At 64.5% G+C, this 56,538-nt stretch carries 53 protein-coding genes and 1 tRNA gene (2 of these 54 running past the window's edge); 31 read left to right on the top strand and 23 right to left on the bottom strand.

Features of this window, described 5'->3' with window-relative positions:
- The 11 genes from HMPREF1478_RS00860 to HMPREF1478_RS00810 all read left to right on the top strand — a co-directional run.
- Positions 1–90, top strand: partial view of an SGNH/GDSL hydrolase family protein gene (locus HMPREF1478_RS00860; protein ID WP_016460200.1) — the 3' portion only. 774 nt of this gene lie to the left of the window's left edge; the window shows 90 of its 864 coding nt (coding positions 775–864); the start codon falls outside the window, past its left edge; it ends in the stop codon at positions 88–90.
- Entirely contained in the window at positions 80–682 is a 603-nt protein-coding gene (pth, locus tag HMPREF1478_RS00855; protein WP_016460199.1) for an aminoacyl-tRNA hydrolase, read from the top strand. The genes HMPREF1478_RS00860 and pth overlap by 11 nt, the downstream gene beginning before the upstream one ends.
- A gap of 57 nt (positions 683–739) precedes the next feature.
- Positions 740–4,324: a transcription-repair coupling factor gene (mfd, locus tag HMPREF1478_RS00850; protein ID WP_016460198.1), complete on the top strand. Its 3,585-nt coding sequence runs from the start codon at positions 740–742 to the stop codon at positions 4,322–4,324.
- Between the two features lie 60 nt (positions 4,325–4,384).
- Positions 4,385–4,978 (top strand): hypothetical protein, encoded by a 594-nt coding sequence (locus HMPREF1478_RS00845; protein ID WP_016460197.1) that lies wholly within the window; start codon positions 4,385–4,387, stop codon positions 4,976–4,978.
- A 184-nt stretch (positions 4,979–5,162) separates the two neighbouring features.
- Positions 5,163–6,440: a phosphopyruvate hydratase gene (eno, locus tag HMPREF1478_RS00840; RefSeq protein ID WP_016460196.1), complete on the top strand. Its 1,278-nt coding sequence runs from the start codon at positions 5,163–5,165 to the stop codon at positions 6,438–6,440.
- A 107-nt stretch (positions 6,441–6,547) separates the two neighbouring features.
- The gene (locus HMPREF1478_RS00835) at positions 6,548–7,297 is read left to right on the top strand and encodes an FtsB family cell division protein (RefSeq protein ID WP_016460195.1); all 750 of its coding nucleotides are present in this window, start codon (positions 6,548–6,550) and stop codon (positions 7,295–7,297) included.
- A complete protein-coding gene (locus tag HMPREF1478_RS00830) occupies positions 7,294–7,803 on the top strand; it encodes a DUF501 domain-containing protein (RefSeq protein ID WP_016460194.1) in 510 nt (169 codons plus the stop codon). Before HMPREF1478_RS00835 ends, HMPREF1478_RS00830 begins: the two co-directional genes overlap by 4 nt.
- 60 nt (positions 7,804–7,863) lie before the next feature.
- Positions 7,864–8,832, top strand: coding sequence for a Ppx/GppA phosphatase family protein (locus HMPREF1478_RS00825; protein ID WP_016460193.1), 969 nt, complete (start codon positions 7,864–7,866; stop codon positions 8,830–8,832).
- A 53-nt stretch (positions 8,833–8,885) separates the two neighbouring features.
- Positions 8,886–8,959 (top strand) — tRNA-Leu (locus HMPREF1478_RS00820).
- 156 nt (positions 8,960–9,115) lie between these two features.
- On the top strand, positions 9,116–10,102 hold the full coding sequence (locus tag HMPREF1478_RS00815; RefSeq protein ID WP_016460192.1) for a Bax inhibitor-1/YccA family protein: 987 nt from the start codon (positions 9,116–9,118) through the stop codon (positions 10,100–10,102).
- 37 nt (positions 10,103–10,139) lie between these two features.
- Positions 10,140–10,538 (top strand): FKBP-type peptidyl-prolyl cis-trans isomerase, encoded by a 399-nt coding sequence (locus HMPREF1478_RS00810; protein WP_016460191.1) that lies wholly within the window; start codon positions 10,140–10,142, stop codon positions 10,536–10,538.
- A gap of 75 nt (positions 10,539–10,613) precedes the next feature.
- Here the strand turns inward: HMPREF1478_RS00810 and msrA are convergent, their stop codons facing one another.
- A complete protein-coding gene (gene msrA, locus HMPREF1478_RS00805; RefSeq protein ID WP_016460190.1) occupies positions 10,614–11,240 on the bottom strand; it encodes a peptide-methionine (S)-S-oxide reductase MsrA in 627 nt (208 codons plus the stop codon).
- 100 nt (positions 11,241–11,340) lie between these two features.
- Here msrA and HMPREF1478_RS00800 point away from each other — a divergent pair, with 100 nt between their 5' ends.
- Complete coding sequence (locus tag HMPREF1478_RS00800) at positions 11,341–12,825, top strand: AI-2E family transporter (protein ID WP_016460189.1); 1,485 nt, start codon at positions 11,341–11,343, stop codon at positions 12,823–12,825.
- A 99-nt stretch (positions 12,826–12,924) separates the two neighbouring features.
- Here HMPREF1478_RS00800 and greA read toward each other — a convergent pair whose 3' ends face one another.
- Positions 12,925–13,404 carry a transcription elongation factor GreA gene (greA, locus tag HMPREF1478_RS00795; RefSeq protein WP_016460188.1) on the bottom strand — a complete coding sequence of 160 codons (480 nt, stop codon included), beginning with the start codon at positions 13,402–13,404 and terminating at the stop codon, positions 12,925–12,927.
- 113 nt (positions 13,405–13,517) lie between these two features.
- Positions 13,518–14,201, bottom strand: a complete 684-nt coding sequence (trhA, locus tag HMPREF1478_RS00790) for a PAQR family membrane homeostasis protein TrhA (protein ID WP_016460187.1) — start codon at positions 14,199–14,201, stop codon at positions 13,518–13,520.
- Between the two features lie 186 nt (positions 14,202–14,387).
- Between trhA and HMPREF1478_RS00785 the strand changes: the two genes are divergently transcribed.
- Entirely contained in the window at positions 14,388–15,149 is a 762-nt protein-coding gene (locus HMPREF1478_RS00785; protein ID WP_016460186.1) for an isoprenyl transferase, read from the top strand.
- Between the two features lie 80 nt (positions 15,150–15,229).
- Here HMPREF1478_RS00785 and HMPREF1478_RS00780 read toward each other — a convergent pair whose 3' ends face one another.
- Genes HMPREF1478_RS00780 through xseA form a run of 3 tightly spaced genes read right to left on the bottom strand, consistent with a single transcriptional unit; the run spans position 15,230 to position 17,824 of the window.
- Entirely contained in the window at positions 15,230–16,165 is a 936-nt protein-coding gene (locus tag HMPREF1478_RS00780) for a carbohydrate kinase family protein (protein ID WP_016460185.1), read from the bottom strand.
- Positions 16,166–16,208: 43 nt separating this feature from the next.
- On the bottom strand, positions 16,209–16,439 hold the full coding sequence (locus HMPREF1478_RS00775; protein ID WP_016460184.1) for an exodeoxyribonuclease VII small subunit: 231 nt from the start codon (positions 16,437–16,439) through the stop codon (positions 16,209–16,211).
- Between the two features lie 56 nt (positions 16,440–16,495).
- On the bottom strand, positions 16,496–17,824 hold the full coding sequence (gene xseA / locus HMPREF1478_RS00770) for an exodeoxyribonuclease VII large subunit (protein WP_034474766.1): 1,329 nt from the start codon (positions 17,822–17,824) through the stop codon (positions 16,496–16,498).
- 208 nt (positions 17,825–18,032) lie between these two features.
- Between xseA and HMPREF1478_RS00765 the strand changes: the two genes are divergently transcribed.
- Positions 18,033–19,100, top strand: coding sequence for a 4-hydroxy-3-methylbut-2-enyl diphosphate reductase (locus HMPREF1478_RS00765; RefSeq protein WP_016460182.1), 1,068 nt, complete (start codon positions 18,033–18,035; stop codon positions 19,098–19,100).
- A 37-nt stretch (positions 19,101–19,137) separates the two neighbouring features.
- Positions 19,138–20,220: a redox-regulated ATPase YchF gene (ychF, locus tag HMPREF1478_RS00760; RefSeq protein ID WP_016460181.1), complete on the top strand. Its 1,083-nt coding sequence runs from the start codon at positions 19,138–19,140 to the stop codon at positions 20,218–20,220.
- Between the two features lie 175 nt (positions 20,221–20,395).
- On the opposite strand, the gene HMPREF1478_RS00755 is transcribed toward ychF, so the two are convergent.
- The 5 genes from HMPREF1478_RS00755 to HMPREF1478_RS00735 are packed head-to-tail and all read right to left on the bottom strand — an operon-like array spanning position 20,396 to position 22,673.
- Positions 20,396–21,043 (bottom strand): Asp23/Gls24 family envelope stress response protein, encoded by a 648-nt coding sequence (locus HMPREF1478_RS00755; RefSeq protein ID WP_016460180.1) that lies wholly within the window; start codon positions 21,041–21,043, stop codon positions 20,396–20,398.
- A 13-nt stretch (positions 21,044–21,056) separates the two neighbouring features.
- Entirely contained in the window at positions 21,057–21,605 is a 549-nt protein-coding gene (locus tag HMPREF1478_RS00750) for a DUF6286 domain-containing protein (RefSeq protein WP_016460179.1), read from the bottom strand.
- Entirely contained in the window at positions 21,602–22,015 is a 414-nt protein-coding gene (locus HMPREF1478_RS00745) for an Asp23/Gls24 family envelope stress response protein (protein ID WP_016460178.1), read from the bottom strand. Before HMPREF1478_RS00745 ends, HMPREF1478_RS00750 begins: the two co-directional genes overlap by 4 nt.
- 5 nt (positions 22,016–22,020) lie before the next feature.
- Positions 22,021–22,197 carry a hypothetical protein gene (locus HMPREF1478_RS10665; RefSeq protein WP_009057414.1) on the bottom strand — a complete coding sequence of 59 codons (177 nt, stop codon included), beginning with the start codon at positions 22,195–22,197 and terminating at the stop codon, positions 22,021–22,023.
- A gap of 32 nt (positions 22,198–22,229) precedes the next feature.
- The gene (locus tag HMPREF1478_RS00735) at positions 22,230–22,673 is read right to left on the bottom strand and encodes an Asp23/Gls24 family envelope stress response protein (protein WP_016460177.1); all 444 of its coding nucleotides are present in this window, start codon (positions 22,671–22,673) and stop codon (positions 22,230–22,232) included.
- A 357-nt stretch (positions 22,674–23,030) separates the two neighbouring features.
- Here HMPREF1478_RS00735 and HMPREF1478_RS00730 point away from each other — a divergent pair, with 357 nt between their 5' ends.
- On the top strand, positions 23,031–25,202 hold the full coding sequence (locus HMPREF1478_RS00730; protein ID WP_016460176.1) for a DUF8426 domain-containing protein: 2,172 nt from the start codon (positions 23,031–23,033) through the stop codon (positions 25,200–25,202).
- Complete coding sequence (gene mcrC / locus HMPREF1478_RS00725) at positions 25,169–26,254, top strand: 5-methylcytosine-specific restriction endonuclease system specificity protein McrC (protein WP_016460175.1); 1,086 nt, start codon at positions 25,169–25,171, stop codon at positions 26,252–26,254. Before HMPREF1478_RS00730 ends, mcrC begins: the two co-directional genes overlap by 34 nt.
- Here the strand turns inward: mcrC and HMPREF1478_RS00720 are convergent.
- Positions 26,226–27,425 (bottom strand): DNA recombination protein RmuC, encoded by a 1,200-nt coding sequence (locus tag HMPREF1478_RS00720; RefSeq protein ID WP_016460174.1) that lies wholly within the window; start codon positions 27,423–27,425, stop codon positions 26,226–26,228. The genes mcrC and HMPREF1478_RS00720 overlap by 29 nt on opposite strands.
- A 256-nt stretch (positions 27,426–27,681) precedes the next feature.
- Positions 27,682–28,032 carry a hypothetical protein gene (locus tag HMPREF1478_RS00715; RefSeq protein WP_016460173.1) on the bottom strand — a complete coding sequence of 117 codons (351 nt, stop codon included), beginning with the start codon at positions 28,030–28,032 and terminating at the stop codon, positions 27,682–27,684.
- A 271-nt stretch (positions 28,033–28,303) separates the two neighbouring features.
- Between HMPREF1478_RS00715 and HMPREF1478_RS00710 the strand changes: the two genes are divergently transcribed.
- From HMPREF1478_RS00710 to HMPREF1478_RS10060, 3 genes are all read left to right on the top strand, one after another.
- Positions 28,304–31,234, top strand: coding sequence for an AAA domain-containing protein (locus HMPREF1478_RS00710; RefSeq protein ID WP_016460172.1), 2,931 nt, complete (start codon positions 28,304–28,306; stop codon positions 31,232–31,234).
- 263 nt (positions 31,235–31,497) lie between these two features.
- A complete protein-coding gene (locus tag HMPREF1478_RS00705; RefSeq protein WP_016460171.1) occupies positions 31,498–32,376 on the top strand; it encodes a DUF6318 family protein in 879 nt (292 codons plus the stop codon).
- A 448-nt stretch (positions 32,377–32,824) separates the two neighbouring features.
- Positions 32,825–33,298, top strand: coding sequence for a hypothetical protein (locus HMPREF1478_RS10060; RefSeq protein WP_232207397.1), 474 nt, complete (start codon positions 32,825–32,827; stop codon positions 33,296–33,298).
- A gap of 21 nt (positions 33,299–33,319) precedes the next feature.
- Here the strand turns inward: HMPREF1478_RS10060 and HMPREF1478_RS00695 are convergent, their stop codons facing one another.
- Complete coding sequence (locus tag HMPREF1478_RS00695) at positions 33,320–34,192, bottom strand: EamA family transporter (protein ID WP_016460169.1); 873 nt, start codon at positions 34,190–34,192, stop codon at positions 33,320–33,322.
- A gap of 146 nt (positions 34,193–34,338) precedes the next feature.
- Here HMPREF1478_RS00695 and HMPREF1478_RS00690 point away from each other — a divergent pair, with 146 nt between their 5' ends.
- Together HMPREF1478_RS00690 and HMPREF1478_RS00685 are read left to right on the top strand one after the other, a co-directional pair.
- Positions 34,339–35,349, top strand: coding sequence for an EcsC family protein (locus HMPREF1478_RS00690; protein ID WP_016460168.1), 1,011 nt, complete (start codon positions 34,339–34,341; stop codon positions 35,347–35,349).
- Between the two features lie 129 nt (positions 35,350–35,478).
- Complete coding sequence (locus HMPREF1478_RS00685; RefSeq protein ID WP_016460167.1) at positions 35,479–36,966, top strand: alpha-amylase; 1,488 nt, start codon at positions 35,479–35,481, stop codon at positions 36,964–36,966.
- A 62-nt stretch (positions 36,967–37,028) separates the two neighbouring features.
- Here HMPREF1478_RS00685 and HMPREF1478_RS00680 read toward each other — a convergent pair whose 3' ends face one another.
- Positions 37,029–37,847 (bottom strand): type III secretion system chaperone family protein, encoded by an 819-nt coding sequence (locus HMPREF1478_RS00680; RefSeq protein WP_016460166.1) that lies wholly within the window; start codon positions 37,845–37,847, stop codon positions 37,029–37,031.
- Positions 37,848–37,954: 107 nt separating this feature from the next.
- Between HMPREF1478_RS00680 and HMPREF1478_RS00675 the strand changes: the two genes are divergently transcribed.
- Both HMPREF1478_RS00675 and HMPREF1478_RS00670 read left to right on the top strand, forming a co-directional pair.
- Positions 37,955–39,040, top strand: coding sequence for an EcsC family protein (locus HMPREF1478_RS00675; protein ID WP_232207396.1), 1,086 nt, complete (start codon positions 37,955–37,957; stop codon positions 39,038–39,040).
- Positions 39,041–39,105: 65 nt separating this feature from the next.
- Positions 39,106–40,200, top strand: coding sequence for an EcsC family protein (locus HMPREF1478_RS00670; protein WP_016460164.1), 1,095 nt, complete (start codon positions 39,106–39,108; stop codon positions 40,198–40,200).
- On the opposite strand, the gene HMPREF1478_RS10485 is transcribed toward HMPREF1478_RS00670, so the two are convergent.
- Complete coding sequence (locus HMPREF1478_RS10485; protein WP_016460163.1) at positions 40,197–43,184, bottom strand: hypothetical protein; 2,988 nt, start codon at positions 43,182–43,184, stop codon at positions 40,197–40,199. The genes HMPREF1478_RS00670 and HMPREF1478_RS10485 overlap by 4 nt on opposite strands.
- A gap of 280 nt (positions 43,185–43,464) precedes the next feature.
- Here HMPREF1478_RS10485 and HMPREF1478_RS00655 point away from each other — a divergent pair, with 280 nt between their 5' ends.
- Entirely contained in the window at positions 43,465–44,052 is a 588-nt protein-coding gene (locus HMPREF1478_RS00655) for a GNAT family N-acetyltransferase (protein WP_051113399.1), read from the top strand.
- 137 nt (positions 44,053–44,189) lie between these two features.
- On the top strand, positions 44,190–44,654 hold the full coding sequence (locus HMPREF1478_RS00650) for a MerR family transcriptional regulator (RefSeq protein ID WP_016460161.1): 465 nt from the start codon (positions 44,190–44,192) through the stop codon (positions 44,652–44,654).
- Between the two features lie 111 nt (positions 44,655–44,765).
- Here the strand turns inward: HMPREF1478_RS00650 and HMPREF1478_RS00645 are convergent, their stop codons facing one another.
- Positions 44,766–45,932 carry a family 20 glycosylhydrolase gene (locus tag HMPREF1478_RS00645; RefSeq protein ID WP_016460160.1) on the bottom strand — a complete coding sequence of 389 codons (1,167 nt, stop codon included), beginning with the start codon at positions 45,930–45,932 and terminating at the stop codon, positions 44,766–44,768.
- Positions 45,933–46,119: 187 nt separating this feature from the next.
- Between HMPREF1478_RS00645 and HMPREF1478_RS00640 the strand changes: the two genes are divergently transcribed.
- On the top strand, positions 46,120–47,613 hold the full coding sequence (locus HMPREF1478_RS00640) for a glutamine synthetase family protein (RefSeq protein ID WP_016460159.1): 1,494 nt from the start codon (positions 46,120–46,122) through the stop codon (positions 47,611–47,613).
- A 61-nt stretch (positions 47,614–47,674) separates the two neighbouring features.
- On the opposite strand, the gene HMPREF1478_RS00635 is transcribed toward HMPREF1478_RS00640, so the two are convergent.
- From HMPREF1478_RS00635 to HMPREF1478_RS00625, 3 genes are read right to left on the bottom strand one after another with little or no spacing between them, the layout of a single operon-like run.
- A complete protein-coding gene (locus HMPREF1478_RS00635; RefSeq protein WP_016460158.1) occupies positions 47,675–48,628 on the bottom strand; it encodes a hypothetical protein in 954 nt (317 codons plus the stop codon).
- On the bottom strand, positions 48,625–49,203 hold the full coding sequence (locus HMPREF1478_RS00630; protein ID WP_016460157.1) for a 1-acyl-sn-glycerol-3-phosphate acyltransferase: 579 nt from the start codon (positions 49,201–49,203) through the stop codon (positions 48,625–48,627). The genes HMPREF1478_RS00635 and HMPREF1478_RS00630 overlap by 4 nt, the downstream gene beginning before the upstream one ends.
- Before the next feature lie 47 nt (positions 49,204–49,250).
- Entirely contained in the window at positions 49,251–50,105 is an 855-nt protein-coding gene (locus HMPREF1478_RS00625) for a D-hexose-6-phosphate mutarotase (protein ID WP_016460156.1), read from the bottom strand.
- Positions 50,106–50,342: 237 nt separating this feature from the next.
- Here HMPREF1478_RS00625 and typA point away from each other — a divergent pair, with 237 nt between their 5' ends.
- Positions 50,343–52,262, top strand: a complete 1,920-nt coding sequence (typA, locus tag HMPREF1478_RS00620) for a translational GTPase TypA (RefSeq protein WP_016460155.1) — start codon at positions 50,343–50,345, stop codon at positions 52,260–52,262.
- A gap of 22 nt (positions 52,263–52,284) precedes the next feature.
- Here the strand turns inward: typA and HMPREF1478_RS00615 are convergent, their stop codons facing one another.
- On the bottom strand, positions 52,285–52,611 hold the full coding sequence (locus HMPREF1478_RS00615; RefSeq protein ID WP_016460154.1) for a putative acetyltransferase: 327 nt from the start codon (positions 52,609–52,611) through the stop codon (positions 52,285–52,287).
- 52 nt (positions 52,612–52,663) lie between these two features.
- Here HMPREF1478_RS00615 and fdxA point away from each other — a divergent pair, with 52 nt between their 5' ends.
- Positions 52,664–53,005, top strand: coding sequence for a ferredoxin (gene fdxA / locus HMPREF1478_RS00610; protein WP_003790208.1), 342 nt, complete (start codon positions 52,664–52,666; stop codon positions 53,003–53,005).
- A 19-nt stretch (positions 53,006–53,024) separates the two neighbouring features.
- Positions 53,025–54,170, top strand: a complete 1,146-nt coding sequence (dapC, locus tag HMPREF1478_RS00605) for a succinyldiaminopimelate transaminase (protein WP_016460153.1) — start codon at positions 53,025–53,027, stop codon at positions 54,168–54,170.
- A 77-nt stretch (positions 54,171–54,247) separates the two neighbouring features.
- On the opposite strand, the gene dapD is transcribed toward dapC, so the two are convergent.
- The gene (gene dapD / locus HMPREF1478_RS00600) at positions 54,248–55,204 is read right to left on the bottom strand and encodes a 2,3,4,5-tetrahydropyridine-2,6-dicarboxylate N-succinyltransferase (protein ID WP_016460152.1); all 957 of its coding nucleotides are present in this window, start codon (positions 55,202–55,204) and stop codon (positions 54,248–54,250) included.
- A gap of 44 nt (positions 55,205–55,248) precedes the next feature.
- On the bottom strand, positions 55,249–55,959 hold the full coding sequence (locus HMPREF1478_RS00595) for a Maf family protein (protein WP_034474760.1): 711 nt from the start codon (positions 55,957–55,959) through the stop codon (positions 55,249–55,251).
- A gap of 226 nt (positions 55,960–56,185) precedes the next feature.
- Here HMPREF1478_RS00595 and HMPREF1478_RS00590 point away from each other — a divergent pair, with 226 nt between their 5' ends.
- On the top strand, positions 56,186–56,538 hold the start of the coding sequence (locus tag HMPREF1478_RS00590) for an adenylate/guanylate cyclase domain-containing protein (RefSeq protein ID WP_016460150.1). The gene runs 682 nt beyond the window's last position; 353 of the gene's 1,035 nt are visible here — the first part of the coding sequence; the start codon lies at positions 56,186–56,188; its stop codon lies beyond the right edge, outside the window.

The raw sequence follows: 56,538 nt of genomic DNA, 5'->3' as shown, positions 1-56,538 counted from the left end.
TCCCGACGTGAGGCAGCCCCCGTCGTCGAGGACGCTCCCCAGTGGGACATGCTCTCGGCGCGGGTGGCACAATCGGAGTATGACGACTGACGGACCGTGGCTCGTCGTCGGGTTAGGTAACCCCGGCGCGCAGTATGCCTCCACTCGACACAATGTCGGGTACTTGACCCTTGACGTGCTCGCCTCGCGCGGCGGTGCGACCCTGACGTCGCATCGTTCGCGTACACACACCGCCGATGTACGCCTGGGGATCGGCCCCGGCGGCGTGCCCGGCCCCCGCGTGGTCCTGGCCCGCTCCGACAGCTACATGAACACGTCCGGCGGGCCGATCAGCGCCCTCGCATCCTTCCTGAAGATCCCGCCCTCGCGTATCCTCGTCATCCACGACGACATGGATTTGCCCGCGCACACGCTGCGCCTCAAGGTCGGCGGGGGAGAGGGCGGCCATAACGGCCTGAAGTCCCTCAGCCAACATCTGGGCACGCGCGACTACGCTCGCCTGCGCATCGGCGTGGGGCGCCCGCCGGGGCGCATGGACCCTGCTGACTACGTGCTGGGTGCTCTGCCCGCTAAGGAGCGCCCCGACTGGGACGTCACCTTCGAGCAGGCCGCTGACGTCGTCGAAGACATCGTCACCAAGGGATTCGCTCCCACCCAGATGGCCCTGCACACCGGGTCCTGAACAAGGTGACGCCCCACGTTGGGCGCCGCCGTGCACTCTCACCGCGAAAGGCAGCGCGTGCTACTCACCGGACTCCTCCCGGACATCTCCACTGATCCCGCGATCGAGACGGCCACCGACTCCATCGAGGCGGGCCGCTCGGGCACAATCGTTGCTCCCGTTGGCATCAGGCCGCCCCTCCTCGCGGCCGTCGCCTCGCGCGCGGCCACGCCGCTCGTCGTCCTTACGGCCACCGGGCGTGACGCTGAGTCGCTGACCAACGCCCTGGCCTCGTGGATCCCGGGCGTCGCCATGCTGCCCGCGTGGGAAACCCTGCCCCACGAGCGTCTGTCGCCCCAGGTCGACACGATGGCGCGCCGCATCGCGGTCCTGCGCCGCCTCGTCCACCCCATCGAAGGGGATGAGAGCGCGGGCCCGCTGTCCGTCCTTGTCGTGCCGATCCGCGCCTTCCTCCAGCCGATCATCTCAGGCCTGGCGGACCTCGAACCCGTGCGCGTGCGCACCGGCGACATCCTCGACCTCACCGACGTGACGAACCGACTGGCCGAGCTCGGCTACGAGCGCGTCGACATGGTCGAAGGCCGCGGCCAGATGAGCGTGCGCGGCGGCATTCTCGACGTCTTCCCGCCTCAGGAGCCTCACCCGCTGCGCGTCGAACTGTGGGGCGACGAAGTCGACGACATCCGCGCCTTCTCCGTCTCCGACCAGCGAACCCTCGGCGAGGCCACCGACGGTCTGTGGGCCGTGCCCTGCCGCGAGCTCCTCCTGACCCAAGCCGTGCGCGCCCGCGCCCGCGAGGCCGCCGACCGCCTGCCCGGCGCCGCTGAGATGCTGACCCTCGCCGCCGAGGGAATCGCAGCCCCCGGCATTGAATCCCTCGCCCCGATTCTGGTCAGCGGCATGGAATCCCTCCTCGATCTGCTGCCCGCGGGATCGCCGATCCTCGCCTCCGACCCCGAACGCATCCGTGCCCGCGCCGCCGACCTGGTCGCCACGACCGAGGAGTTCCTCGCCGCCGCGTGGAGCGCCGCCGCAGGAGGAGGCGACACCCCGCTCGAGGCCTCCAAGGCCTCGTTCCTGGACCTATCCGACCTGTGGGGGAGTGGCACGCGCCCCTGGTGGGAACTTACCGACCTGCCGCCCGCCGACCTCGCCTCCGCGATCGACGAGGCCAAGGCCGACTCGCCCTCAGCGGACGGCCCTGCGCCCGTCGTCGTCTCGCCCACCCTCATGCGCGTGGGCGCCCGAGACGTGCACCCCTACCGCGGAGACTTCGCCCGAGCCGCCGCCGACCTCACCGACCTGGCCCGCGACGGCTGGCGCATCGTCGTCACCACCGAAGGCCCCGGCCCGGGTCGACGCATCCGCTCCATCCTCACCGACGCCTCGTGCCCGGCCGCGCTCGCGGACAACGTGGAAGCGCGCCCCGACCCCGGCCTCGTCACGATTACGACCGCGCAGGCGGGCGTCGGATTCGTCGCGCCCCACCTCAAGATCGCGATCCTCACCGAAGGCGACCTCACCGGACGTGCCGGCGCATCCACGCGCGACATGCGACGCATGCCCTCGCGCAGGCGCAAGGGCGTGGACCCGCTCACCCTGCATCCAGGGGATTACATCGTTCACGACCAGCACGGCATCGGACGCTTCATCGAGCTGGTCTCCCGCACAATCGGGCGTGGGGATGCCGCCTCGACGCGCGACTACCTCGTCATCGAATACGCGCCCTCCAAGCGCGGTCAGCCCGCCGACCGGCTCTTCGTCCCCACCGATGCGCTCGACCAGATCTCGAAGTACACCGGATCCGACGAGCCGTCCCTGACCAAGATGGGCGGCGCCGACTGGGCGAAAACCAAGGCCCGCGCGAAGAAGGCCGTCAACGAGGTCGCCAAGGAACTCATCCGCCTGTACGCCGTGCGTCAGCAGACGAAGGGCCACGCCTTCGGCCCCGACACCCCCTGGCAGCGCGAACTCGAGGATGCTTTCCCCTACGTCGAGACCCCCGACCAGCTCGTCACCATCGACGAGGTCAAGGCCGACATGGAAAAGCCCGTGCCCATGGACCGCCTGCTCACCGGTGACGTCGGTTACGGCAAGACCGAGATCGCCGTGCGCGCTGCGTTCAAGGCCATTCAGGACGGCTACCAGGTCGCGGTCCTCGTACCCACGACCCTGCTGGTCACCCAGCACGCCGAAACCTTCGCCGAGCGCTACGCCGGGTTCCCCGTACACATCGGCACCCTGTCGCGCTTCTCGACGCCGAAGGAAACCGAGGAGGTCAAGGCGGGCTTGGCCTCGGGCGAGGTCGACCTGGTGATCGGCACCCACTCGCTGCTGACCGGCACCGTCTCCTTCAAGAAGCTCGGCCTCGTCATCATCGACGAGGAGCAGCGCTTCGGCGTCGAACACAAGGAGACCCTCAAGGCCCTGCGCACCGACGTGGACGTCCTGTCCATGTCCGCCACCCCCATCCCGCGTACCCTCGAGATGGCGATCTCCGGCATCCGCGAGATGTCGATTCTCCAGACCCCGCCAGAGGAGCGACAGCCGGTCCTGACCTTCGTCGGCGCCTACACGGACGCCCAGGTCAGCGCCGCGGTCCGCCGCGAACTCCTGCGCGACGGACAGGTCTTCTACGTGCACAACCGCGTTGACTCGATCTCCTCGGTCGCCGCTCATATCTCTGAGCTGGTCCCCGAGGCGCGCGTGCGCACCGCTCACGGCAAGATGAACGAGCATCAGCTTGAGGCCGTCATCCAGGACTTCTGGAACCACGAGTTCGACGTCCTCGTGTGCACGACCATCGTTGAAACCGGCCTGGACATCTCCAACGCGAACACGCTTATCGTGGACCGCGCCGACGTCTTCGGCCTGTCCCAGCTTCACCAGCTGCGCGGGCGCGTCGGACGAGGCCGCGAACGCGCCTACGCGTACTTCTTCTACCCGGGCGACAAGGCGTTGACCGAGACCGCGCACGAGCGCCTCAAGACGATCGCCGCGAACACCGAGCTGGGTGCGGGCCTCGCGGTTGCCCAGCGCGACCTTGAGATCCGAGGCGCCGGCAACCTCCTGGGAGGGGCGCAGTCCGGCCACGTCGAAGGCGTCGGATTCGACCTGTACGTGCGCATGGTCTCCGACGCGGTCGCCGCCTACCGAGGCGACGCTCCGGCTGAGAAGACGGACGTGCGCATGGATCTGCAGGTCGACGCGCACATTCCCGACGGCTACGTGCGCGGCGAGCGCCTGCGCCTCGAGGTCTACGCGAAGATCGCGGCCGTCTCCACGCCCGAACAGGAAGCGGACGTGCGAGAGGAACTCGTCGACCGCTACGGTCCCATCCCACCCCAGGTCGACCTGCTCTTCGCCGTCGCACGCCTGCGCGAGATCGTGCGCCGCGCTGGGATCACGGAGATCGTCACGCAGGGCAAGTACCTGCGCGTCTCCCCGGTCGAGCTGCGCGATTCCCAGGTGATGCGCCTCAAGCGCCTGCACCCCGGAACGGTCATCAAGGCCGCCGTCCGCCAGGTCCTCGTCCCGCTGCCCCTCACGTCGCGTGTCGGCGGCTCACCGCTCACCGACGGCCCGCTCCTGGAATGGGTGGAGACTCTGGTGACCAAGATTCTTGTGCCTTTTGGCGAGTAGTGCCTGTGGTGGAATACACTGGTCCTATTGCGTCGCAACACATCTGAGGAAGGAACGCTCGTGCGCTACACACGCCAGCTCGCCACCGCCGCCCTGATCGTGGCCGCAGGACTGGGAATGGGGGCATGCTCCGCCCATCCCGGCGCTGCCGTCGTCAGCTCGTCCGGCTCGTACTCCAACGAGGAGGTGGCGCAGGCCGCCCAGCAGATGTCTGTGCTCATGAGTGGCCAGCAGATTAGCGATTCGCAGATTCGCTCGCAGCTCGTGAACCTGCCGCTTCTGGAGGCCGCCGGTGCCTCTGTGGGCGCAGAAGTCTCCGACGAGCAGATCGACCAGATTGCCGCGCGCGCATCCGAGCAGCTGGGGGATCAGTCTCTCGGCACGCTGGGCCCCGCCACCCGCGCGACCGTGAAGTCGATCCTGCTCACCCAGAACCTCAACCAGGTCGCGCAGGCCAATCCCTCGGTCGTGCCACAGCTCAACCAGGTCATCGCTGATGCCCGCGACAGCTCCGACGTGCGCGTGAACCCGCGTTTCGTCCAGCCCTCGCTGGGCGGAGCGCAGGGTGCGACGACGCCGATGTTCGGCGATGCAGTCTCCGGTCAGAAGGACAACAACCTGGCGTCGCTCATGGGCGGCGGCAGCGCCAACTGACGGACGTGTGAGTATTCGCTCACAGTGCTCTCGGCAGGGACTAATGTCGCTTGTCCGGGCACAAAAGTCGGGGCGAAAGCCCCGCACCACACAACGTCCCCCTCGCCGGGGGTGACCACATATGGCGGTCCGTATTACCGTTGTACTGACCGCTTCCACGCAACAACATCGATTGGAGAATGACGTGGCAGTTATTGAAGGCATTGGTGCACGCGAGATCCTCGACTCGCGCGGTAACCCGACCGTTGAGGTCGAGGTCGTCCTCGAGGACGGCACCGCTGCGCGCGCGTCCGTTCCCTCCGGCGCGTCCACCGGCGCGTTCGAGGCCGTCGAGCGTCGCGATGGCGACAAGGGCCGCTACCTCGGCAAGGGCGTCCAGGACGCCGTCGACGCTGTCGTCGAGCAGATCGCTCCTGAGCTCATCGGCGAGGAAGCTGACGATCAGCGCTACATCGACCAGGCCATGATCGACCTGGACGGCACCCCCAACAAGGGCAAGCTCGGCGCGAACGCCATCCTCGGCGTCTCCCTCGCCGTCGCCAAGGCCGCCGCGAAGTACGCGGACCTGCCCCTGTACAAGTACCTGGGCGGCCCCAACGCTCACGTCCTGCCCGTCCCCATGATGAACATCCTCAACGGTGGCTCCCACGCGGACTCCAACGTTGACATCCAGGAGTTCATGATCGCTCCCCTCGGCGCTCCCTCCTTCCGTGAGGCACTGCGCTGGGGCGCCGAGGTCTACCACACGCTCAAGGGCGTCGTGAAGGACCGCGGCCTGTCCACCGGTCTGGGCGACGAGGGCGGCTTCGCCCCCAACCTGGACTCCAACGCCGAGGCCCTGGACCTGATCGTCTCCGCGATCGAGAAGGCCGGCTTCAAGCCGGGCGAGGACGTCGCCCTGGCCCTGGACGTTGCCTCCTCCGAGTTCTTCAAGGACGGCCTGTACCAGTTCGAGGGCGAAGGCCGCTCGACCGAGTACATGGTTGAGTACTACGAGAAGCTCATCTCGAACTACCCGCTGGTTTCCATCGAGGATCCGCTGGATGAGGACGAGTGGGATGCTTGGAAGGCCCTGACCGCCGAGATCGGTGGCCGTGTCCAGCTGGTCGGTGACGACCTGTTCGTCACCAACCCCGCCCGCCTGAAGAAGGGCATTGAGCTGGGTGCCGCGAACGCGCTGCTCGTGAAGGTGAACCAGATTGGTTCGCTGACCGAGACCCTCGACGCCGTCGAGGAAGCGCACCGCAACGGCTACCGTTCGATGACCTCGCACCGCTCCGGCGAGACCGAGGACACCACGATCGCCGACCTGGCCGTCGCCACCAACTCCGGCCAGATCAAGACCGGTGCTCCCGCTCGTTCCGAGCGCGTGGCCAAGTACAACCAGCTGCTGCGTATCGAGGAGCAGCTGGGCGAGGCCGCCGTGTACGCCGGCCGCTCTGCCTTCCCTCGCTTCAAGTGAGTCTAGGCAACTAGCCGCATAGCTCCGCGCGGGCCCGCAAGGGTCCGCGCGGAGTTTTTTCGGCGTGGGGATCAGCTAAATGTGTCGATGTAGGGCACGATAGAAGAATGGCTAGTCGTCGTCCTTCCTCCCGCCCCTCCTCGCGTCGTCGCTCCTCCTCGTCGGAGGCGGCGCGTACGACTCGTGAGATTAACGCGGAAAAGTCGCGTCAGCGCAGGGCTGCCGCAAAGGCCGCGAAGTCCTCGAAGGGAGCCGAGGCCTCGGCGAAGAAGCGCGTGAAGGCCACGAAAGAGAAGCGGCAGGAGGGTGCCGGTCGCCGTTTCTTCCGCTCTGAGAGGCGCGCGGAGAAGAAGACGTCGACGCGACCGACGGGGGAGGGACGTTCCATCCTGTCGATCGGTGGCCTCGACGTGTCCACGCGCCTCGTCGTCGTTTTGACGGTGGCGGCGATCCTGTCCGTCATGCTTGTGCCCAGCCTGTACCAGTGGTGGCAGCAGGAACGTGAACTGGCGCAGATTAAGGCCCAGGTTGCGGAGCAGCAGCAGAAGAACGCCGACATGCAACGACAGCTGGATCTATGGAATGACCCCGACTACATCTCGACGCAGGCGCGCGAACGCCTCGGATACGTTCGCCCCGGTGAGACTCAATACACGGTGGTGGATCCGGGGCCGCAATACCAGGATTCCGCCTTGACTGCCGCCGCGGCCTCGACTGGACCGGCGCGCCCCTGGGTGCAGCAGCTCGCTATCCTAGTGGGGAAGGCGGATCAGCCGCCCACGACGACGCCCATCCCGTCGGCTGACACCAGCCAGTCGGGACAGGCGACGACCACCGGCCAAGAAAGCGGAGAATGAGCCTCGTTAACACCACCGACGCCACCGAAGAGGACCTGGAGGTCCTGCGCAGCCAGCTTGGGCGCGTGCCCCGAGGAGTTGTCGGTATCGCCGCGCGATGCGTGTGCGGTCGGCCCACTGTCGTGGCCACTGCGCCGCGCCTGCCCGACGGGACGCCGTTCCCCACGACGTACTACCTGACGCACCCGGCTGCCGTGAAGGGTGCCTCGACTCTTGAGGCCGAGCACGTCATGGAGACCTTCAACGAGGAGCTGGAGCAGGACGAGGAGCTGCGCGCCGCCTACGCGCGCGCCCACGAGGCATACATCCAGGCGCGCCTGTCCCTGGGTGACGTCCCCGAAATCTCGGGCGTCAGTGCGGGCGGTATGCCCACGCGCGTCAAGTGCCTGCACGCTCTCGTCGGGCACTCCCTGGCCGCGGGTCCCGGCGTCAACCCGATCGGTGATCGTGCGCTCGCGATGCTCGCAGAGCGCGGCCTGTTTTCCACCGAGCGCTGCTCCTGCTGAGCGGCCCCACTAACGTTCGCCCCGGCCTCGTCCGGGACACACACGACCAGAAACGAAGCGATGACCCGCGTAGCTGCCATTGACTGTGGAACCAATTCGATCCGACTGCTCGTCGCCGACGGGCATATTGATGAAAGCGGTCGCCCGCACCTCGCCGACCTGACCCGACAGATGCGCATCGTGCGCCTGGGGCAGGGCGTGGATGCGCGCGGCTACCTGGATCCTGCGGCGATTGAGCGCACGGTGGAGGCTACGGTCGAGTATCAGCGCATGATCGAGGCCCTGGGTGCGACGAAGACCCGCTTCGTGGCGACCTCGGCGACGCGCGATGCTTCCAACAGCGCGGATTTCGTGCGTCAGATCAAGGCTGTCATCGGCGTGGAGCCCGAGGTTGTCGTCGGCACGGAGGAAGCCTCCCTGTCCTTCAATGGCGCGGTGAGCGGGCTCGGTGAGTCTGTCGCCGCCCCGATGCTGGTCGTCGACATCGGCGGTGGCTCGACTGAGCTGGTGCTGGGCGCGACACGCGTCGAGCAGGCGATCTCGATCGACATGGGTGCCGTGCGCGTCACCGAGAAGTTCTTCTCCGACGTGGACCCCACCGGCGGCGTGCCCGCTGCGGATCAGGAGCGAGCCATTGCATGGATTGATGAGCAGCTCGATCGCGCCGAAAAGTCCGTGGATCTGGCGCGCGTGCGCTCCCTCGTGGGTGTCGCGGGCACGGTTACCACGCTGACCGCTCAGGCGCTTGGCCTGACCTCCTACCAGCCCGAACGCATCCACGGCGCCCGCTTGAGCGCCGCGCAGTTCGAGGAAGCCGTGCGTTTCATGGTCGATCAGCCGACGTTCGTGAAGGCCTCCCTGGGCTTCATGCCTGAGGGCCGCGAGGACGTCATCGCCGCCGGCGCGCTCATCTGGAGTCGTATCGTGACGCGCGTGCTCGACCGTGCCAAGGCTGCCGGGCATCCGATTGAGCAGGTCGTTACCTCCGAGCATGACATTCTTGACGGCATCGCTCAGGCGATGATCTGACGGAGCTTGAGGCGAGCGCCAGCCTCCCGTAGGCTGGACCTGCGCCCGGGCGCGCCCCCGTGGCCCAATTGGCAGAGGCAACCGACTTAAAATCGGTGTGTTGTGGGTTCGAGTCCCACCGGGGGTACTGACGGCAGGCCTTATCGACGAGGCTGGGGATCGGTGCGCGCACACCTGACCTCGCGTGGACGCCGGGTTGCGCTGCGCGCATAATGGAACGTTTCCCACTTGTGGGTGCCACGTGCGACACTAGTGGCAGCACATCACTGACCAAGGAGGAAATATGGCCAACCCGGTGATGAATTCGATCGTGAAAGACTGGTCGACCCAGCAGACGACTCCCGCCGGATACCCGGCGATGCCGGGGTACCAGCCCGCCTCGCAGCAGGCGCCCAATCCCTACGGCGGTTCGATGAACCCCTACGCGCAGGGCGGAGTCGGCGACGCCGCGCAGACCACCTATCCGGCGCCCCAGGGAGCGCCCGTGTACGGCGTTCCTCAGGACCATCAGGGCGCTTATAACGATTCCATGGCCTCCTACGAGGCAATGATGAACGCTCCCGCCGCCGACGCGGTGGACCGCGGGACGATGACCTTCGACGACGTCGTGGTCAAGTCCATCATGTGCTTCGGACTGCTTCTCGTGGGTGCGACGGCCGGGTGGATGACGGGCATCGTTGCGATGGACGTCGCGCTGGTGTTGTTCTTCGCCTCGTGCGCTGTGACGCTGGGCCTGGCGATCTTCATCCAGTTCTCGAAGAAGATTCGCCCGGGTGCCATCGTCACCTATTCCCTCATTGAGGGCTTTAGCCTCGGCGTGATCTCCTACACCTTTGAGTCCTACTTCCCGGGTATCGTGATCAGCGCGGTTCTGGCGACCCTCGTCGTCATCGGCACGACCTTGGCTGCCTTCATGCTGGGCTTCGTGCGTAACTCGTCGACGCTGACCCGCGTCGCGGGCATCGGTTCCCTTGCTTTCTTCTTCTACTACCTCGTCACCTTCGCGCTGTCGGTGAGCGGCATGGTGAACATGCGGGCCGTCAACAGCATCACGGTTTTCGGTATTCCGCTCGGCGTCATCATCGGCGTTCTCGCCGTCTTCATCGGCGTGCTGTGCCTCGTCCGTGACTTTGACGCGGTGAAGGTGGGCGTCGCGAGCAACGTGCCCGTGAAGTACGCGTGGCTGTGCACCTTCGCGATCATGACCGACGTCATTTGGATCTACCTTGAGATCCTCAAGATCCTGTCCTACCTCATGCGCCGCAACTGAGGCGCCGCTCCACCGATTTACCTCAAGGAAAGACACCATGGAAAACATTTCTGTGACCGGCGAATTCGGTCGTAAGCCCGTCCTCGCGTTCGATGGCACTCCGTCCGGCGAGCTCGTCGTCGAGGTCCTGCACGCTGGCGACGGTCAGGTCGTCGAGGCCGGCGACACGATCACGTGCCACTACTACGGTGCGGTCTTCGGCTCGAAGAATGACTTCGACAACTCCTTCGACCGCGGCGGCGCCCTGTCGTTCCAGATTGGCGTGGGCATGGTTATCCCCGGGTGGGATGAGGGCCTCGTGGGCAAGCGCGTGGGTGACCGCGTTCTGCTGTCCATCCCCGCCGAGCTCGGCTACGGCGAGCGCGGCGTCCCGCAGGCGGGTATCCCCGGCGGCGCGACCCTCGTGTTCGTCACCGACATCCTCGGTGTGAACTGATCTCGTTGTTGACGGGGGCGGGTCGGCACGTGAGTGCCGACCCGCCCCCGTTTCATGTGTGGTCCGATATGCCCGCTACTCGCTGGGCAGAGCCGGGCAGGCGACGCCCGTGCGCGCGTGGCACTCGTAGCCGCCGGGATTCTTGAACAGGTACTGCTGGTGATAGTCCTCGGCGTACCAGAATCGCGCGTTGGAATCGGTATCGGGCGCGGCGGAGAGAACGGTCTGGATGGGCCCGAAGCCTCGTGCGGAGAGGACCTCCTGGTAGGCCGCGCGCAGGGCGGTCGCGTCGTGCAGCTGCTCCGGTGTCGTTGTCCAGATCTGTGAGCGGTACTGGTCTCCGATGTCGTTGCCCTGGCCGCCAACCTGAGTGGGGTCGTGGATCTCAAAGAAGAGACGAATCAGATCGGCGGCGCTCGTCAGTGACGTGTCGAAGACGACGCGCACGGTCTCCGCGTGGCCCGTCGTATGAGAGCAGACCTGCTCGTAGGTGGGATCGGGGGTATGCCCGCCCATGTACCCCGTCGCGGTGGTGACGACTCCGGGCGCGTTCCACAGGGCTTTCTCGACGCCCCAGAAGCACCCCGCTGCCAGGTAGATGACCTCCTGGCCTGCTTTGGCCTCGGCCCTCATATTCGAGCCGATGACCGCGTGCGTCGTGGGTCGTACGTCCGTGCGTGCGAGTGTGAAGATGTTGTTCATGCAAGACAGTATGCGCCACTAACCGCGTACATGGCGCGCTGCGCGGACGGAAATGAGGGAGTGGGCAGGTACGCTTGTGGGTGAACGAAAAGGAGGGACCGTGGCCGCAACTCAGGAACAGCCGCGCTGGAAACTATCCGACCTCATGGGCAGGCTTTCCGCCGCGCTGCCTGCAAAGCACGCTGACGGACCGGCGCCCGCCCCCGTCATGGTGTCCGTGCGCGAGGAACACGAGGATGAACGCGATGTAACCGTCGCCGTCCCGCGGACCCTGCGCGTGGCCGCCGCGTTCTCGTGGCGCACCCTGGTCGTTCTCGGCCTGGTGATGGCCGTCCTGTGGGGTATCGCGCGCCTGACGATCGTCATCATGCCGGTGGCGATTGCGCTGACGGTGGCCGTGCTTCTGGAACCCCTCGTGTCCTGGATGCGGCGCCGTCTGCACCTCCCAGCGTCGCTGGCTGCGACCGTCGGCCTACTCGTCTTCTTCGCGGCCGTCGCCGGCGCGCTGAGCCAGGCGGCCGCCGAACTCATTCAGCAGGTCCCGCAGTTGGCGACGCAGGCCGCGGATGGTTTCCGCGCCCTGCTCGATGCGATCCTGCACAACGAGTTCCTGCAGAATGGCCCCCTCAAGATTGATACGACCGTCCTGACGTCCGCGGCTGAACAGCTGCGAACCGAGTTGGTCAACTGGCTCAACACGAACAAGGAAACGCTGGCGACTGGCGCCCTGAACATCACCTCCTCGGTGGGCACGCTGGCCACGTCCGGCCTGACGATGCTGTTCTGCCTGTTCTTCTTCTTGAAGGAGGGGCGCTCGATTTGGCTGTGGTGCGTGCGCCTGCTGCCCGCCCCCGCGCGCGTCCCCGTCCACGAGAGTGCGATTCGCGGATGGGCGACCTTCGGCTCTTACGTGCGTACGCAGATTCAGGTGGCGGCCATCGACGCGATCGGTATCGCCCTGGGCGCGTTCTTCCTGGGCGTACCTCTGGCCATCCCGATTGGCGTCATCACGTTCTTTGCTGCCTTCGTTCCGATCCTGGGTGCTCTGACCTCGGGCGTGATCGCGGTGCTGGTCGCGGCCGTTAATGGTGGCCTGACGAAGGCGATCATCATGCTGGTGATCATCCTGGTCGTCCAGCAGATCGAGTCCAACATTCTGCAGCCCTTCATGATGTCGAACGCGGTGTCCTTGCACCCCGTGGCCGTCATGCTGGTCATCACCGCGGGATCTGCGATTGCCGGTATCGCGGGTGCGATCTTCTCAGTGCCGATCGCGGCCTTTATCAACGCGACCGTCATGTACCTGCACGGCTACGACCCGATGCCTGAGCTGGCGACGGCTGAGGACCGCCCGGGTGGCCCTCCTGGCGCCCTTGAGGAGGAGATCGCGGCCTCCTACGCGGGTAAGCCCGATACGCGCCCGTACGTGACCCGCGAGCAGGCTGGTGAGGAAGAGGTCGTGGCGTCGCTGGACGCTCACGTCGAGGTCCATGCGGAGGCTGAGAAGGGGGATTCCGCGGAAGCGCCCGCAGCCACCGACAAGGAGCAGACGAGCGAGCCTCCCACACCTCACGTGGAGGCCTGAGCCTCCCCGTGCGTAGACGGCGCTAGCGGGTCCCACCTATTGGTGGGACCCGCTACGTATTGATTGGGGGCGAGGCCGTGTGGGCCTCTGCGCTTTGGCTCAGCCTTCGAAGGGTACGGCCTCGATGATCTCGACGTCGATCATGCGGCCCGTGGGGGCCTCGAAGGACAGCTTGTCGCCGGCCTTGTGACCGATGACAGCGGCACCCAGGGGAGCCTGGGCGGAGAAGACCTGGATGCCCAGGTCGCCGCCGGCGTCGCGCGAACCGAGCAGGAACTTCTGCTCGCGGCCGGCGACCAGGGCGGTGACGACCATGCCGGGCTCGACGATGCCGTCGTCGGCGGGGGTCTCGCCGACCTCGGCGTGCTCAAGCATCTCCTGGAGGGCCTGGATGCGGGTCTCGTTCATGGACTGCTCGTTGCGCGCGGCGTGGTAGCCGCCGTTCTCGCGCAGGTCGCCCTCCTGGCGGGCGGCATCGATGAGGCGCGCGATTTCGACGCGCTTGACCTCGACGCGCTCCTTCAGCTCGTTCGCGAGCAGGTCGTACTGGGCCTGCGTGAGCCACTGTGTGTCAGCCATGGTTCCTCCAATGACGTGTCAGTAATCGAGCGCCGACACGGGTGCCGGCGCGCATGGTGTCGAGTGTAGCAACATTGCGCCAGGCCTCGGGTGTTGGGCGCCTGGGTGGCGAGTCAGGAATTCAAGACTGCCAGGTAGACGGCGACGCAGTGGCAGGCCCACGCGGCGACGGTGAAGGCGTGGAAGATCTCGTGGAAGCCGAACCAGGCGGGGGAGGGGTCGGGCTTCTTCGTGCCGTAGACGACCGCGCCGAGTGTGTAGAGGACGCCTCCGGCGACGATGAGCCAGACGACGACCGGGCCGCCGCCCGCCCACAGCTGGGGCAGGTACCAGACTGCGACCCACCCGAGTGCGACGTAGACGAGCGTGGTCAGCCAGCGCGGGGCGGTGGGCCAGAAGAGGTTGAGGAGGATACCGACGAGTGCCCCGCCCCAGACGACCGACAGGAGGACGGTTGCGTCGAAGCGGTCAAGGAGAGCGATCGTGATCGGTGTGTACGTGCCCGCGATGAGCAGGAAGATGTTGGAGTGGTCCAGGCGCTTCCACATGATCTCCCAGCGCGGCGCCCAGTAGAAGCGGTGGTAGGTGGCGGAGACGCCGAAGAGGATGAGGGAGCATGCCAAGTAGACGGCGGATCCGATCTTCGTCGCCGTCGTGGGTGCCAGGCAGACGAGGACGATGGATGCGGCGAGAGACAGCGGGGTAGCGCCCAGGTGTAGCCATCCGCGCAGCTTCGGCTTGATCTGCACGAGCTGGCCCGAGAACCACTCCTTGGGCGTGAGCGATGCGATCTTCATTCGTTCCCCCGATCGAGCTGTCAACATTTCTTACGAGTCCGTAGGTTACTACGCCGTAACTTATTGTGACAGGCGTGTTCTCGCACTCCGAGAGTACTTCTGTTTCCCTGCGTCCCCGGGCGCGATAACCTTAATGGCATAAGACTACGCTGCACCGCGGGGTGCGACAGCATCAGGAGGGACACCATGGCCCAGTGGAACATGCTCTACGACATGTACGAGCGTCGCCTCAAAGCTGAGTTGTCTGACGCCGCCGTCCCCGCCCACATCGGGGTCATCCTGGACGGTAACCGCCGCTGGGCAAAGTCCCTGGGCGCAACCGCCTCGCAGGGACACCGCGCGGGCGCCGGCAAGATCAGCGAGTTTCTCCAGTGGTCGGACGATGCAGGTGTGTCGATCGTGACGCTGTGGCTCCTGTCGACCGACAACCTGTCGCGCGAGGCCAGCGAGCTGGGCGAGCTGCTGCGCATCATCTGCGAGGCCGTCTCGCTCCTGGCCGACCAGGGGCGATGGAAGCTGGCCGTCGTCGGCGACCTGTCTCTGCTGCCCGAGAAGGTGGCTGAGGATCTGCGTGCGTCCGTCGCACGCACCGCCGACGTGCAGGGAATGACCGTCAATATCGCGGTCGGCTACGGCGGCCGACACGAGATCACCGAGGCCGTGCGTGCCATGATGCGCGAGGCCTCCGCCCAGGGCAAGACCCTCGATGAGCTCGCCGACTCCTTCACGGACGCGGATATCACGGCCCACCTGTACACGAAGGACCAGCCCGACCCCGACCTCGTCATTCGCACCTCCGGCGAACAGCGCCTGTCGGGCTTCATGCTGTGGCAGTCCGTGCACTCCGAGTACTACTTCTGCGAGGTCTACTGGCCGGACTTCCGCCGCGTCGACTTCCTGCGCGCCCTGCGCTCCTACGCGCAGCGCGAGCGCCGCATGGGCAAGTGAGCGCGCGCCTAACGCCACTTTGCTAACGAACGAGGCCGGACCCCGATGGGGGACCGGCCTCGTGAACGTGTGTGCTGGAATCAGGCGAGTTCGTGTGCCCAGGGCGGGTTCGCGCCCTTGCGCGACACCGTCACGTCGGACACGGCGCTCGCGCGGTCGATGATCGCGCGGACCTGCTCCTCGGGCAGGGTACGCAGAGTCTCGCGAGCGTCTGCGCCGCGCAGGCCCATGCCCCACATGGCGTCGATGATGCCGCCCATGAAGGAGTCCCCCGCGCCGACCGTGTCGACGACCGGGACGTCCGCGGGGGTCTTCGTGAAGCGCAGGCCCGAGGCGGTGGCGACGTCGCTGCCATGCTTGCCGCGCGTGACCACCACGAGCGAGGGTCCCATACCCAGCCAGCGATCCACGACCTCGTCGATGGGAGCGCCGCCCGTCAACCACTCGATGTCCTCATCCGACACCTTGACGACGTCCGCCAGTGCGATAAAACGCTCGAGGGAGGCGAGCGCCGCCTCCGGTTCGCCCATGATCGAGGGGCGCGCGTTCGGATCGAAGCACACGAGCGCATGCTCGCGTCCTCGGGTCAGCGCATCGAGGACCGCGGAAGCACCGGGCTCGATGATGGCGGAGATGGAACCGGCCTCAAGGATCTGAGCGGTAGGTGGAACCTTGATCGGCGGAGTCGGCGCCCACTCCAGGTCGAAGGTGTAGGAGGCTGCGCCCGATTCGTCCAGGCGTGCCAGGGCCGTCGACGTGTGCGAGGCACCGCGCGAGGCGGCGGTGACGTGCACGTCGGAATCGTTCATGTGGAAGTCGATGAGGCGGCCGCGCTCGTCCAGACCGATCCACGTCGCCAGAGCCACCGGCCGACCCAGACGCCCCAGCGTCAGGGCGACGTTCGCGGGAGAACCACCCGGGATCTCAACGGGGAAGTCGGGCTGCTCATACGTGATGACGACGTCGATGAGCGCCTCGCCGATCGCGAGAATGTGGGGGCCAGATTGCACCGTCATGGTGTCTCCTCACCTGCGTGTGAGCCGATCTACAGAATGTACATTAGCGTGCTTCCGGGCCGGGTGTCACCGTGCGTCCAGAAAGACGCTCCTGGGCTCCATCCAGGATCTGGGAACAGCGGGCGGCCAAGGCCTCGCCGCGTTCCCACATTGTGAGAGTGTCCTCGAGCGGCGCCTGTCCTCCCTCGAGGGTTTGGACGATGCGCACGAGCTCGTCGCGCGCCTCCTCGTAGCCGAGGGACTGGGGATCGGGGAGCTGGTCGTTCGTGGTCATAACAGTGTTCCTTTGCGTGAGAAGTCTGGGGACGAGGCTGGGGTGGGCCCAGCGGGTCAGGCGTCTTCCTCGGCGGTGTTCGGGGTGGGAGTGGGGTTCGTGGCCCCCACGACCTGGGCGACCATGCGGCCCGACGCCAGGATGCCTTCGATGAGGTCGCCCTTCTTGATCTGCGCCGAGGATGTGATGAGGGCGCCCGACGGGGTCTTCAGGAGGGCGTATCCGCGGTCCAGCGTTGCCTGCGGGGACAGGGCCGTGAGCGTCGCGCGCGAACGTGTGAGCTGCTGGCGCTCCGACGCGAGCCGACGCTCGATCGCTGCTCTCAGCGCGCTCACCTTCTGTGCGAGGGCCACGCGATGCCCCTCGACGATCGCCTCCGGGCCCTGAAGCACCGGGCGCGACGCGATGAGCGTCAGGTTCGAGCGCTCCGTCGCCAGGCGTGCCCCCAGCGCCCCGCGCATGCGGGTCAGCGCCTGGGAGATGCCGTCGCGCTCGCGGGCGCGGTCCGGGACGATGCGGCGAGCCGCGTCCGTCGGGGTCGAGGCCCGGTAGTCGGCGACCAGGTCCAGCAGGGGAGAATCGCCCTCGTGGCCAATCGCGGAGACGATGGGCGTGCGGGCATCCGCGACGGCGCGCACAAGGCGCTCGTCGGAGAATGGGAGCAGGTCTTCGACCGCGCCGCCGCCGCGTGCGATCACGATGACTTCCACGTCCTCCATCGCATCCAGCTCGAGGAGCGCGCGGCCCACCTCGGGCACGCAGTGATCGCCCTGCACGGCGACCTCGCGGATCTCGAAGCGCGCGCTCGGCCAGCGGTCCGACGCGTTCACGACCACGTCGTCCTTCGCCTTCGCGTTGCGGCCGCAGATCAGGCCGATCGTGCGCGGCAGGAAAGGAAGAGGCTTCTTGCGCGCATCCGAGAACAAGCCCTCGGCGGCCAGGCGGGCGCGCAGCGCCTCAATCTGGGCCAGCAGATCGCCCACACCCTGCAGGTGAATCTCCGCGGCCTGCAGGTTAAGGCGGCCCGAGCGCTCCCAAAACACCGGCTTCACGCGCGTCACTACGCGCGCGCCCTCGGTCAGCGGAGTGGAATCCATGACGCCCGCCCACGCGGTCACCGTCATCGACGTGTCCGTCTGAAGGTCCCGCAGCGTCAAAAAGTGCATCTTCGCGCCCGGACGCACCTTGTACTCAACGACCTGGCCCTCCACCCACAGGGGGCTCATGCGGTCCACGTACACCTTGATGTTCTCCGTCAGCCTGCGCAGCGGCCACGGATTATCCCGCGTCGTATCAGCCGCCTTCGCGGCGGGCGGACGAGGCTGGGGCGAGCCGCCCGGAGGCGGCGCAGCAGGAGTAGCAGGCAATGTCACGTCCCTCAGCATGCCACACGAATAGCCCCGCCGCGCTGCCGCGCCGTGCGCCTGTGGACAGCCCCTCTCGCCCGGTCAGGTGAGCGTGAGGGGGCGCCTGGGCCCGCCCCGCGCCCAGGGCGGTAGGGGAGTGGGGGCGGCCCCGGCCTCGTCGATGAGGAGCGTGTGGGATTGCCACGAGCGCGCGCACGCCTCGGTACCCGGGCGCTAGTGTGGATGCATGAATGAAAACGTCGACCTGCGTGCCAGCGCCGAATCCCCCCTGCCCGCCTCCCACGGTGAGGGCAGCGGTCGCATCCTCTTGGCGGCCCCCCGCGGATACTGCGCCGGTGTGGACCGCGCCGTCGACGTCGTCGAAAAGGCCCTCGAGCTCTACGGCGCGCCCGTCTACGTGCGCAAGGAGATCGTCCACAACAAGTTCGTCGTCGAGTCGCTGACCAAGCGCGGCGCGATCTTCGTCCAGGAGACCGACGAGGTGCCCGAGGGGGCGCGCGTCGTCTTCTCCGCGCACGGCGTCTCCCCGGCCGTCCACGAGGCAGCCGCCACCCGCCACCTCGCCACGATCGACGCGACCTGCCCGCTCGTGACCAAGGTGCACCGCGAGGCCGTGCGCTTCGCGAAGGAAGACTACGACATCATCCTGGTGGGCCACCAGGGCCACGAGGAGGTCGAGGGCACCTTCGGCGAGGCCCCCGACCACATCCAGGTCGTCGGTACCCCCGACGAGGTGGATAACGTCGTCGTGCGCGACCCCTCGCGCGTCGTGTGGATCTCCCAGACCACGCTCTCCGTCGACGAGACCCGCGAGACCGTGGACCGCCTGCGCCAGCGCTTCCCGCAGCTCATCGACCCGCCGTCGGACGACATCTGCTACGCCACCCAGAACCGCCAGGGCGCCGTGAAATTCATCGCGCCCCAGGTGGACGTCATGGTCGTCGTCGGCTCGGCGAACTCCTCGAACTCCGTGCGCCTCGTCGAGGTCGCGCTCGAGGCCGGGGCGGGCGCCGCCTACCGCGTCGACAAGGCCGACGAGCTCGACGAATCCTGGTTCGAGAGCGCCCACACCGTGGGCCTCACCTCCGGCGCATCCGTGCCCGAAATCCTCGTGCGCGACGTCATCGAATGGCTACAGGAGCGCGGATTCCCCACCGTCGAGGTGGCCCGCACCGAAACCGAATCGACGACCTTCGCGCTGCCCCGCGACCTGCGCGCCGACCTCAAAAACGCCGGCATGGCACCCGCGCGCCCCCACGCGCCCCGCGTCGCCGGGCCAAACCACACGAAGTAGGGCAACACCACCGGGCCTGCTCCGATAGGATGGGGGCGTGTCTCTTACTATCGGTATCGCCGGACTGCCCAACGTCGGCAAGTCCACCCTGTTCAACGCCCTGACCCGCGCAACCGTGCTCGCCGCGAACTACCCCTTCGCGACCATCGAGCCCAACGTCGGTGTCGTGCCCCTGCCCGACCCGCGCCTGAACACGCTCGCGGAGATCTTCGGCTCCCAGCGCATCCTGCCCGCCACCGTGTCCTTCGTGGACATCGCCGGCATCGTGCGCGGCGCCTCCGAGGGTGAAGGCCTGGGCAACCAGTTCCTCGCCAACATCCGCGAGGCCGACGCGATCTGCCAGGTCACGCGCGCCTTCTCCGACCCCGACGTCGTGCACGTCGACGGCAAGGTGGACCCGGCCTCGGACATCGAGACCATCAAGACCGAGCTGATCCTCGCCGACATGCAGACGATCGAGAAGCAGATCCCGCGCCTCGAAAAGGAGGTGCGCGGCAAGAAGACCGAGCCGATCGTCCTCGAAACCGCCCGCCAGGCTCTCGAGCTGCTGGAGCGCGGCGAGCTGCTGTCCGGCCCCGAGGGCGCCAAGCTGGACCAGGACGCGCTGCGTTCCTTCCAGCTCATGACCTCCAAGCCCTTCATCTTCGTGTTCAACATGGACGCCGCCGAGATGGACAACGAGGAGATGAAGGACGAGCTGCGTTCCCTCGTCGCGCCTGCCGAGGCCATCTTCCTGGACGCCCAGTTCGAGGCCGAGCTGGTTGAACTGGACGACGAGGACGCCCGCGAGATGCTCGCCGAATCCGGCCAGGACGAGTCCGGCCTGGGCAAGCTGGCCCGCGTCGGCTTCGACACCCTCGGCCTGCAGACCTACCTCACCGCCGGTGAGAAGGAAGCGCGCGCCTGGACGATCCACAAGGGCGACACCGCCCCCAAGGCTGCCGGCGTCATCCACACGGACTTCGAGAAGGGCTTCATCAAGGCCGAGGTCGTCTCCTTCGACGACCTGGTCGAAGCCGGCTCCATGGCCGCTGCGAAGGCCGCCGGCAAGGTCCGCATGGAAGGCAAGGACTATGTGATGGCGGACGGTGACGTCGTCGAATTCAGGTTTAATGTTTAATCATTCCTGAACGAGGCAGTGGCCGGGTCGCGCGAGGGCATGGCCCGGCTTTGCTGTTGAGGGTGGTCTGTACTTTGGGCGTATTTTAACGAGAGACTCAGCCTCGGCCTCGTGAATGTGGGTGCCCTGCCCACGACAAACGTGGGGCAAGGCGACGCCCGCCCTACCCCACGTCTCACGCGCCTGTGTCTGTTCCAGTGATTGCCGGCGATGGCTGACCCGTGACGGCCTTCGACGTTGATTTCGAGCTCACCGAGCGCGCCAGTCGTACGAGGACGTCGAGCTGCTTGGGCGGCGTTCCGAGAGATGTAGCCACGTCCTCGTTCAGCAGCTTCCGGATCTCGGTCACGGTCCACTCGACCTCGCAGTCCGGCGCAACGCTCGTGTCCGCCTGAACCCAGAGCTTACTCGGGGAACCGGTGACGAAGACAGTGCAACGCTCGACCCCGGGAACGCCGAGTGCACGCTCGGAGAGAGCCTGCGACAGAACTTCCGGAGGGAGAGTCGCCAGCAGGGCACCGTCGGAGCCGCTGATCCTGAGCGAGGAATTCGCGGGCCTACGCGGCACCTGCATGAGGAGCAGGAACAAACCGACGAGGAACGTAATCACGGATGCCAGCACTCCGCACGGCACGAGCCAGTGGGCGCGAGGCGAGAGAATCGCCCCGATCTCGTCCTGCGCTGCGGCAAGGTATGCGGAAATGCCGGGCACGTAGTGGCCTGCGTCGAGGCCTGATGCGAGGAACCAGGCGGACGCGCAGACGATAAGCAGCCCGAAGAATGCCAGGAGAACCCTGTTGAGAGCGGCAGAAACTGAACGCATAATCTGCTCTCTTTCAGCTCACGCGCTTGGCGCGGACACGGCTGCGGGTGATGCCCTCGGGGTTGAAAACCTCCAGGGCCTCGTCGGTCTTCTTGGACGCAGCTTCGCGCACGGCGTCTAAGTCATCCGCGTCGCTGAAGACGACAACGTCGACTCGTGACCTGCGCACGGTGGCGGAAGCGGACCGATTCGTGGCGAGCTGTTCGACGTGCATCTTCACGAGGATTGCCAGGTCAGAACGGTGAAGTGCCGTCTGCCCGGGGATATCGTCGGGAAGAAAAGCCACGTGCTTGGGGCGGCCAGGCCACAGTGCTGCGACAAGCATCAACAGGCCGCATACGGCTGCGATTCCGGCAGTAATAAGTGCTGCGATGGAGCTGAAGGACACCGTGCCGACCGCGTCGAGCGTGGCGACGGTGCGCTGCGGCCAGGCCCCCGTGAGGAGGCGGTATCCCGTCAGCCATGTGCCGAGTCCGCCGACGATGAGGAGCAGCAATGCTAAGACGGTGGCAGATGCGATCCGGGTCGGTCGATAAATGAGCGCCGGTACGGGTGCTCTCATCTCAGGCTCCTCCTGACATGATTGCTTGGGTTGAGCCACGAAATGTTGATGGACATCTTGGCGACGCGTACCCCACACAGCTTTTCGACGCGACCGCTCACGTGTGCGCGCAGGTCCTCGATAGTGGAGGACAAGGGGGTGGGGAAGACGAGGCCGAGGTCCAGATGGAGGATCGCGCGCTGCCCATAGAGTTGGCACGCGGCCTCGGGCCGAGACCCGAAGTTTCGGCGTGAGCCAATCCCGAGGACTCCACCTGCGTTCGAGCCGACGGCGGCAAATTCAAACGCGGCTTGAGCGGCGATTCGGGCGACGACATTGTCCGGAATAGTCGTGGTGCCACGCTGCGTCAAGGAGTATTCCTTCTCGCGCGACGGCTTCGACTGCGTGAGCGCGGAGTCAGGCGCGGCCACGCTCGTCACCTCTTTCGCCAATCGAGGATACGTTGGACATCGACCCGGCCCTCCAGATAAAGGCCCACTACCCATCCGACGACGCCGCACAGGGCAACGAGGACGAAGCTGGCGAAGGAACCGAACGCGAGAACGGCCCCCATGAACAGGCCCACCAGGAGAGCCAGGTGCGTTGTCTTCATGAGAATTCCTCAGATCCAGGCGTCGAGGTCGATTACTTCAGATCGGTTGAGACGGAGGTGTTTGTTTCCTCCTCGGGCAGGTGGACGTCGGTGACGTCGATGTTGACTTCGACGACCTCCAGGCCGGTGGTTCCTTCGATCTGGTCGATGATGTTGCTGCGAATGTCGTTGCAGACGTTGAGGATGGAGTAGCCGTACTCGACGACGACGGTGACATCAATGGCGGCCTGGGTTTCGCCCTTGTGTACGGTGATGCCGCCGGTGACGTTGGTCTGGGTGGTGGGGATGCGGTCGGTTACGGCGCTGAAGGCGCGGCGTACGGCGTTGCCCATGCCGTACACGCCGGGCACCTGGCGGGCGGCCATGCCAGCGATCTTAGCGACGACGTTTTCCTCGATGGTGGTCGTGCCGTGGTCGGTCTGGAGGGGGCCCTCGGGAGTCTTGTCCTGGTCAGCGCTGTCGTTGTTCTCGCTCATGTGAGCCTCTTTCATTGAATCGGAGGTGGGGGCCGCTGGGTGATGCGCGGCTCAAGCAACGGGTCAGTGACGTGTCGTCGTAGGTACTGCGATCAGCTTGTGTGCCCTGCTGATCGCTCTGGCATTGCTCCCGTAACCATTCTTGCGTGGTTTGTCGGATGCTGTCGGTTGAAAAACTGCTGTGACCTCGTTAAATGAGATGTGTCACCGACGTGCGACAAATAGTGATACGAGGTCACGAGAACTTTCTTCACGACGAGGTCGTGGCTGGGTCGCGCGAGAGCGTCGCCCGGCTTTGCTGTTGTGTGAGTACGAGCCGAATAGTGTTGCCGATCACCCGGGTGGTAGGGTGTGGCCATGACGACGGATAGCCAGTACTCATGGCCGCGCTTTTTTATGGAACTAGCGGACAAACTGCTTGCCTTCAAAGATGATCGGCAGGCTCTTATTGCGACGTTGCAGCATGTCTACGCCGAACTCGGTATGGACCTGCCGACGCTTGACTCCGGCGGTATTCCGACGGATATTGATCCTTTCACGGTCTACGGCCTCTTTAATCGAGGCCTCACAGACAATAAGCGCCGGGCGGTTGCCCTCGGAATTGGTGGCGCTCTCGGCGTGCAGGCCCCTCTACATGATGATTTTGTCGGTGTCCCCGTCCTGCTCAACATCAACGCGACCTTCTACGACCAGGTGCGTCGGGACGATGGGGATATCGATAGGCTGTGGGACTTGTTTGCGGTTGCGCTGGCTTACGCGGATCAGCCGACTGAACAGACAGAAGCAGTGTTCCGTCATGCCTACGATTCAGTCCTTCAACAGCGCCATGCCAGTTGGAACGTCACGATGGGACTCTTCTGGATCCGCCCGTACTCCTACGTCAACCTGAGTAAGCGAGACCGATGGTTCCTCGCGTTGCCCGACCGTATGCCTTCATCGGTTCGTTCTGTGCTGGCGTCGTTGAAGAAAGTTCCCGAATCCACTGAATATCTGGGGATTCGCGACAGCATTCTGTCGGTGTTGAAATCCGGAACCTACGAGTACTTCTCCTTCCCCGAGCTTTCGGTATACGCGTGGCGCGTTTCCGAACAGGTCAACCGTGAGAACAAAGAGGCTGACAAAGAAAAGGAAGAACTTACTCAGGCGGCTGCTCTGGGGGACGCCGACGTGGAGACCGTGCGCTATTGGCTCTACGCCCCCGGCCGGGGCGCCTGCATGTGGGACGAGTTCTACTCGCGCGGGATCATGGGACTGGCATGGGGCGAGATTGGGGATCTGACTGCCTACGCACATAAGGAAGATCTGAAGGCGCAGATGCTCCAGACCTATCCCGAAAACGGTACCCAGAAGAACGACATTCACGCCCTATGGCAGTTTGCGAACGAGATGAAGCCGGGCGATGTCGTTTTCGTGAAGAAGGGCCGCTCGGAGATCCTCGGGCGAGGTATCGTCACGGGTGACTACGTCTACGATCCGGAGGGCGGCCACTACCCGAATTGTCGGGCGGTTCGCTGGACTTCCTCAGGAAACTGGCCAATCGACGAACGACTGGCAATGAAGACCCTCACTGAGATCACCGACTACCCTGAACTCCTTTCTCGCATTGAGACGTTCTTCGAAGATAGCGACGACGAGGTTGACAACGAGGAACCGCTGGTAGTTTTCCCGGAGTACTCCGCCCGGCAATTCCTTGACGAGGTCTACATGGGCGAGGAACGCTACGACGCGATCGTGGGGCTGCTGCGTACGAAGAAGAACATCATCATGCAGGGCGCGCCTGGCGTCGGCAAGACTTTCGTCGCTAAGCGTCTTGCTTACTCGATGATGGGTGTGAAGGACATTTCGCGTGTCGAGCTGGTGCAGTTCCACCAGAGCTACTCTTACGAGGATTTCATCGAGGGGTACCGGCCCTCCGGTGCGGGATTTGAGCTGGTCAAGGGTGCCTTTTACTCCTTCTGCAAGAAGGCCGCCGATGACGAGGAGAACGACTACTTCTTCATCATCGACGAGATCAACCGCGGCAACCTCTCCAAGATCTTCGGCGAGCTGTTCATGCTCATCGAGAGCGATAAACGCGGACCGAAGAACAAACTTCAGCTCCTCTACTCACGCGAGCTCTTCTACGTGCCTCGCAATGTCCACATTATCGGCATGATGAACACAGCTGACCGCAGCCTCGCCATGCTTGACTACGCGCTGCGACGCCGCTTCGCCTTCGTGGAACTGCGCCCTGCTTTCGGCTCCGATGGCTTCCGCGAGTACTGCTCCGGCCTCGGCAATCCGACGTTCGAGGCCCTGGTGCGCGAGGTGGAATCCCTCAACCGTGCGATCGCCGAGGATGAGTCTCTCGGCGACGGCTTCTGCATCGGACACAGCTACTTCTGCAACATGAAACCTGAGACGTGCACGGACTCGGCCCTCGCCTCGATCGTCGACTACGAGCTCATCCCGATGCTCAAGGAATACTGGTTCGACGAGCCCACCAAGGTCCGCGAGTGGACCGACAGGCTGCGCAGGCCGCTGCGGTGATTCGCGTCCGCAACCTCTTCCACATGCTCGCCTACGCCTTCTCGGCACTGCGCGAGCAGGGCTACCGTTCCGTGGCCACGGAGGATTTCGACAACGCGGCCGAGCTGTGTGCCGCCATCCTCGAGCGAGGCGTGTCCCTGCAACTCAAACGAGGCCTCGGGCAGGAATACGTCAGCCGAACCGAGGCACGCTCCTCCCTGCGCGGCAAAATCGAGGTCGCCGAATCCGTGAAATCGCAGGCGATCCTGCGCCGCCAGCTGGTGTGCTCCTACGACGAGTTCAGCGTCGACACGACGATGAACCGCATCATCAAGGCGACGGTCGCGCTGCTGGTGCGTTCGGACATCTCGAAGGCGCGCAAGAAGAGCCTGAAAAAGCTCATGGTGTTCTTCGCGGACGTGCGCGAGATCGACCTGCACACGGTCGACTGGAACATGCGCTACGACCGAAACAACCGCACGTACCGCATGCTGATGGCTGTGTGCTGGCTCGTCGTCAAAGGGCTGCTTCAAACCCAGAGCGACGGCACAACGCGCATGATGGATTTCTTCGACGAGCAGCGCATGAGTCGCCTCTACGAGAAATTCATCCTCGAGTACTACCGCAGGGAGCACCCGCATCTGAGCGCGAGCGCGTCCTTCATCGATTGGGTGCTGGACGACGAGGTTTCGGACGGCCTGCCTGCCATGCGCAGCGACATTACGCTGAGCGCTCGCGGCCGCGTGCTCATCATTGACGCGAAGTACTACGCGGCCACGATGCAGAGCAACTTCGACAAGAGGACCGTGCATTCGGGGAACCTGTACCAGATTTTCGCGTACGTGAAGAACAAGCAGATTGCGTTCGAGCGAGCGGGGGAGGGCGTCGAGGTCTCCGGCATGCTCCTCTACGCCGCGACCGACGAGGACATCCAGCCCGACGCCACTTACCGCATGAGCGGCAACCGCATTAGCGCGACGACTCTCGACCTGGACCGCCCTTTTGAGGAGATCCGCGTGCAGCTGGATGGGATCGCCGACACGCTCACTGGCCCGTCAACTCAGGCTTCGTGAAAGCGCGGACCTGGGCGGCATCCGGGTCGATGGACGTGACGGTCATAGTCTTTTTCGAGGCCTCCTCGAGTGCGCTCACGGACCGTGCACTGGCCAGGAGGCGGCTTTCCATGGACGACACGGTCTTGTTGTAGAAGTCCACGGTCTTGGCCAGGTGCTTGCCCAGGTTTTCCATGTGGCCGGCGACGACGCCGAGGCGCTCGTACAGCTCGCGGCCGAGCGCGATCACCTGGTCCGCCTGTTCGTTGATGGACGTCCTCGCCCACGCAGTGGCGCACGTGCGCGCGACCGCCAGCAGCGTGACGGGAGAGCACAGGGCCACGCCGCGAGCCATCGCGTCGTCCAGGAGCGATGCATCAGTGCGCAGTGCCGCCGACAGGGCGGCCTCGGATGGGACGAACAAGATGACCAGCTCGGGTGACGCGCCCAGTGACCGCGCGTAGTCGCGTCCAGCCAGCGCCTCAACGTGAGAGCGCAGTGCCTTCGCGTGTGCCGACAGCTCGGCGCGGCGTCGAGATTCTGCGTCCTCTCCGCTCTCTTCAATGGCGCACGCCCGCAGGTATGCGTCCATGGGGGCCTTCGCGTCGAGCGCGAGGAACCCCTGCCCGGGCAGGTGAATCGTCACGTCGGGACGGCCGAGGTCGCCCGACGATGAAACTGCGCCCCGGCCTCGTCCCTGAGTGAGCGAGCCAATCGAACGCTGCTCCGCGAAGTCCACGTGCGGCAGCATTCCGGAAGCCTCCAGGATGCGCGCCAGCTCAACCTCGCCCCACGTGCCGCGTGCGCTCCGCGACCGCAGAGCACCCTCCAGGGAAGCGGTCGTGCGCGCCAGCTCGTTCTCACGCCTCGCGGACTCCCGCAGCTGCTCGGCGAGGGCGCCGTGCTGGCGCGCGCGAATCTGCTCCATCTGATCAACCCGCTGCGTCATCTGCTCCAGCTGCGCTCGAACCGGGGTGAGCGCCTGCAGGACGGAAGCGTCGCCCTGTGAGCGGGACTCGGCAGACTCGACGCGACGGGAGAGTTCCTCCGCGCGCGCCTGCCAGCGGGCGACCTCCGCGCGCAGCGTGCCCGCCTGGTCAGGCGTCGACGCCCGGCGCGCCACCGCGCCCACGTACCCGAGGAGGGCACCAACCACTAAGCCAACGAGGAGAAAAACAAGCGACATACCCATGCGTGCACTCTAAAGCGGGCCATGCACATCTGCGTCCACAGAATCTATAACAAGGGACCCCCACCATAGTGGCGGGGGTCCCTGAGATGCCAGACTAAGCCTGGTGTATAAACCCATAGATGCGGATCTGTGGCCGCTTGTAGGACGGGCATGATCGCGCTATGAAGCGTGTGTTCCCGTGAGGTCGATACCTCGTCAGCTTGAAGTCGTCATTAGTCGTCCATGGGGTGAATCCTGGCTCACGCTCGGGAGGAAGTCACCTTGTCGCGTCGTGTGTGTGGGCGTCGATCCAGTTGTTTGGACCCTCCAAATGGACGTGAATGTGGATGTGGTTCGTCCCCTGGTTGAGCGCGAGGTACTGGCTGAGAGGCACGGTGAGGTGGGGGTGGTGAGCTCCGGGAGATGTCGGGGGCAGTAGCAGGGGTGCGTGGTTGGGAGTGTAGAAAACTACGGGTTGCTTCTCACGCTCGACGTTTTGGCATCTGTTGCTCTCGGTGCGGAACCTGTTGGCAAACCACAAGCTGAAGTCTGATGCGCAGTTGACGGCAAGTGGGATCAAGTGGAGTGCCAGGAATAGGCAGTCTGTAAAAATCGTGTAGATGTTCATGTGTTTGTCCTTTCTCATCACATGGTTGAAGCTGTCTCCTTCAGTGGTTGTCGCTAATGCTAACGGTGCGTAGTCGCTTGTGTCGACTTAGGATCGTTATCGTTTGCGCTTAAACGTAGATCCTAGTGGCATTGTCAAATGAAGTCAAATCAATGTCGACGACCTAGTTCTGTTGATGGAGTATGTGAGTGCTCTGTCCGTGGGTATTCAACAACCTACCGTCGGTCTGATAAGTCGCCTATCCTGGGTGTAAAACTCAAGGGGGAGTGGCATGGAGCCCGTCGATCCGCGCATGATGCACGTACTGATTCGCGATAAAAAAACGCTGACCTGGCAGGACGACACCTGGAAAATCGCGAAGGCACGCCGCGATGGGAAGCGCATCGTCGTCACTTACACCACCAGCAGCAAAGAGTTTCCATACGGCGAGGAGAGGGCGCGCCTCTACGACCAGGTCGAGCGTCGAACAGTCGACGCACTCGACGAGGTTCGTGTTGGCGGCAAACGCCGGACCAATGTCGAAATCATCTGGACGCTCCGCCGCTCCGGCCACCCGCGCGATCCCCGCTACACGCTCGCGTACCGCACGGCTGAGGGCACACTCAAACTTCATCGCTACGGACACGACGAGGTGCGGGTAAGGTACGCGACAGCGGAGGATCGGCAAAACGCCGCCACCCTCAACTACGTCCGCGAGGAAGTGCGCGCGCAGGCAGGGCGAGCCGGGGCGACGCTCGATCCGACAGCCCACTATCCCCGCTGGGTGGGCGGTGAGAAGATGCTGCCCGAGGCGATCCTCGCGAACGTGTGGGAATGGCTCCCTCAGGCACCGCGCCGTTCCGCCCTGGAAGCGTTCCTCGCCGGTACTACCTCCACGAAGACGGGCGCGAGCGATCGACTGATCATGCCCTTCCCCTCCAATATCGATCAGCGCAATGCGATTCGAGCCGCGCTCACACACCAACTGTCCATCATCGACGGGCCTCCCGGCACGGGTAAAACGCAGACGATCCTCAATCTCATCGCCTCCCTGATCGCGCAGGGCAAGACTGTCGGCGTCGTCGCGGGGGCGAACTCTGCGGTCGACAACGTCGTCGACAAGCTGATGGAGGAAGGCTACGGCTTCCTCGTCGCGAACCTCGGGAAAACGAAGCGCGTCAAGGAATTCCACGAGCGTGAGGGTGTCCTTGAACAGAGGCGCGAGGCCTGGGCTCGCAAGGCGTCCGCTGCGTCGTCGGATGTGCCTGCCGGAGCCGACGAAGCTGCGCTGCGGGTCGAAGAAGATCGCCTCGTCGCTCTATGGGAGGATGCTCGAGACATTCCGAAGATCCGCGCGCAGCTGACGGCGGCTCAGCGTGAGCGGCGTCTTTTTGAGGAAAAGGTACAGGAGAGTCGCCGCCCGATTGTGGACATCTCTCATCTGGCTATCTCGAGGCGCCGCTCTGGGGTCATCGGTGACCTGCTTGCCCTCGCTCGCTGCGCGCCGAGGGTGGGGCGTGGTCCTCGGGGCTTCATCGAGCGGGTGCGTCGCTACTTTGCTTACGGCTCCTTGAAGGGCGTTGACCTGGGAGACCCGCACGTCCAGTCGGCGCTCCAACTCGCCTTCTACCGGGCCCACGAGCAAGAACTATCCGACCGCATCGAGGAGGCCGAGGCCCGCGCTGCCCGCCACGGCCTCGTCGAAGTGAGCGCGCAGTATCGCCGCCACTCCCGAGAGGTCCTCGATGCCGCCTTGCTCAGGCGATTCACGCGCGAGCGTCCGAGCCGCCTCAGTCCAACCGAGCGGCTCAAGCGACAGACGGACATCCTGCTACGCACCTACCCCATCGTGGCGTCCACGTGTTTTTCGATCCGGAACAACCTGGCCGAGGAAGCGCTGCTCGACTGGATCATCATCGACGAGTCCTCCCAGGTGCTGCTCCCCCAGGGGATGGCGGCGCTGAGCAAGGCCCGTAACGCCGTCATCGTTGGTGACGACAAGCAGCTCGGCCCGATCTTCCAGGGGTGGGATGAAAGCAAGAAGGAGCCGCCCGCGCCGCGCTTCGACGTCCGTTCGCTCTCGCTGCTCGACTCCATCAAGATGATGCCGGAGTCTGCGCAGGTGCCGAGCACTCTGCTCAAGGAACATTACCGGTGTCACCCCGCGATCATCGAGTTCTGCAACCGCATGTACTACGGCGGTCAGCTCATTCCGATGCGCGTCCCTGCCGACGATGCCCCCGATCCGCTCGCGATCGTCTATGCTGCGCCCGGAAACCACGCGCGACGCCCATCGCACGGCAGTGGCTTCTTCTCGCAGAGGGAAATCGATATCGTCACCGACCTTGAGGATATGCGCAGCATCCGGGACGGCGTCGAGCTCGAGGGGGCAGACGAGTCGGGCGACTTCGTGTTGGGCGTCGTGACTCCGTTTCGGGCGCAGGCAACGAACCTCAGCAAGCAGATTCGTAGCGACCTCGGCGATGGGGCTCATCCCCGATGGCTGGCTGAGACCGCGCACAAATTCCAGGGGCGCGGTGCGGGCACGATCATCCTGTCCACGGTCCTCAACGCCAACGACCGCTCGGCCGCGCAAGACTTCTACGATGCGGATGCACTGACGAACGTGATTGTGTCGCGAGCCAAAGACCGCTTCGTCGTCGTGACCACGCATGGGGGCGTCCGGCTTAGCCGAAACGTGAGGGCCTTGCTCGAGTACATCGAGATGAACGATCCGAGTGCTGTCGTCCAGTCGGACATCGTGTCCATTTTCGACGTCCTCTACAACGCGTATAGCGAGTCGCTCGAGCGGTATTCTCAGGCTAAGTGGGCTGATCGTCGGCGCTCGCCCGCAGAAAATGTTGCGGAACAATGCCTGCGAGACGTGCTCGCAGAACCCAGGTATGCGCGCTTTGGGTATCAGACCCAAGTGTTCCTGCGGGATGCATTGCCTAATACGCGCCGCTTGAACGAGGAACAGCGAGCGTTCGTGTTCAGGGACAGCGCGCTCGACTTCGGGGTCTACTCGCGTGTGACGAAGCGTCTTCTCCTTGCTATCGAGGTGGACGGATGGACGTTCCACGGCATGAGTCAGAAACAGCAGAAGCGCGACGGCCTCAAAGATTCGATCATGTCCGCGTATGGAGTGCCCGTCCTGCGTCTGCCCACGATCGGATCCGGGGAGGAGCAGAAGATCCGCGAGGCGTTGGATCGGCTCCTTTAGGAAACGTCTGATGCACTCGGTGGGTTCACCCCGTAACTGACTCGGCGGCCTCCCGTCGTGATCGTCTACAGGAATGGACGAGGCCGGGGCTGGTTCATGCACATCCGTGCGGTTACGGGAATGTGGGTGGGAGGATGTGCGTGATGGTTGCGCAGCATTCTTAGTATTTCGTGCTGGTTCTGCGCGTACCCTGAAACAGTAGGGCGCACCTCCAAGGACGGGGGTACGCTGCAGGGCACCTCACCGTGGAGGAGTACAACGCCATGACGGTTCCACCATTATTCGACCACCTCGACACCGAGGACGAGGACCAGCTGCGGCACGACGCCGCACCGCGGGACGCGCTCTTTGAGGCCGGTAGCGGGCCGGGGGTTGGTGACGACAACCCGCCCGCGGGGGCTCATCCCCGGCTTTGGGCGTGGCTGCACGTCGAGCCGTTCTATTGGACGATGCGCGTGGTCTACGTGTGCCTCGCCGCCGGAGCCGTCTTCGCCGTCTACATCAACGGCGTCGCCGAAGGCTGGTGGCACGCATGGGGCGAGAAACCCGGCGTCGCGGCCACAACCCCCGCCACTCAGCCCGCACCCACCGCATCCGCGTCGGCCTCGGGCGAGGCGGCAATGTCGGGCGGCTACCAGATCGGCCCCGACGGCGTCCTCGTGCGGCCAGCTCAGTTTGCGGCGGACACCTACACCCAGCCTGAGTTGCCTGAGGAAGCCAAGGAGAATACCGAACGAGGAGCAGAAGCAGCCGCAGAACACTACCTCGCGCTCCTGATCTACGCCTGGAACACCGGAGATACGCAACCACTGGCGGACATGTCGGATCCTTCATCGGAATTTGCTTCCTCGTACATCCGCGATATTGATACTGCCTATGAAAACGGATGGATTTATGGGACGGAATCAAAAGTTCTACATGTATTTCGCCTTGAGCCGGTTGGAGAAGAACAGGGCAATGTTCAAGCTAACACGATCGGTGTGAAGCTTCAGATTTCCTCGGTCGAAGGTGTGACTTGCCAAGGGCAGAAGATAACCGTCAATAAACATGAATATACGTCCACTCTATCACTGTTCATGACCTGGAAAGATGGACGTTGGATCGAAACACAAGGACGGATGATCAGCGAAAATGAAAAATAAACGCTCAACATTCGTATCCTCAATTGTGACAGTTTCTCTGGCTGCCACGCTTGTAAGCGCGCCTTCTATCGCTCTTGCTGACAGTGAGACTGAGGGAAGATTTGGTTACCACTCAGATGCTGCCGGAAGTGGTGTCATGACATCCCTATGGGACTATCAGAGCAGTACGCTGATGAGTAGCGTCCAATCGTCCCCCGTGTTTACTCCGAAGGATGACACAATCCGTCAGTCCAATACGAGAACGCCCACAGCTGAGGCTGATCACTACGTCGACTGGGCTCACTGTGCTGCTGACTCGCAAGACCCGGATGTCCCTGACTACTTACGCGTCGCGATATGTGCCTACCCTCCGCCAGAACATGGAGAGGACGCCAATCCTCAACGCGTCCCGACGACTCGCGAGATCCTGCTGGCCGCAGCCACTCTCATCCATGCTGACGGTGCGGGTTTGCATAAGCGGCCGTCGAAGGTGTCGTTTACGAACAAGTACATTCCCACGATCGTGGCAGCCACCCACCCCACACAGACCCACACGATCAACCTGCTGGGCCACGACATTACCATCACTCTCAGAGCCACTAGTTACGAGTGGGACTGGGGTGACGGCACCCCGAACACCGTCACCGCCTACCAGGGAATGCCATACGAGAAGGGCATGGACCTGAACAAGGACCCTAGGCTCATCCGCCACTACTACACACCGCCTAACGGGTGGCGCTCGCGCTTTGACGGACCCTATCCCGACGCCACCCGCACCATCACCCTGACCACAACGTGGAGCGGTACAGCCACCAACCCCTTCACCGGCGAGACCCAAACCATCAACGGCCTGGTCACCACGACGGAAACGACCGGCCCCTTCCCCCTCGACCACCTCACCGTCTCAAACACCGACACCTGGGAAGAAAAACAAGGCCACTAGATGGCCGTGCGGGTAAGGGCCTTACGCCACCACCATGGCGACAGTTCCCCCGCACATCAGAGCTAGGCCCAGCAGGTAGCGCCGCGTGAAACGCTCGTGAAACGCGGCGGCTGACACCGCGACGGTCACGAGAATCGACAGCTTGTCGATGGGCACGACGACGGAGGCTGGCCCATCTTTCAGCGCGTGATAGTAGGCCAGCCACGACGCGCACGTCGCAGCGCCCGAGGCGACGATAAACGCCAGCTCGCGGCGGGGGATCGACCGGACCTCGCCCATCCGCCCCTGCGCGCCAACGATCACCCACGCCATCGCCAGCACCACGAGGGTGCGCACCGCCGTCCCCAGCGTCGGATCCACCCCCGAAATGCCGACCTTCCCGAGGATCGACGTCAACGCGGCGAACAGCGCGGATGCCAGCGCGAACGTCAGCCAGCTGCCACCCCCGCGCAGCGCACGCGGCAGGCCTGAGAGGTCGGAGGGCTCCACCATCAGAAGTGTCCCCACCGTGATGACGACGATTCCAAAGCTGCCCCACAGGCTCACAGGTTCGCCCAGTAAAACGAGCGCGAGGATGATCGCCAGGACCGTCGACAGCTTATCGATGGGGGCGACGCGGGAGACATCCCCTCGAGACAGTGCCGCGAAATAGCACAGCCACGAGGCCCCCGTCGCCAACCCGGACAACACCAGGAACAGCGCAGATGTCCCGTCGATAGAGGTAACGCCGGAAGCTGTTCCCGTCAGCGCCGCCATACCCCACGCCCCCGCGGCCACGACGACCGTGCGCAGCGCCGTCGCGACGGTCGAGTTCGTCGACGCGACGCCCGCCTTAGCCAGGGCCGAGGTTAGTCCCGCAAACAAGGCAGACAAGCAGGCCGCGAGGATCCACATGAGATCAGCGTAGGCCCGACGCTGACGTGTGCGCACCTGAGAATAATGACGGTGTGTCATGGGCGCCAGATCGCAGAAAAAGTACGTTATAGTTGTCGCGTATCTAAACCTCGTGTTGAGGTGACAAGGCAGTGTAAAGGAACGATATGTGGGGCGTCCCCAAGAATCTTGGTGCTCATAGTGAATTGTTGCGAAATTCCCGGGAAATCGAGCATGATGCAAGCAGTGCTCATTTGCCTGCTGATCAAGGGAATGACGTCGAAGAGCATGCGATCGAGTTCCTCAAAAAGATCGTGCGTGTGCCCGGTGTCCGCATCAGCCGCGACGATTTCCTGCGCCAGGAACTGCGTGAGCGTGGCGTGCCCGAAGAGGTGATTCGGAGCGCGATCAACACTAACCCTGCGTTCGCGGGCATCTCCCTAGCTGATCTTGACAGGCTGGCTGACCAGGTGATCTCCTACGAGACGAATAAGTCCGCTGCCATCTCCTTCGCTGCCGGGCTTCCCGGTGGGTTTGCGATGTTCGGGACGATCCCTGCGGATGTCACGCAGTACTACGTGCATGCCTTCAGGATTGTGCAGAAGCTCGCGTACCTCTACGGCTGGCGTGAACTGCTCAGGGCGAAGGAAGATGTGGACGACGAGACGATCGGTGTCATTGCCATCTTCTTTGGCGTCATGCTCGACGTTGAAAACGCGGCCATGTCTCTCGCGTCTTTCGCGAGTTCGACCGTGATGAACACTGTTAAAAAACAAGTGACCAAGCAGCTTCTTGTGAAGACCTCGTGGTATCGCGCTGTCAAAAAGACCTTGCGCTCGATCGGCGTCAATCTCACCAAGAAAGCCTTCAATCAGGGATTCTCAAAGGTACTCCCTGTCATTGGCGGAGTTGTGTCGAGCGGTTTGACTTTTATGTCGCTGCAGTCGCAGTCATCTCGATTGAAAAAACACCTGCGAGAGCTTCCGCCTCCCGGTATCGACAGCGAAATGTGGAAGCAAGTACTTGTCGCGGCAAACTCTGTTGAACACGAACAGAGTTTCTTGGCGGCTACCGATGCAGCATTCCAAGGGAGAGTTGGGGTTGCTGCAGTTGGTGTGGTGAGTGCAGCGTCGGGTGTTACGAGCGGCGTCAAGAGCTTCTTCGGTCGTCGCGGATAAGGGTCTTCATTGACGAGGCCGGGGCGGGGTGTGCGTGGCAGCGCAACGTAGCCCCGGCCTCGGCGCAGTGTTTAACGGGCCACTGTTTCCTATTTTTTCAGCCCCGGGAGAGGGAAAACCTGCCACCATATGCGGGTGAATGAGACGACGAAACCGGCCCTGGCCTCGTCCCAGACCGAGGCGGGCCCTCTGATCTTGCAGGCATTCGCCTGGGACATGGCACCGGACGCCAGCCACTGGCGCTACCTCGCCCAGCACGCACGGGCGATCGCGGACCTGGGTGTTACCATCATCTGGCTGCCGCCCGCCTACAAGGGACATGACGGCATCGATGACGTCGGCTACGGCGTCTACGACCTGTACGACCTGGGCGAGTTCGACCAGCATGGCTCCGTGCCCACGAAGTATGGGACGAAAGACGAATACCTGGCCGCCATCGAGGCCCTGCATGAGGCGGGAATCGCCGTGTGCGCCGACATCGTCCTCAACCACCGCATGGGTGCTGACACGACCGAGACCGTGCGAGCCACCCCGATCAACCCCCAGAACCGTCATGAGGCCATCGGCGAGCCCGAGATGATCGAGGCGTGGACCCGCTTCACGTTCCCGGGGCGCGCGGGCGCGTACTCGGACTTCACGTGGGACTGGACGTGCTTCCACGGCATCGACTGGGATGAAGCCACGAAACGCAACGGCCTGTGGCTGTTCGAGGGCAAACACTGGAACGAGTCCGTCGACACGGAGTTCGGCAACTTCGACTACCTCATGGGCTGCGACGTGCACGTCACCGAACCCCGCGTCAGCGAGGAGCTGGACCGCTGGGGTCGCTGGTATGTCGAGACGACCGGCGTGGACGGGCTGCGCCTGGACGCCGTCAAGCACGTGGGATCGGACTTCTACGCCCGCTGGCTCGAAGATCTGCGCGCCTCGACGGGCCGCCGCCTGCCCGCCGTCGGCGAGTACTGGAGCGGTGACGTGCGCGAGCTCGAGGACTACCTGGAGCGAGTCCCCAACGTCATGCTCTTCGACGTCCCCCTGCACTACCACCTCCACGACGCGTCGGTGTCGGACGGCAACGTCGACTTGTCCCGACTGTGGGAGAACACGCTGACGGCGTCCCATCCCGACCAGTCCGTCACGTTCGTCGAGAACCACGACACCCAGCCCGGCCAGTCGCTGGCCTCAACGGTTGCCCCCTGGTTCAAGGCGGCCGCTTACGCCATCATCCTCTTCCACGAGGCTGGGGTTCCCTGCATGTTCTGGGGTGACCTCCTCGGTTCTCCCGAGTCTGACGACCTGCCCGCCGTGCGCGAGCTGCCGATCCTCATGGGGATCCGTGCCCGCGCAGCCCTCGGCCCGCAGCACAATGCTTTCGACGACGCGGACGTGGTCGGCTTCGCCCGCGAAGGCAAGGAAGAGATTCCCGGCTCCGGATGCGCGGTCATCCTCTCCGACCGGATGGCCGCCGAGAAGACCCTCTACGTGGGGCAGTGCCACGCCGGCGAGGAATGGGAATGCGTCATCGGTGGCCACCCGAGCGTGCGCGTCGCGGAGGACGGAACCCTCACGGGCGTGGTCAGCGACGGCGGCCTCAGCGTCTACGTGCCGCGCGCCTGAGCGCATCACACGCCCCGGCCTCGTCCATGGTGACGAGGCCGGGAAACGTGTGCGTACGAACGCTACTCCTGGGTGCCACCCAGGGCGGGAATACGTTCGATCTGGTCCTTGAAAAAGGCCTCGGCCGACGCGACGAAACGCTCGATGCTGGTCGAGACCTGCGCGTCCGTGAGCCCGTAGCGGGCGGTGACGAACTGCTCGGCGCACAGGCGCTGACGGCCGTCGTCCAGCGACGCCACGTAGACCTTCGGCCACGTGGTCGCCCCGTTCCAGTCATTGCACGCCTGAATGAGGCGCTGACGAAGCTCCATCGACACGTCCTCGGGGATCGCGGCCCACATACTCAGGTCCGTGCCATCGTTCGCGATCGAAAAAATGAAATAGCCGCGCCCGATACCCATGTGCAGGCTCTGGTCTTCCACCCTGTAGTTGAAGTCGTTACGGTCGAAGTAATCGATCAGCCGTTGCACGTTGAGCGGACGCACAACGGTGCGGCGCGAAATGGCGGCCTTGCACTCGGCGATGATTTCCGGCGCGTCCTCGTTGGTCGGATCCATGGCGACGCACTGTTCCAGGTACGTCAGCGCGCTCTCCTCCTCGTCCTGCCAGTACAGGGCCGTGCCAATCCGGTAGTACCAGCGTGGGTCAGCCATGCCTTCAGCTTCGACGCTGCGCAGCAGCTCGATCGCGTGCTTGATGTGATCGCGGAAAGAATCCATGTAGGGCTGCGCGTAGTTAATGTAGGCGCGCGCCAGCAGACTCGTCAGCTCGTAATCCATCGCCGATGGGGGCTGCCCCTCGATGAGCGCGATGATTTTTTGGTGTTCCTTCTCCTCGTGCAAGAGATTAATCTGGTCGATAAGCGACGAGCGAGAATCCACGGAATCTCCTTCAAACGATGCCGAATGTGACTGCCTGATCACAAGCATAACAGGGCGCGTGTCGGCTTTGAGCCGCTGATGGACCGCTCGCTGTGTAGGCTGACAGGATGGAGCAGACCGGCATGAATGAGGACGACGTGAACGACGACCTGCGTGCGCGTATGAGCGAGGCCGACGCCGCCCAGTGGGACGAAATCCAGCAGTGGAAAGCCTCCCAGCTGAGCGACAAACGCCCCCGCGCTATCACGCAGAAGATGAAGTCGGCAGCCCTGGCTCCGGTGGGTAAAGCAGTGTCCATTGCGCGCAAGGTTCCCGGCGGGGAAGCACTGACCCGAACCATGTCATCCGCAGCCCTCGGACTGGTCGAGCTGGCTGCCTCCGCATCCGAGGCCTCGGTGCGCCGTACGCGCATCCTCAAGGCTTATCGCGCAGCCGGACACGACGTGACAAGCCTGCGAGACATCCGCTCTCTGCCCCTCGACCAGGTGCTCGTGGTCAAGCCTCGCCTGAGCCTCGCATACTCGGGTACGGCAGCCGCGGAGGGGGCGGTCAGCGGCGTGTTCGCCTCCGGCGGCTCTCTCGCCGCTGTGCTCGGCATGGGCGTCGCGTCGGCACCCGGCGTCGGTGTCACTGCCTCGGCGATGGCCGTCGATATTACGACCTTCCTGGCAGCGGCCACGCGCCTCGTCGCCCACACCGCTGCCTACTACGGCTACGACTCCGAGGATCCCTCAGAACGCCTCTTTTCCACGATGGTGCTCTCCCAGGCGATCGACCCGGCCGGCAGCGGGCGTGACTTCGTTGTCGAAAAGCAGGCGACGATGCTCGCCTTCAACCAGGTGATGCGCGACCTCGCGCGCAAGGGATCCCTCGAATCGCTCGGCGGAAGTGCGATCGTGAGCGCCATGAAATCACTCTTCTCAGCGATGGGCGTTCGTCTGGCCAGCCGCAAGCTCGCACAGATCGTTCCCATGGCCGGAATCGTGGTGAGCGCTGGCCTGAACGCCGCGCTCATGCGCACCATCGGGGACACGGCCGACCATCTGTACCGGGAGCGTTTCCTGGCGGAGCGCTACGGCCACGTGCAAGCGAGCGGCGCGTCGACGGACCTCATGCCGTCAACCGGGCCTCAGGAGCTGAGCGTCGACGTCGCGCGTTACGTCGAACTCGCCGAGGCCGAGAGTCGCCCGTAGAGGAGTGGCAGTCCCACTTCCTCTGTGGCGTGGGCCTCTTTTTTGTAACCGTGTAGGCTTGGGGTATGACGGATCAGCCGGAGGAAGAGAACAGCGCACGCGACGATATTCGGCAGCGCATGACCGACGACGATCGTGCGCAGTGGGATGCGATTCAGGAATGGAAGGCCGCTCAGGTCAACCCTCGCAGTCCTCGAGTCATCACCCAGCGCATCCGTTCGTACGTGCTCACCCCTTTGAAAAAAGTGGTTGGCTTCGCGGGCAAGATGCCCGGCGTTGCTGCGGTTGCCGGCTGGATCTCATCGGCTGTCCTGGGGCTCGTCGAGAAGGCGACATCAGCCGCTGAATCCTCGGTTCGACGCGAACGAATTGTGAAGGCGCATCGCAGGGCTGGCAACGACGTGGAGTGTCTCGAGGACATCCGAAACCTGGACCTGGCAGAGATCCAATTGGTCAGGCCCCACCTGAAGGTGGGATATGCCGCCGTTACCGCGACGGAAGGAGCGGTGAGCAGCGTATTCGCGACGGGAGGGGCGGTTGCGGCCATCCTCGGTCTGGGCATCGCTTCGGCACCCGGTGTTGGCGTGATTGCAGGGGCCATCGGACTTGATATCGCGACTTTCCTGGCCTCCTCTGCGCGCCTCGTGTCACACACGGCTGCGTACTACGGGTATAACACGAAGGATCCAACGGAAAAGCTGTTCTCCGCGATGGTTTTATCCCAGGCGATCGCCCCGCGAAGCACGGCTGATGACCATGTCGTCGAGGAGAAGACCTCGATGCTTGTGTTTAACAAGGTGGTACGCAAGCTCACCAAACGCGGATCGATGGAGAGCGTCGGGAACAATGCGCTGACCGCATCCGTGAACTCTCTCTTCGCGGCCCTCGGAGCGCGTCTCGTCGGCATAAAGATGGCGCAGATCCTGCCGATTATCGGCATCATCGTCGGCATGGTCCTCAACGCCTCCCTCATGCGCACCATTGGCGTGACCGCCGACCATCTCTACCGTGAACGTCTTCTGATCGAACGATACGGACAGGACGACTCCGCGTCCGATCGTGAAGAAGCAGACGATGAAGAGGATCTGGATACGGAAGTCGCGCGCTACATCGAGCTCACCAAGGCGGAAAACGCCGCTAGAGCGCCCCGATTCGGTTAGCTCCTCGAGTTCCAGTTCTGCCAGTCGTTCCAGTCGTCGTCCTGAGCGTCGACCGAGATCATCGGCATGCGCGCGGACGAGGCTTGGTCCTCGTTCTCTGCTTCGATGGCGTCGTTGTGGTCCTCACGCTGCTTGCGGCGCTTGCCCCAACCCCAGCGCTTGCGGCGCTTTGACTCGCCTTCCTGCTCACGGCGCGCCTCCTCATTCCACGAGAATTCGGAGTTCCAATCTTCCTGGAATGCGGCGGGCACTGCCGGCGCCTGAGGCGTGGCGGACGGGCGTGGGTCGACCGGGGCCTGGGGCGCCTGGGGCATGGGCGGCGTCTGTGGTACGAACGGAGCCGGGGGCACGGCCGTCTGAGGCTCCTGTGTACGCGTGACCTGAGGCGTTGTCGGCACGTACGGCGCGGCCGGGGCAGCGGGAGCGGCTGCCTGTTCGGGGGCAACAGGTGCGGTCTCGGCGCGTGTCGTCGCAGACCAATCGAAGGAATTCACCCGGCGGACACGAGGAATCTGGGCTGTCGGGAGCTCACCATCATCGATCACGGGATCGAACGAGGCCTGCTGCGTAGGCTCAGGTTCCGGCACGGGTACGGGAGCGACGACGGGTTCAGGCTCGGGTTCCGGCTCGGGCTCGGGGACCACGATGGGTTCCGGCACGGGTTCGGGCTCAGGTTCGGGCGCGACGACGGGTTCCGGTTCCGGCTCGGGTGCGGGTGCGACGAGGGGTTCGGGCTCGGGGACCACGATGGGTTCGGGTTCCGGTTCCGGCGCAGGTTCGGGGGCCACGATGGGTTCCGGTTCCGGCGCGGCCTGTGGAATCACCACGGGTGCGAGTCGCGGAACAGCAATATGCGTCGGCGTCGGAATTGCCTCGGGCTCGGCTGCGGGAGCGACGATGGGTTCGGGCTCGGGCTCCGGTTCGGGTACGACAACGGGTTCCGGCTCGGGTTCGGGCTCGGGAACGACGATCGGCTTGGGCTGCGGAACGACGATCGGCTTGGGCTGCGGAACGACGATGGGCTCGGGCTCCGGTTCGGGTACGACAACGGGTTCCGGCTCGGGTTCGGGCTCGGGAACGACGATCGGCTTGGGCTGCGGAACGACGATCGGCTTGGGCTGCGGAACGACGATGGGCTCGGGCTCCGGTTCGGGTACGACAACGGGTTCCGGCTTGGGCTGCGGAACGACGACGGGTTCGGGTTCCGGCTCGGGGACGACAACGGGTTCGGGCTCGGGCTCAGGCTCGATAACGGGCTCGGGTTCGGGCTCGGGCTCGATAACGGGTTCCGGCTCGGGGGCCACGATGGGTTCCGGCTCCGGCTCGGGGACGACAACGGGTTCCGGCTCGGGCTGGGGAATCGCAATGGGTTCCGGCTTCGGCTGGGGAATTGCGACAGGCTCAGGCTCAGGTGCAACGGCATGCTGAACCTTCGGGATCAGCATTGTCGCGGGAGCATCGTCCTCGTCTACAGGCGGAGCCGGAACTGGGACAGCGGCAGGCGACTCGCCACGCTTGCGCTCGGTCGCCTGACGATCGTGGTGTGCCTCGGCCTCGTGCGTGACGGGCACGGGCGTCGAGACCTGGTCAGTGGAGATGCCACGGGCAGGCGTCGGAATATCCGCAGGAGCAGGAGCAGGAGCAGGGGCAGGAGCGGGAACGGGATCGGCCGTGGCTGCGGGCGCATAGCGATCGGTGCGACGCTGAGGGGCACCGGTAACCGCAGACGCGTCCTGGCCCTGTGGGACAGCGGGAGCATAGTGTGGAGCAGATGCACTCGGCTCCTGCGCCATCGGCTGCATTTGCTGTGTTGGCTGCGCAGGGAAAACGGCGGGGCGGTGCCCGTCGCGCGAACGCCTACGCTTCGGAGGCTTCGCTGCCTGAACAGGGGCCTCGGGCGCGGGAGCGGCAGGTTCGGGACGCGACTTGTGCTGCCAGACAAAGCCGGTATCACGCGGCTTGGGCTGCGGAAGCGACGCGAGGTCGGGTGTAGAGGAATCGGTCGTAGAGGGGCGTCGCGCCTCCTCGGGCGGGACCGCCTCCCCGCGGCCCTGATTCATCGCGGGGACGGCGCTCGCCTGTGTCGACATGCCGGCGGCTTGCGCCGGAGCGTAAGGCCTCGAGGCCTGCGTCCCCTGAGGCGTGGATGGGCGACGTGCGGGGGACGGAGATGCGCTCTGTCCTGCGCCCTGGTTGGACTCCTTCGAGCGCTTCGAACGAACCATGTAAATGACGATGACGACGACCAGCACGATGACGATGAGGCCGACGATTAAGCCGATCAGAAGCCCGAGAGAGGGACCCGAAGAGGAATCGGAATCGGAATCGGACGAGGCGGGGGCTGAGCTGGCGGAGGGCGCTTGACTGCCGGGAACAGGCGTTGCGCCCCACGGATCCTTCAGAGCGTTCGCTCCGGCCGCCGCGGACGGATTCCCGCCGGCGGCAAGTGTCCCGTTCACCGTGATGACCTGCGGGACAGTGCCCGTCCACGTCGACACGGAGAGTGCTCGTCCCTCGTAGGTTGTCGCAGAGGTCGCTGCGCCCGATGTTGCAGACTGCACTTCGCCCTCGACGCTTAAAGACACGGATGCGAAAGTGAGGGAAGCGCCGAACGTTTTCCGATACGTGGCAAGGGTCTGGTCGGTGCGAGCGGAGAGCACGAATGTTCCCGAGTCATGGAGGGTGAACTCGGATTCATCCTGGGCGCGGGTGTACATCAGCTGCATGTGGCAGACGGTGGCATCGTCGCGCGTCACGAACTCGACGTGCTGGTCCGTGGAACTACCCGCGTATGGTGTGCATGCGGATTCGCTCATCGTCCGGGAGGGATCGACGACGGTCAAGGTGTCGACGAGCTGGCCGTCCTTGGTTAGGACGTATGCCTCCGATAGGGTCGGGGCGTCCGCTGCGTGAGCGCCGAATACAACCGTCGACGTGATGAGCAAAGCCCCGAGCGTGGCGCACAGGGCGCGAAAGAATCGCATGCAGTCCTCCTGATATGAACCACTCGATTATCGTCTGTTCGTGGATACAAAGCAACGAGGGGCGCGAGTAGTGATCTAGCCTGACCGGTCGTCAGATAAAAGTGTGGGAGCTGTCAAAGGTATGCGTCCCGTATTGACAAGGTGTGAACGTGTCCTGTCACGTAGTATGACAGGTATCTACCTAAGGTCAGGTTTTCGATGACTGGTTGGGTGAAAAACTGGTGAACTGAGGAGGGGCCCTGTGAAGTGTCGACCTGCCACGCGTGCTGATATTCCCGAAATGACACGAATTATCACAGAGGGATTCCTTGACTATCCCTTGCACATCATGCTCAAGCCCTACCTCTACCGTGCGGAGCATTACCCGGAATGTGTCACTGCAATCAATCGGATGCTTGCGGATTCGTACCAGCGGGTCCGTCATGCCCTCGTCGTTGAGCATGAAGGGCGGGTCGTAGCCACGGCTCTCCTGCATGATCGCAAGGTTGGATTCATTCGCAGCTTCCTCAGTGGGGGGTATGAGTTCTTTCGCTATGCTCCGCCGTTGCTTGTGAAAGAGTTCTCGGATGTTGTTGATTCCGCGGACCAGGTGACGATCGATAAAGGTGACTTCGACTGGTATCTCGAGGTCCTCTCCGTCGATAAGCGGATGCGAGGACATGGTGTCGGACGTTGGCTTGTCTCGCAGGTTCTTCCCGACTATGTGGCCAAGCGCGGTGGGCGCGCGTATGGATTCGTGACCTCGACCGAGGAGAACGCGCACTTCTACCTCAACGGTGGGTGTGAGCTTCTGGATCGATTCGACATACATCTGCGTGATGAAACGTGTCCCATTTGGTCCTTTCAGAGGCGCGCAGAGCTTCTGTGATGAGTGATCAAACGGGCCAATTGCGCTGCGCTCCGGCCTTTCGCGCGGAAACCTGCTTTTTTGCAGGTCGCGGCGCGTGATGCACGTCCCGCAGTTCCGCTTGACTTCAAGGGCTTGAGGTCTTTTAGGGTGAAGCTATGGCAGGAACTGGCTCCGGGCGCACGTACTCCATCAAGGAGGTAGCGGCGCTCGTTGGCTTGCCCCCATCCACCCTGCGCTATTACGAGGATGTCAGCGTTATTCCGGCCATTGCACGCGACGCCTCAAGTGGGCACCGCACATACACCGAGGATGATCTTGAACTGCTTACGTGGGTGTCGTGCCTGTCCGCTTCCGGGATGTCGATCGCGGACATGCGTGAATATGTCCGGTCTGGCCTGGGTGGGGAGAGGGATATCTCCGAGTTTGTGACCCTGCTGGAACAGCAGGACGCCCGCCTCCAGGAGGAGGGGCAGATCATTGAGCTTCGTCGTGAGTTCTTGCGCACAAAGATTGCCTACTGGCGCGCGATTAAACACGAGGATGCCTCAGAAGCTGAGCGCTTGGATATTGATGCGCGCGCGCTCGCGGAGCGCCTCAAGAAGTGGTCAATGCGTTCGTGAAAGCCTAGTGGGGCGGTCTTCATGCCTGCTCCGAACTCCGCCCCGCTAGGGGGCACGGGGCCGCGTATCCGGGTTGGATGCGCGGCCCTCATTCATGATCGCCCCGGAGTTTCATGATCGCCCCGGGGTCCAGTAAGGGATGTGTTGTCTCAGGTAGGCCATCTCTCGCTCGATCGCCCGGGCAAGGTGATCCCAGGTGAGCGCGTCGTCCCCGTGCCATGCGATTTCGCCGACGACGAGGAGTCTGGGGAGGAGGTGGTAAAAGAGCAGGTCTGGGGTCGTCACCGATGTGGACCAGGCGACGGCCTCGACGCCTTTGAGTCGCTCCTTGTGAAGCATTGGCGGGAGCTGATCAGCGAGTTGGCGTGCGGTGAGTGGGGGCTGGGGTGACGAGGGGTCGACTGTGGGGTGGCTGAGGGTCAGCAGGTCGGAGTCTGCGAGCACCCATGAGGCGCCCGATGAGGATGCGGCCTCGTCCCCGGTCTCATTGTGGCGTGAGGAGAGGAGAATCGTTCCAGGTGGGGTGCTTTCATAGGCGCGGGTTGCGCTGTCCCATGCGGCTGCGCGTCGGCCGTGGAAGTGGAGGACTCGCGTGGCTCGGTCGATGAAGAGGCGCTCGATGTCTTGTCCCGAGCCTAGGCCTGCCCGTGCGAGCCGTGGGTCGCGTTCCCACTGGCTCCAGTCGGTCCAGGGGATGCCGATGTGGATGATGGGGGAGGGGAATAGGTCGCACGCGTGGTGGAAGGCTGCCTCGACGAATTGGAGGGATGAGGCGAGGGGCCACAGCGTTGAGTTGTCCTCCTGAGGGGAGACGAGGTTGGGGTTTCCCAGGTGTGGGTAGGCTCGGATTGCGGCGCCGGCGGCGGATGGGATTGAGATTTCCGGAATGATGCGCACGTCCCGCTGCGCGGCGAAGCGGACGAGGTGTCGAATGTTTGCGTCGGAATAGAAACCCTGTGTTGTGTGTGCGGGCGATGTGCGCCATGTGCCCGATCGCTGAGGTGCGCACGTGCGGTCGTACCAGTGCGCGGGATCTCGTGGGATCTGGGCTCCGATCGAGGTGAGTGCTGGGTAGCCGGGTAGCGGGAGACGCCAGCCTGCGTTGTCTGTCAGATGCCAGTGCAGGATGTTCAGGCGGTAACGCGCCATGACGGTGATGATGAGCTCCATGACGGGCACTGGCCAGAATGTGCGTGCGGAGTCAATGAGGAGGCCGCGCCACGAGCATGCCGGTGGCCTCGTGGGATCGTGAGGGAGGGGAGAGGGTGTCGTCGCCATTGCGCTTCCTAGAAGTGGACTACGCAAAGTGTAACAAGCGTCACTTATGTTGGGGGCGGGTTTGGAGGGTGCCAATCCCTTCATTTCTGGGGGAAATGGCAAATATTTTCCGACTGTCGGGTTTGTCGTTTAGGGATACAATGTCTCTGCTAATGTGAACCTAGTCATACTCGAAGAGGAGTGTTTCATGCTGTCGACTGACACAGTGTCTCTGAACCCCAACCCGCTCGTGCAGGCCCTCGGAAAGCCCGCGAAGGAGTTTACGAAAGCCGACATCATCGGCTATATCGAGGACAATGGCATCCAAATGCTCAACCTCCGCTACGTCGGAGGGGACGGACGCCTGAAGACCCTGAACTTCGCGATCCAATCCAAGGCTCACCTCGATCGGGTGTTGACTCTCGGAGAGCGCGTCGATGGTTCCTCCCTGTTCACATTCGTCGAGGCGACCTCTTCGGACCTGTATGTCGTGCCGCGCGTGGCTACCGCGTTCCTCAACCCCTTCTCGCACATCCCGACCCTCGATATCCTGTGCGGCTTCTACGATGTTGACGGTCGCCCCCTGGCCTCGGCGCCCCAGGAAATCCTGCGGAAGGCTCAACGAGCACTCAAGGAGGAGACGGGCTGCGAGCTGCAGGCCCTCGGTGAACTCGAGTACTACCTCTTCTCGGAGGAAGAGGAGCTGTTCCCCGTCGAGCCTCAGCGCGGCTACCACGAATCCGGGCCCTTCTCCAAGTGGGAGGAAGTGCGCACGGAGACCCTCGCGCACCTCGTTGCCATCGGTTGCTCGGTGAAGTACGCCCATTCCGAGGTCGGTAACTTCGTCGCCGACGGGCGTCAGATGGTCCAGCAAGAGATCGAATTCCTGCCCGTTGATGCGCTCGATGCCGCCGATCAGATGGTGCTCGCCAAGTGGGTGCTGCGCGAAGTCGCTCATTCCTATGGCATTCATGTCTCCTTCTCGCCGAAGATCGCCGTGGGGCAAGCCGGATCGGGCATGCACTTCCATACCCGCATCGTCAAGGATGGCGTCAACCAGTTCTCCACGGGATCTGGTCTCACCGACACCGCGCTCAAGGTGATCGGAGGCTACCTGTCGCACGCAGCATCGCTCACAGCGTTTGGTAACACCGTCCCCACATCGTTCTTGCGTCTTGTTCCCCATCAGGAGGCGCCGACCTCGATCTGCTGGGGTGACCGCAACCGCTCCGTTCTGGTGCGCGTGCCTCTTGGCTGGCAGAACATCGACGACTCGATGTTCCGCGATGCCAACCCCCTTGAGCCTCCGATTGCCGACCTGCCCAATGACTCTCAGACGGTGGAGCTGCGCAGCCCCGACGGGTCCGCAGCGGTCCACCTGCTCCTTGCTGGCATTGCCGTCGCCGCGCGTATTGGCCTGACCGAGCCGGGCATGGAAGAGTACGCGCGTGAGCGTAAGGTCGACGGCGACGCATCGCAGACCCCCGGCCTCGACCAGCTGCCAGCCTCCTGCTTCGAGGCCGCGGGCAGGCTCCTCGCCCAGCGTGAAGACTACGAGGCGAAGGACGTCTTCCCCGCGGGTCTCATCGACTCGTGGGCATCGCGCCTGATCGAGCTGGGAGATGAACACCTGCGTGATGACCTGGCGGACTCGCGTGTCTCTGTCGAGGAACTCGTGGAGCGTTACTTCCACATCGGCTGAGGCATCAGTATGTGGCCCCGACTTCATCGCCGAGGTCGGGGCCACTGTGGTCAATGGACGCCTACGAGTGGTCGGGCGGGGAAAAGCGTTCAGTGCCCGACTGCGCGTCGCAGCGGTCGTGGGCCTGCGCGCTCGCGGGTGCGTTCTCCTCGGACGTTGACGAGGTCGGAGCGAGAGACCGCCTCCCGTAGGGAGCGGCAGCGCTCTTTCGTGCAGAGGCGGAACGTCGCTGTGCCTCACGTAGCGCAGCATCACGGTCGAACTGCGCGTCGGCAGCCGCCCGGCGCGAACGTGCCGATCGTCGCGCGAGGCCGGTGATAACGGCCAGCGCAAGGACACCGGCCGTGATCGCCATGATCGGTGTGAGTGAGCGTGCGGTGGAGGCGTGCTCGCGTTCCCGAGGGGATGAAGAAGACGTTGAAACGGGCGTCGACGGTGATGGACCGGTGGAGGAACCCGCAGTGGGCGCATCGGCGTCAACGGTGCCCGTCGCGCTCACGTTGCCGGTGACGCCATGCCAGGTGACCGTGCTCGCGTCCGTCTTCGTCGATGCCCCGGGGGTGGTGATCTGTCCGTCGTCAGAGGCCTCGACGATGACGGAGCTATGCGCGATCAGGGTGACGGACTCGATGGACGCAGAAGCATCGGGCGATGCGAAGCCCTCCAGGAGACGCGTTGACGTTGACTCGAAGTGGAACACGCCGCCGTCGTCGACGGAGACAATCTCGGCGCCGCCATCGGCAAGGTCCCACGTGAAACGGCACCCGTCCACGCCGTCGACCGTCACGAGGAGAGAAGAGGTAGCCTTGGTGGCCGTGCCCATCGACTGACACTGCTCGCCAATGAGTGCCTGATCCGTCACCAGCGTCACCTGATGGGTCGCGCTGACGCCCGGCGTCATGTCGTAGACCTCGGTGAGGCGGATCTGCGTTGGGTTGTCGGCGAGCGTTGCACTCCCGCCCGCGGTCAGGGCGAGAGCCCCTGCGGTACCGAGCAACGCTCGCACACACCTCATGCGGCCTCGTCCTCCGCGCGCAGGCGAGGAACCGACGTCTTCTCCGGGCGAATGCCCACCTTATCCGCGTAAAACGCGCGGATGACCTCCATGTCGGCGCGCACGTCGCCCGTCAGCTGGTATGTCGGACCCCAACCGAACGTGCGGGTATTGCGGTCGATGAAGCCCAGCTGAATCGGCACGCCCGCCTCCATCGCGATGCGATAGAACCCGGACTTCCAAAAGTCACGGTGCGAGCGCGTGCCCTTGGGAGTGATGCACAGCGTGAACGAGTCCGCCTCGCGGATGCGCGAAGCGACCTGGTCGACGAGGCCGTGCGCGGCGCTGCGCTCTACCGGGACGGCGCCGATCTTCTTGACGAACCAGCCGAGCACAGGCGCCTTGACAACGGAATCCTTCACCAGGAAGGAGAACGTGCGCCCGGACTTCCACATGGAAATCGCCATGAAGACGCCGTCCCAATTTGAGGTATGTGGAGCGCCAATGACGATGACCTTGTCCGGCAGAGGCTGCGTGGAGAGCTTCCACCGGGAAACGGACAGGTAAGCGGACGCGATCGCGGAAGTGAGAGCCATGAGGGCCTTTCTGGTCGTAGCTGGGGCTAATCCTACCCGTGGGGCGGTCAGTCCAGTGACTCCACGGCGAGCGTCTGCGTCATGATGTGGGGATGCCCCGGCCACAGCGTGAGTGCCCGTTCGCGCACTGCCGCTGTTTCCACGCATACGAAGTTCTGCCACTCGCCCTCACCGATGTCGCTCATCGTGGCCGCGCCCTGCGACCAGGGGTTCCACACGATCGTCGAGCCCGAGCCGTTCTTGTCCACGACGATACGCCGTCCCAGCTTCGGGTCGACGACCTGGACCTGCGCCGTGGAGGTGTAGACGCGGTCGGTCGGCCCGATAAAAGTGATGTCGCCGCTCTGGGTGGCGTAGCGTTCGCGGACCTTGTCGTAGTAGCGTTCGCCGTTCAATCCCTCCACCGTCACGTCCTTGACGTCGCCGACGTGCAGGTAGGTGTGCAGGGCCGCTTCGATCGCGAAGGGGTGGTCGTCCTCGTTCGTGAGGGTCAGGGTGACGTTCAGTTCGTCCCCCGCGGATATGTCAAGACGCGCGCAGAACGAGTGGGGGTAGAGGGGGGACGTCTCGCCCGTGTGGTGCAGCTCGAAGGTGAACGAGGCCGGGGCGTCGTCCGCGGGTTGCGTGCTTGAGCGCAGCGTCCACAGCGATGTGCGGGCAAACCCGTGCGCACCTGCACCGTCCCCCGGCCTCGTCGGCGAATCGGTGGGGCTACCGAACCAGGGGAGACACAGGGGGATGCCGCCGCGGATTGCCTTCGTGCCATCGAGCACCGCGCGGGAGGAGAGCCACAGGACGTCGGAATGCCCGGTGGGACGCCATGACAACAGATGCGCGCCGAAGGGGGTGACAAGGGCCGAGGCCGTCGAAACGTCAGCGCTGAGCGTCGCGATGTCAGTCATAGTATTCAGTAAACGCCATCGGTCGGTATCGAGCAAATAGACCGGCCGGAGGGCGTCCAAATGAACGCCTGGCATCTGCGACGTGGTGGAATTCGCAGGATGGGGATCGCATTGCCCGTTGTTGAGCCGATATTCTTGAAGACGTATGTGCGTGAAATCGATTCGAACCGGTCGCCCCCGCGACGTGCTCGCCTCCCAACACGCATAAATCTGTATCCACATTTGAGGAGTCCACATATGTCCACGCGTCCCGACCTGCGAAACGTCGCGATCGTCGCACACGTCGATCACGGAAAGACCACGCTGGTTGACGCAATGCTCTGGCAGTCCGGAGCGTTCTCCGAGCGTGACACGGTCGAAAAGACCGGCGAGCGCGTCATGGACTCCGGCGATCTGGAGCGCGAGAAGGGCATTACCATTCTCGCGAAGAACACCGCCGTCCACTATCGTGGCCCCGCGGCGCAGGCCCTCGGCCTGGAAAACGGCGTCACCATCAACGTTATCGACACCCCCGGACACGCCGATTTCGGTGGCGAGGTCGAGCGCGGCCTGTCGATGGTCGACGGCGTCGTCCTCATGGTCGATGCCTCCGAAGGCCCGCTTCCGCAGACCCGTTTCGTGCTGCGCAAGGCCCTGCAGGCACACCTGCCCGTCATCGTCGTCGTCAACAAGGTTGACCGTCCCGACTCGCGCATCGAAGAGGTCGTCTCCGAGACGACCGACCTGCTGCTCTCCCTGGGCGAGGACCTCATGAATGAGGGCATCGACATCGACGTGGACTCCCTCATGGACGTCCCCGTTGTCTACGCCTCCGCCAAGGCAGGCAAGTGCTCCCTGGAGAACCCGGGTGACGGCCAGCTGCCCACCGAGGACCTCGAGCCCCTGTTCGAGACCATCCTCAACCGTATCCCCGGCCCCTCCTACGATGAGGACATGCCGCTGCAGGCCCACGTCACCAACCTGGACGCTTCGCCGTTCCTGGGTCGTCTCGCCCTGCTGCGTATCCACAACGGCACCCTCAAGAAGGGCGCGGATGTGGGCCTGGCGCGCCACGACGGCACCATCCAGCGCGTCCACATCTCCGAGCTGCTGGCCACCGAGGGCCTCGAGCGCGTGTCCACCGACTCCGCCGCCCCCGGCGACATCGTCGCCGTCGCCGGTATCGAGGACATCATGATCGGTGAGTCCCTCGTCGACCTCGATGACCCGCGTCCTCTCCCGCTCATCACGGTCGACGACCCGGCCATCTCGATGACCATCGGCATCAACACCTCGCCCATGGCCGGCCGCGTCAAGGGCGCGAAGGTCACGGCTCGTCAGGTCAAGGACCGCCTCGACCGCGAGCTCATCGGCAACGTGTCCCTGAAGGTTCTGCCCACCGAGCGCCCCGACGCCTGGGAGGTCCAGGGCCGTGGCGAACTCGCGCTGGCAATCCTCGTCGAGCAGATGCGCCGCGAGGGCTTCGAGCTCACCGTCGGCAAGCCGCAGGTCGTCACCAAGGAGATCGACGGCGTCCTCAGCGAGCCCATGGAGCGCATGACGATCGACATCCCCGAGGAGTACCTCGGTGCCGTCACGCAGCTGATGGCCGCCCGCAAGGGCCGCATGGAGACCATGGCGAACCACGGCTCGGGCTGGATCCGCCTGGAATTCGTGGTTCCCGCACGAGGCCTCATCGGCTTCCGCACGCGCTTCCTCACTGAAACGCGCGGCACCGGTATCGCCTCGTCCATCGCGGACGGTTACGCGCCCTGGCAGGGCACCATCGAGCAGCGTCTCACGGGCTCCCTCGTCGCCGACCGCGCAGGCCAGGCCACCCCGTACGCCATGACGAACCTGCAGGAGCGTGGCTCCTTCATCGTCGAGCCCTCTTCCGAGGTCTATGAGGGCCAGGTCGTGGGTGAAAACCCGCGCGGCGAAGACATGGACGTGAACATCTGTCGTGAGAAGAAGCAGACGAACACGCGCAGCGCGACCGCCGACGTGTACGAGTCGCTGACCCCCTCGCGCAAGCTGACCCTCGAGGAATCCCTCGAGTTCGCGGCCAACGACGAGTGCGTCGAGGTCACGCCCGAGGCCGTGCGCGTGCGCAAGGTCGTCCTGGACGCCCAGGAGCGCTTCAAGATTGCCGCTCGCGAGCGCCGCGCCAACCGCTGACCAGCGCTGCTTCCTCCGCCCGCTAGATGGTGGGCGGGGGAGGTACGCGCTTGCCCGTCACCATCGTGCGGGCGTCCACGCGGACCGGCCCCCGCCTCGTCGCAACGGTGACGTGCGTGGGTGCAACCTCGAGCGCCTCTCCGAGGGCGTCGTGCAGTCCGTCTGCCAGGCGGTAGCGGATGACGATCCTCTCGCCGACCCTGAAGCTCATCCACGGCAAGGCGGGAATTGCGCCAGGGCCGCGTGCGGAAATTTCCTCGCGCGCCCCATCCGTCGCGCTCGACTGAATTGGCGTATTTCCGCCGCTTGTGGGGCTCTTGGTGACGCGGGGTGACTCGGGGTTGCTCATACGTGAATAATAGAATCAACGAGTCTTTAGAACTGACCAGGAGGAACGTCTCATGACCTACGTCATCGCGCAGCCCTGCGTGGACGTCAAGGATCGCGCATGCGTGGACGAGTGCCCCGTCGACTGCATCTACGAGGGTGCCCGTTCGCTCTACATCCACCCCGAGGAGTGCGTGGACTGCGGCGCATGCGAGCCCGTGTGTCCGACCGAGGCCATCTTCTACGAGGACGACCTGCCCTCCGAGTGGTCCGACTACCTGCGCGCTAACGTCGACTTCTTCAACGACCTGGGCAGCCCCGGTGGCGCCCAGAAGACCGGCGTCCAGGACTTCGACGATCCGATGATCGCCGCGCTGCCGCCTCAGAATGAGGAATGGAAGGCCGAAAACCTCTGACAGTCGATAGGGTAGGGGTATGACCACGATCCTTCCCCGCCCTCTTGACCTGCCCGAATTCCCCTGGGACCAGCTGGCGCCCGCCAAAGCGCGCGCGGCTGGCCATCCCGGGGGAATTTGTGATCTGAGCGTCGGAACCCCCGTCGATGACACCCCGGCGTTCATCCGCGAGGCCCTGGCTGAGGCGTCCAACGCGCACGGCTATCCGACGGTGATCGGCACCGCCGAGGTGCGTGATGCGATCCTCGCGTGGGGCGCGCGCCGACACATGGTCGACGTTGGTCACGGCGGTGTGATCCCCACGATTGGCTCGAAGGAAGCCGTCGCTTGGATTCCCGCCCTCTTAGGCGTGCGTGCGGGTGACACGGTCCTCGTGCCCGAGGTCGCCTACCCGACCTACGACATCGGCGCGCGCCTGGCCGGTGCCACCCCGGTTGCTGTCGACCCGACGACCCCTGAGTGTTGGCCCGAGGCCGCCCTCGTCTACCTGAACTCCCCGGGCAACCCCGATGGCCACGTCATGAGCACGGACCAGCTGCGCGCCGTCGTCGCCTGGGCTCGTGCCCATGGCGCCGTCGTCGTCTCCGACGAGTGCTACGCGGCCCTGCCTTGGTCCGAGCCCTACGTGAGTGAGGGAGTGCCTTCCCTGCTGGATACGGACGTGTGCGACGGCGATGCGAGCGGCCTGCTCGTCCTGTACTCGCTGTCCAAGCAGTCGAATCTTGCGGGCTACCGCGGCGCGCTCATCTACGGTGATCCCGCGCTGGTTGCCCCCATCGTGAGCGTGCGCAAGCACTCCGGGCTCATGGTGCCCGCTCCAGTCCAGCATGCGATGGCGGTCGCCCTGCACGACACTGAGCACGTGGAGCGCCAGCGCAGCGTCTACGCGGCGCGTCGTACGCTCCTCCTTGACGCGCTGACCGAGGCCGGTCTCGACGTCGACCCCGACACGGCGGCTGGCCTGTACCTGTGGGTCGCCGACCCCGCCAACCCGACGGACTCATGGGCGCTCGTGGACCGCCTGGCCGATCTCGGCATCCTCGTGGCCCCCGGCGACTTCTACGGAACGGCCGCACACGGGCGCGTCCGCGTGGCCCTGACCGCCACCGACGAGCGCGTGGCTGCCGCAGCCGAGCGCATCCGAGAAGCGTGGAACGTGCGCTGACAGACTCTGTCATAGCACGAGGCCGGGGCCACCTTGCGCACTGCGCGCGGGCGGCCCCGGCCTCGTTGTCAGAACACTCAGTTCGACGCGTGCAGAGCGTCGTTGAGCTCGATGCCCACGACGCCCGCGCGGGCGATGGCCTCGATGCGGCCGGTCTGAGAGTTGCGGCGGAACAGGATGTTCGACGCACCCGACAGCTCGCGCGCGGCGATCGTGCGCGGCTCGGCCTCGCCGGAGGAATCAATGAGTGTGACCTTCGCGCCGGCGGTCACGTACAGGCCGGCTTCGACCACGCAGTCGTCGCCCAGAGCGATGCCCAGGCCCGAGTTCGCGCCCAGGAGGCAACGCTCGCCCAGGCGCACGCGCTGCTTGCCGCCGCCCGAGAGCGTGCCCATCGTGGAAGCACCGCCGCCCACATCCGAGCCGTCGCCGATGACGACGCCCTGCGAGACACGGCCCTCGACCATCGAACGGCCCAGTGTGCCCGCATTGAAGTTCACGAAGCCGGCGTGCATGACGGTCGTGCCCTCGGACAGGTAGGCGCCCAGGCGCACGCGCGTCCCGTCGGCGATGCGTACGCCGGGCGGCAGCACGTAGTTGACCATCGGCGGGAACTTGTCAACGCCCTGCACGGTCACGGGGTGACCGTCGCGAGCGCGCAGACGCAGGCGGGTGGCCTCGAAGTCGGCGACGGCGCACGGGCCGGCATCCGTCCACACGACGTTGGGCAGCACCGCGAAGATGCCGTCGAGGTTGATCGTGTTGGGCTGTACCAGGCGGTGGGAGAGCAGGTGCAGGCGCAGGTAGGCGTCCTCCGTCGAGGCGGGGGCCTCCTGCAGGTCAATCGTCGTGGTCACGACGACGGTGCGCACGCGGCGCGCGTCATCGACGCGCTCCAGCACGGACAGCGAGGTCGCCAGCTCCTCGTCGCTGCCGGGTTCGCCCAGGTGCGGGGCGGGGTACCACGTGTCGAGTGTCGTTCCGTCCAGAGTGATCGTTGCGAGGCCGATGCCCCATGCGGTGCTGTTGTCCATGCCCCTACAGTACGGGGCGATGGGAGGGGGACAAGCGCTGAAACTCAGGGGCGCGGCGCATCCCACAGGTCCGGCCAGAACACCCCGAGTTCGGTGGCCATGGACCGCAGCAGGGGCAGGGAGATACCGACGACGGAGTGGTAATCGCCCGTCACGCCCTCGATGAAGGGGCCTCCCAGTCCATCGACGGTGAAAGAACCGGCAACGTGTAGGGGTTCGCCAGTGGCGACGTACGCGTCAATCTCAGCATCCGAGATGTCCCCGAAGTGGACCTGGGTCGAGGCGGAGCGAGTGACGCTGGCGCTCACGGTGCGTCCCGGGGTCGTGTCCTTATGCGTCGACGAGGCCGGGGCGAGGAGGGCCGCGCAGTGGCCTGTCCACAGGGTTGCGGTCGTGCGGCGCATGGCGCGGATGCGCTCGCGTGCGACGTCGGGAGTGTGGGGCTTGCCGAGCATCTGGCCGCCGATCTCGAGCATCGAGTCGCAGCCGACGACGAGGACGGGCTTGCCCTCGGGAAGCTCGGAAGCCTGGCTGGGGGCGCTCAAGGCCTCGCAGACGTCCGCGCACTTGGCCGCCGCAAGCGCTGCGACTTCGTCGGCAGGGGTGGTTGCGCCGCCTGAAAACGCTCGCCCTCCGGGCAGCGCGGCGAGGACTGCGTCCTCATCAACCGTTGATACATGAACGATTGGTGTGATGCCCGCCGCAATGAGGGTCGCTCGGCGGGCGGGGGATGCTGAGGCAAGAACAAGGCGCATGAGGACATTGTCTCCCAACGTGCCTCCGGCGTACAGACAAGGTGCAATTTGGTGCAGGAATCTCGATTTTCGCAGGTAAACGTGCAATTCTCTAGAGAAAAACTCATCAGACTACTACAATTGTCAATGTGCGAGGTCGCATTCCCGATGTGACTTTGAAAAGTGATCTGATATACCGTTACCCGCTGATGTGGTGTTGAGTCAGCTCAAAGAGGAGGGATTTGCGATGGATGAGCGCGCGGCTTCGTCCCCTGCAACTCCTGATGATCTGACCGCAACAAGCTACGTTCCTCAGCTGCTCGGTGGTCATCTGTCGTATTCCGCCCGCGACATTGCTCAGGCGACGGATACACCGATCGAACGCGTCTTCCGTTTCTGGATCGCCCTCGGTTTTCAGGCCCCTACCGCCGACGATAAGGTTTTCTCGCAGCGCGACCTGGATGTTTTCAGTCGCTGGCATGAGCTTGTCGAATCGGGCGGCATTGATACATCGACCTCTCGGTCCCTCCTGCGCGCGAACGCTCACTTGGCTGACCGTCTGGCTCTGTGGCAGTTCGAGGCTCTGGTTGAGGACTCGAT

Source organism: Actinomyces sp. HPA0247 (assembly GCA_000411415.1).
Classification (GTDB): Bacteria; Actinomycetota; Actinomycetes; order Actinomycetales; family Actinomycetaceae; genus Pauljensenia.
The sequence above is the reverse complement of the archived record's forward strand: the minus strand, read 5'-3'. Positions and strand labels throughout refer to the sequence as shown.

Coding starts and splice junctions, on each gene's coding strand:
- pth (WP_016460199.1), top strand. CDS start 80: ATGACGACTGACGGACCGTGGCTCGTCGTCGGGTTAGGTAACCCCGGC.
- HMPREF1478_RS00835 (WP_016460195.1), top strand. CDS start 6,548: ATGGCTAGTCGTCGTCCTTCCTCCCGCCCCTCCTCGCGTCGTCGCTCC.
- HMPREF1478_RS00830 (WP_016460194.1), top strand. CDS start 7,294: ATGAGCCTCGTTAACACCACCGACGCCACCGAAGAGGACCTGGAGGTC.
- HMPREF1478_RS00825 (WP_016460193.1), top strand. CDS start 7,864: ATGACCCGCGTAGCTGCCATTGACTGTGGAACCAATTCGATCCGACTG.
- HMPREF1478_RS00815 (WP_016460192.1), top strand. CDS start 9,116: ATGGCCAACCCGGTGATGAATTCGATCGTGAAAGACTGGTCGACCCAG.
- HMPREF1478_RS00810 (WP_016460191.1), top strand. CDS start 10,140: ATGGAAAACATTTCTGTGACCGGCGAATTCGGTCGTAAGCCCGTCCTC.
- msrA (WP_016460190.1), bottom strand. CDS start 11,240: ATGAACAACATCTTCACACTCGCACGCACGGACGTACGACCCACGACG.
- greA (WP_016460188.1), bottom strand. CDS start 13,404: ATGGCTGACACACAGTGGCTCACGCAGGCCCAGTACGACCTGCTCGCG.
- trhA (WP_016460187.1), bottom strand. CDS start 14,201: ATGAAGATCGCATCGCTCACGCCCAAGGAGTGGTTCTCGGGCCAGCTC.
- HMPREF1478_RS00785 (WP_016460186.1), top strand. CDS start 14,388: ATGGCCCAGTGGAACATGCTCTACGACATGTACGAGCGTCGCCTCAAA.
- HMPREF1478_RS00780 (WP_016460185.1), bottom strand. CDS start 16,165: ATGACGGTGCAATCTGGCCCCCACATTCTCGCGATCGGCGAGGCGCTC.
- HMPREF1478_RS00775 (WP_016460184.1), bottom strand. CDS start 16,439: ATGACCACGAACGACCAGCTCCCCGATCCCCAGTCCCTCGGCTACGAG.
- xseA (WP_034474766.1), bottom strand. CDS start 17,824: ATGCTGAGGGACGTGACATTGCCTGCTACTCCTGCTGCGCCGCCTCCG.
- HMPREF1478_RS00765 (WP_016460182.1), top strand. CDS start 18,033: ATGAATGAAAACGTCGACCTGCGTGCCAGCGCCGAATCCCCCCTGCCC.
- HMPREF1478_RS00755 (WP_016460180.1), bottom strand. CDS start 21,043: ATGCGTTCAGTTTCTGCCGCTCTCAACAGGGTTCTCCTGGCATTCTTC.
- HMPREF1478_RS00750 (WP_016460179.1), bottom strand. CDS start 21,605: ATGAGAGCACCCGTACCGGCGCTCATTTATCGACCGACCCGGATCGCA.
- HMPREF1478_RS10665 (WP_009057414.1), bottom strand. CDS start 22,197: ATGAAGACAACGCACCTGGCTCTCCTGGTGGGCCTGTTCATGGGGGCC.
- HMPREF1478_RS00735 (WP_016460177.1), bottom strand. CDS start 22,673: ATGAGCGAGAACAACGACAGCGCTGACCAGGACAAGACTCCCGAGGGC.
- HMPREF1478_RS00730 (WP_016460176.1), top strand. CDS start 23,031: ATGACGACGGATAGCCAGTACTCATGGCCGCGCTTTTTTATGGAACTA.
- HMPREF1478_RS00720 (WP_016460174.1), bottom strand. CDS start 27,425: ATGGGTATGTCGCTTGTTTTTCTCCTCGTTGGCTTAGTGGTTGGTGCC.
- HMPREF1478_RS00715 (WP_016460173.1), bottom strand. CDS start 28,032: ATGAACATCTACACGATTTTTACAGACTGCCTATTCCTGGCACTCCAC.
- HMPREF1478_RS00710 (WP_016460172.1), top strand. CDS start 28,304: ATGGAGCCCGTCGATCCGCGCATGATGCACGTACTGATTCGCGATAAA.
- HMPREF1478_RS00705 (WP_016460171.1), top strand. CDS start 31,498: ATGACGGTTCCACCATTATTCGACCACCTCGACACCGAGGACGAGGAC.
- HMPREF1478_RS00695 (WP_016460169.1), bottom strand. CDS start 34,192: ATGTGGATCCTCGCGGCCTGCTTGTCTGCCTTGTTTGCGGGACTAACC.
- HMPREF1478_RS00690 (WP_016460168.1), top strand. CDS start 34,339: ATGTGGGGCGTCCCCAAGAATCTTGGTGCTCATAGTGAATTGTTGCGA.
- HMPREF1478_RS00685 (WP_016460167.1), top strand. CDS start 35,479: ATGCGGGTGAATGAGACGACGAAACCGGCCCTGGCCTCGTCCCAGACC.
- HMPREF1478_RS00675 (WP_232207396.1), top strand. CDS start 37,955: ATGGAGCAGACCGGCATGAATGAGGACGACGTGAACGACGACCTGCGT.
- HMPREF1478_RS00670 (WP_016460164.1), top strand. CDS start 39,106: ATGACGGATCAGCCGGAGGAAGAGAACAGCGCACGCGACGATATTCGG.
- HMPREF1478_RS10485 (WP_016460163.1), bottom strand. CDS start 43,184: ATGCGATTCTTTCGCGCCCTGTGCGCCACGCTCGGGGCTTTGCTCATC.
- HMPREF1478_RS00655 (WP_051113399.1), top strand. CDS start 43,465: ATGACACGAATTATCACAGAGGGATTCCTTGACTATCCCTTGCACATC.
- HMPREF1478_RS00650 (WP_016460161.1), top strand. CDS start 44,190: ATGGCAGGAACTGGCTCCGGGCGCACGTACTCCATCAAGGAGGTAGCG.
- HMPREF1478_RS00645 (WP_016460160.1), bottom strand. CDS start 45,932: ATGGCGACGACACCCTCTCCCCTCCCTCACGATCCCACGAGGCCACCG.
- HMPREF1478_RS00640 (WP_016460159.1), top strand. CDS start 46,120: ATGCTGTCGACTGACACAGTGTCTCTGAACCCCAACCCGCTCGTGCAG.
- HMPREF1478_RS00635 (WP_016460158.1), bottom strand. CDS start 48,628: ATGAGGTGTGTGCGAGCGTTGCTCGGTACCGCAGGGGCTCTCGCCCTG.
- HMPREF1478_RS00630 (WP_016460157.1), bottom strand. CDS start 49,203: ATGGCTCTCACTTCCGCGATCGCGTCCGCTTACCTGTCCGTTTCCCGG.
- HMPREF1478_RS00625 (WP_016460156.1), bottom strand. CDS start 50,105: ATGACTGACATCGCGACGCTCAGCGCTGACGTTTCGACGGCCTCGGCC.
- typA (WP_016460155.1), top strand. CDS start 50,343: ATGTCCACGCGTCCCGACCTGCGAAACGTCGCGATCGTCGCACACGTC.
- HMPREF1478_RS00615 (WP_016460154.1), bottom strand. CDS start 52,611: ATGAGCAACCCCGAGTCACCCCGCGTCACCAAGAGCCCCACAAGCGGC.
- fdxA (WP_003790208.1), top strand. CDS start 52,664: ATGACCTACGTCATCGCGCAGCCCTGCGTGGACGTCAAGGATCGCGCA.
- dapC (WP_016460153.1), top strand. CDS start 53,025: ATGACCACGATCCTTCCCCGCCCTCTTGACCTGCCCGAATTCCCCTGG.
- dapD (WP_016460152.1), bottom strand. CDS start 55,204: ATGGACAACAGCACCGCATGGGGCATCGGCCTCGCAACGATCACTCTG.
- HMPREF1478_RS00595 (WP_034474760.1), bottom strand. CDS start 55,959: ATGCGCCTTGTTCTTGCCTCAGCATCCCCCGCCCGCCGAGCGACCCTC.